Genomic DNA, 44,750 nt, shown 5'->3' on the forward strand with positions numbered 1-44,750 from the left:
GTTGATGGTGATGGTGATGGTCTGAGTCGCTGTGCCGCCGTGGCCGTCTTCGACGGTCACGGTGATGGTGTCGGTGACCTTCTGACCTTCGGCCAGGGCCTGGACCTTGGGATCGTCGTTGTTCAGCACATAGGTCCACTCGCCGTTCTGGTCGACCGAGAAGCTGCCGTACTGGCCCTTACCTTCGTTGCTGACGCTCCAGCTGTGGGTATCGGTGATGTCGACATCGGCCACGTCGAGCTTGCCGGTGACCACCGACACGCCGTCTTCGGCCAAAGCGCCATCGGCCTTGCCGGTGAGGGCGGGGTCGTCGTTGGTGCCAACGATGGTGACAGTCAATGTCGCAGAAGAACTGGCGCCGTCTTTATCGACCAGGGTATACGTAAAAGTTTCGACCAGGGTCTCACCCACACCCAATGCCTGCACAGCATTCAAGCTGCTATCAAGCTGATAGCTATAGCTGCCATCGGAGTTGAGGGTAATCTTGCCGTACAGCCCTTGATCTGCGCCGACCAGAACAACTCGATGCTCTGTGAGGACCCCTTCGCCCAATTTGTCGTTGGCGAGCACATTGCCTTGCAAGGCGGATACCGCATCTTCGAAGATCACACCCGAATCAGCACTTGCCTGGGGAATGCTTGTGACAGGCTGAGGCGGCGTAACTTGATCCGTGTTGTCCGCCAAAACGCCCACCCCACTAAAAAGTGGAAGGACGGTAGTCGCTGGTACAGGACGTCCATACTCCAGCGCCAGCGGCGACACTGCCTCAATGATGCTGGAAAGGCGCACAAAAGTGCTGCCACCCTCGCTGCCGCCCGACAATGTGGCCGCCGTGGGATCCAGCTCATCGAACGGATCCTGGCCGGCATTGATGGCCGCAATGATCTGGTCAATCTGCGCATTCGCGGGGCTCGCCACAGCCGCCTCTTCCACGGTGGGCGGCTGAATCAGATCCGCAGTGAGATGCACATCCTGGTTCTCGCCCACCATCAGCGGTGGCTGACCGTCCGCCTGCAACTGCACGGTGCTACCGGAAGCCGTCACTATCTCGGCGTCGGCGGGGATACGCATGCCTTCACGGAGCACCGTCAGATTGCCATCAGAACCACGCATCCAAGCCTGGCCAGTGAGTTTGGTAACGAGAACGGTTTGAGCTGCCATGAGGGTCTGCCTATCCAGTCAGATTAAAAAGTGAAGGTGCACAAAGGCACCTCTCCAATATTTCAGCTGAATGGTAGAAGCCAAGGCCCCACAGCACTATTGGCGCCAAAGCCAATCGGGATCTGTTTTATTCGATCTCTGCTGCTGTAAATCAAAAAAGCCTGAAGCCTGCATATTGCAGGCTTCAGGCTTTTCAGCAACAGGCACTCCAGAGGAAAGAGGTGACTATGTATTCATCAGTAACCCAAAAATCAGGTTCAAGCCAGTTGCTTGCGCCCGATACCGTGGACCTTCAGGGTCAGCGCCAGCCGATCCTGTACCTGCAGCTTTTCAAAAACCGCAGACAGATGGGCGCGCACGGTACGTTCGCTGATGGACATGCGTTCGGCGATCTCCGCATTGCTGTCACCCAGCGATGCATAGCGGGCAACCTCCTGCTCTCGTGCAGACAATGGTTCGGCCCAGTCCGACTCATACTCAGGCAGACGGGCATCCACATCGCGCAACAAGCGCTGCAACAGAGAACGTCCAAGCCAGATGTTGCCGCCGGCCATGCTTTGCAGCATCCGTGCCAGCACCTCCGGGCTCGATTGCGCATGGGCGTAGCCCGATGCTCCGCGGGACAGCAGGTTTCGACCCTCCTCATCGCTGGGGCGGTTGCTGAGAACCAGAACCTGAAGATCCTTCAGCAGCTCAATCCAGCGGGCCGCAGTCGACTCGGGCAAGGATGGCAGGGCTGCATCCAGCACCACCACGGTACGACCTTGCTGCTTCCAACGTTGCAAATCGGCCAGGCTCTGGCCGCGCGCAGGCATCCACTGAGGGCCTGCGATCTGCTGCCATTCCTGCCACAGCGTGGCATCCTGAGTCAGCATCAATACAGGCAAGGCATTCATAGAGTTCCTTTGTAATTGTTGGCGATCCATGAACTAACGTTCGATCAATGCATTGGACTTGGCACGCAGAATCGGCTTGAGCAGATAGTGCATCAAGGTGCGCTTGCCCGTGAGGATATGCACCTCGGCCTGCATACCGGGAATGATGGGGCGCGAGTCATCGCCCACGTGAGCCTTCTCCGTGCGCACCTTCACGACATAAAAGGAGTTCCCCTTTTCGTCGGTAACGGTGTTGGCACCGATCTGCTCCAGCTTCCCCTGCAGGCCTCCATAGATGGCAAAGTCATAGGCCGTGAACTTCACTTCGGCCTGCTGACCAAAATGCAGGAAGCCGATATCGCGTGGATTGATCTGCACTTCCATCAACAAGGTGTCATCCAGCGGCACGATGTCCAGGATGTCCTTGCCCGGCTGCACAACACCGCCGACGGTATTCGCCATCAAGGTGTTGACCGTGCCGCGCACGGGCGAGCGCACTTCGGCCAGCTTGACGCGATCCTCCAGCGCCACCTTGCCTTGCTCCAGGGTGCCCAGTTTGGCCTGGGTTTCCGAGAGCTCGGAGCGAGACTGATTGCGCATATTCAGCTCCGACTCCTGAATCTTGCGCTCCGCCTCCTGAATCGCAGCCTGAATGCGCCCGATCTGCGCACCGGCCGCCTTGGCCTCGCCACAGAAGCGAGCCACATCACGTTGCAGGCGCAGCAAATCCACTTCGGACACTGCTCCACTCTTGAGCAAGGGGCGAGTCACCGAAAGCTCTTCGGACGTCAAGCTGCAACTGGAGGAAGCCTGGTCACGGTTGGCCTGGGTTTCGCGCAGCTCCTGCTGACGTTGGCGCAACTGGTCACGCGCAATATTGACGTTGGTGTTGAGCTCCTGGGAGCGGCTCTCCCACATGCGCCGCTCCATCTCCACCAACTGAGGCGCCAGAGCCTGCACATCTTCCGGAGCCTTGAAAGGCTCGCCCGATGCCAGGGCCTGAAGACGCGCGGCCTTGGCCTTCAATGCCAGAAGTTCGGCCTTGTTCTCGCCCAGGGACGAACTGTAGCGCGTTGGATCGATGCGCAAGATGACCTGACCCTGCTCCACATGCTCACCGGGGTGCACCAGAATTTCCTTGACGATGCCGCCATCCAGGCTCTGCACCACCTGAACCTGACGCGAAGGAACCACCTTGCCCTGGCCTCGCACCACTTCATCAATGCGACCCAGGCAAGCCCATAGCAGCAGAACCACCACGGTGACCAGAGATACCCATATCAACAGACGCGAACCACGCGCCTGCTGCTGCCCTGCAGCCCACTGCGCATCGGCCTTGAGGTCATCCGGCTGATGCGTTCCGACAACCTCGCTGCCGTCAAGCAGCCATCGCTCCAGTCGCGTCCAGCGCGTCTTGAGCGCATCCTTGAAGCGCGACGGCTTTTTTTGAGGTTTGGACTCGCTCATGCTCGCCCTCCTACTCCACCAATCCGCCCTTGCTTCAGGGCCTCGATCACCTGATCCTTGGCTCCATCGGCAACAATTCTGCCGCCGTCAATCACGATCAGCCGGTCAACCAAGGTCAACAAGGCCGTGCGATGAGTGACCAGCAAAATGGTCTTGCCCTGGGAGGCCTCTTCCAGACGACGTTTGAGCTGTGCCTCGCTCTGGTTGTCCAGATTGCTGCTGGGCTCATCCAGCAACAATATGGCCGGGTCGTTGATCAAGGCACGAGCGACAGCAATGGATTGGCGCTGGCCGCCAGAAAGTGACTCGCCCCGCTCGCCAACCAACATGTCGTAGCCCTTGGGATTGCGCGCCGCGAAATCATCCACACCCGCAATGCGTGCCGCATGCAGCATGTCTGTCTCATCCGCGAATGGCGCACCCACCAGCAGGTTGTGCTTCAAACTGCCATAGAACAGCATCGGGTCCTGCGGCACATGCCCGATGGCCCGACGCAGATCCACCGGGTCTATCTGACGGGCATCCATACCATCGATCAGAACCGAGCCTTCACTGGGCTGATACAGACCCAGGACCAGCTTTTCAAGCGTGGTCTTGCCCGAGCCGATACGCCCAATGATGCCAACCCGCTCGCCGGGTCGGAGCGAAAAGCTCACTCCCGAAAGACTGGCCTGCTCGCTTCCCGGATAGCTGAAGCTGACATTGCGAAACTCGATGGCGCCACGCAGATCCGGACGTGAGACGAATTCGCGCTCAGCTTCATGTTCGACCGGCATCTTCATGTAGTTGTCAATGGAATTGAGCGAGGTGCGCGCATTGTGAAACTGCATCATCAGCCCCGCCACCTGACCAAAGGGTGCCAGACAGCGCCCCGCAATCATGGAGGCTGCAATGATGCCGCCCATGGAGAGCGCCGCATCCTGCACCTGGTACACGCCGATGACGACCACAGCTATGGTGACCAGTTGCTGCAAGGTCTGAACGAAGTTCACCGTACCGGACGAGATGAACTTGATCTTGCCCCCCATATAGGCAATGTACTGAGTGGAGCTCTCCCACAGACGCTGCACTCCGCTTTGGGCATTGAGCGTCTTGACCGCCTCCAGATTGGTCAGCGACTCCACGAGCAGCGCGTTGCGCTGAGACGAAGCCTGAAAGGTCTTGAGCGTCAGACTCTCCATGCGTGCCTGGGCCCAGAAGGAAACCAGCAAGATCGCGGCAATCGCCACCACAGGCGGAATCAGCATCCAGGGCGAAACCCATGCAATCGCCACCAGAAACAGAAGCACAAAAGGCAGATCCACCAAGGTCGTGAGACTTGCAGACGCAATGAAGTCACGAACCGACTCAAACGAGCGCAGATTGGCCGCAAACGAACCGACGGATGCGGGTCGGCTCTCCATGCGCAAGTCCAGAACGCGCTCCATGATCTGCGCGGACAGCTGCACATCCACACGCTTGCTCGCGGCATCCACAACATAGGCACGCGTCGTCGTCAGCACAAAGTTGAAGATCAGCACCAAAGAAATTCCGATAGCCAACACCCACAATGTTTCCACCGCGTTGTTGGGCACCACCCGGTCATACACGTTCATGCTGAACAAGGGCATTGCCAGTGCGAAGACATTGATGAGTACGGCTGCCAGCAAGGCATCGCGGTACAGGCGCCGATTCTCCAGGATCACCGCCCAGAACCAGTGACTGCTGCGAGGCTCCATGCCTTGCTGCACGGAGCGCGGCTCGAAGCGGAACTGCGGACGCACAAAGCACATCAGCCCCGCGTAGTCCTGCAGCAAAGCCTGGGCCTCTACCTCGACCGGACTCTCCGACTCCGGATACTGCAACAGGAAGCGACCGCTCTCCAGCGCTCTGAGCAGCAGACAGGCACGGTCTCCATGGAGAATCAGAATTGCCGGCAGCAAGCCCTGAGGAACATCGTCAAGACCGCGCTGCACGATACGCGTGCTGAACTGCGCGCGAGCCGCAGCCCGAGCCAGCAATGAAGGCGTCAGGCGCTGATCCACCAACGGCAGACCATTGCTCAGTGCCTGCGCGGTGTAGGGCTTGCCATGCAGGTTGGTGAGCTGCACCAGGCAATCCAGCAAGGGATCCGCATGGGTCTCATGGGCCGGCATGCGCCAGTCCCCCGCCGGTGCATGCGCCGAGCTTCGCGCCCCCAGAAAGGCCGGGCCGGCCTGCTCCGCCGCTGCCGCGGCATCCGGCAAAGAACCTTGCCCGGCCTTCTGAGTCGCATCCGTACCGTTGCTCGATGCCAATGAAGGCTCAAAGTCTGGTCTGGTCATCTTCAACAATCAACCTATAAAAGCTCTTCGTCATCATCAATCAAGTCCAGCGAATTACGCATACGCTGGCGCGCCTGCTTGCGCTGGTTCAGCTTCTCCAGCGCCTGCGGCGGAAGATCCGTCAAGCGCAAAGCCCCATTGGCAAGCAAGGCGTCAATCAAGTCCTCGAGAACGCGGATGAAATCCGCATCCAGTGCCGACAATTCCTGCCGGGAGGACTGCTCCGACGGTGGTGAATCGCTTTTATCCATCTTGTTCATCAACTCCCACTAAAAGCTGCGCCAGGCGCCACCAGCTATCACTGACGGCCCGCCGCACCAGATGCCGGGGCTTGGGCTGGAGCCCCCAGATCAACCGCTGCGCTGGCAGGCACAGGCGTCAGATTGCTGGTGTCCGGCACCGAGGATTTGCAGCTACGCAGCAGATCATCCGGCAAGTTCAGCGCCTGCTGCTCATCCGGGCGGCTGTCGTCATGCGGCTGCGCGAGCCCCAGCACAGGCAGAATCTGGCTGGACAAAGTCAGCCACTGGTACTCGGCCTTTTTCAGGTCATATTGAGCGTTGACCAGAGCGCGCTGGGCATCGAACAGCTCGTTTTCCGTATTGAGCAGATCCAGCAGCGAACGCTGACCGATCTTGAATTGCTGCTGATACGCCACGCGGACCTTGGCCGTGGAAAGAACATGCTCACGCAGGAACGGCGTTTGCTGACGCAGGCGGGCCATGTTGTTCCAGGTAATCGACAGCTCCTGCTGGATGTTGCGGCAGGTGTAATCGCGCACATCCTGTGCGGCATAGCCCTGAGCAATCGTCTGACGCAGGCGTGCCTCGTCCGCACCACCGCGATACAGGTTGTAAGTCAGCATCAGCTGCACTCGCGAACTTTGCACATCCCAGTAGGCCGGCGAGTTCTGATCACGATCACGCCCCGTGGACGCCAGCAGCTCGAGCTTGGGCATATGTGCCCCCTTGGCAGCCTTCTGACCGGCCTCTGCCGCTTGCACCAGAGCCTGCTTGGACAATAGCAGCGGACTCGCGCGCAGCGACTCGCCGAAATCCTTGGCCACCCCGGAAGCAGGCAGCTTGGCACTCACATCGGGCACCGGGTCCAGCGTGGCCGCAGGATACTCACCCACCACGCGGCGGTAGCGCTGCAGCACATCGTTGAGGTTGTTGCTCTCGGTCATCAGATTGGTCTGCGCCAGCGACAGACGTCCACTTGCCTGCTCCAGATCAACACCGCGGCCTACGCCGGACTGCTGGCGCTCACGCAACTGCCCCAGCGTCACCTGGTGGGTGCCGAAATTCTCACGGGCCAGCTTTTCCATTTCGCGATAACGCTGCACATCCAGATAGGCGGCAACAACATCATTGGCCAAATTTTCAGTGGTGGCGCGCAGGTCGTAGAACTTGGCCAGCTTCTCAAAGCCCAACTGACGGATATTGCTGCTAGTGGTGAAGCCATCAAAGATCAGCTGACGCAACTGCAGGTTCCAGCCCGGACGGTTCCAGTTCTGCGATGGAGCATCCTGGATATGGCTGCGCCACTCGCGACCGACCCAACCTTGCGCGGTGACTTGCGGACGCCAACCTCCCCGGGCCACGTTCTGACCTTCAGCGGACGAGCTGAAATCCTGAAAGCGCGCCTGCACTTCGGGATGAGTCATCAGTGCCTGCTCGACCACCTTTTGCAGTGCAACACCCTGCTCGTTGGCTTGTTGCGCATTCATGGTCGTCTGGGCCATACCCCCCATGGCCCACGAGGCCACACCCAGAGTGGCTACCACTTGTGCAATCTGACTGAATTTCATTGTTATCCCTCTTGTTTGACTCCGACCGGGCAATGCGATGCCTACCCCGCCAACTAATTGGCGAGAGCAATCGGTGCGACTTCTACAAATCGTTCCCGCGGAAGCTGGTTGTTAATGTGGATCGGCTCGCTGCTGCCCGAAAAGGCATTGCATACGGCCTCAGAACTCGCAAAATGGAATTCTGTAACTCTCGTGCTCACAGCCTTTGGCGTCATGCCAGTACCGCACAGGAGACTGACGGTCAGGTCAAGCTTGTTGCCTGATCGACAAAACTCACTATTTTTGCTTGACGAGCCACCATTCAGCAGTGGTACAGGGATGACATCGCCAATCCCTTGGCCAAACAAATCGCGCGGACAGGCTGTGGAGCGTCTATCGGCTAGACACAGCGCATTTGGAGATGTTCCTTTCCACGATAGCAAGGCGGAGCCTCCGGTTTCCGGCCGGTGTTCTTGACGCATAACCCTGCATGCGAAGCCGTGCGTTGATGGCAGATCTCCTGGCAACACCATCAAACAAATGGATTCAATTGCAAATCTAGCACAAGGCATGCAATGATTTGTTTCAAAAAACCACTCAACCAACCGAACTTCGATTTTTTTGCCGGGAATTGGCAATTCTTTTCATTCCTTCTTTATATCAAAGAAATTAAGAATCAATACCGCTTCCAGCACCGCAACCATAGCGGCGCATGCGTTGCAAAGTGAAATCAGCCCACATCCAAAGTCGTAATCGAACAATTGACAATGAATTGATCCGAAATAGAAAAAGGGCTTCTGACTGAATAGTCAGAAGCCCTTGTCTAATTGGTCGGAATGGCGGGATTCGAACTCGCGACCCCTTGCACCCCATGCAAGTGCGCTACCAGGCTGCGCTACATTCCGAAGACTTGAATTATACACAGAAATTCGACATCAAAGAGAAAGCAGCGCCCTGATCTGCAAAAGCTCCTCTTTGACCTCCTCCATGCCCATTGCACCAGCAGGCTCCGAGAGCCCCTGCTCCAGCATTGCAGCCAGCAGATGGCTTTGCGCCAGCTCTTCCCCCTGCAGGTGCTGGGCCGGATGCACAAGCACCGGCTGCTGCTCGACTGCCTTGCCGTGACCCGTCACCAGTTCGCGCAGACGATTTCGTGCGCCGCTGATGGTGAAGCCCTGCTCGTAAAGCAGCTCGCGAATGCGACGCACCATCAACACCTCATGATGCTGGTAGTAGCGGCGGTTGCCACGACGCTTCATGGGCTTGAGCTGCACAAACTCCTGCTCCCAGTAACGCAGCACATGAGGCTTGACGTCGCAAAGATCCGCGACCTCACCGATGGTGAAATAGCGCTTGGCGGGAATTGCTGGCAAAGAAGAAGCCATGGCTGGTTGCAAGCGGTCAGTGAAGGGATGGGTGAAAGATATGCAATCACGACTTGCGCAAATTCGGGTCAGGCACGGTGTTTTGTCATTAGAAATGCCCGCCATGCATTCCTGTTTGCACAAGTCCTAGCAATATAGCGCGAAGAGCTGACAGGACCTTGCACCGCGTACGACGCAAAACTGTCAGCTCCTCAGTCACCGATGCCTAGCCTGTCCGCGCATCAGTGGATTTACCAATCGCTTATGACCCCGAGCCTTCGCCCTGGATCAGCTCCTTGAGCTTGCTGCTGGCATGGAAGGTCACCACACGGCGCGCAGCGATGGGAATCAGCTCACCGGTGCGCGGGTTGCGACCGGGCCGTGGCGCCTTGGTGCGGATCTGGAAGTTGCCAAAGCCCGAAAGCTTGACATCTTCGCCCTCCACCAGCTTTTGCGAGATCAGGTCGAAAAACGCATCCACCATGTCCTTGGCTTCGCGCTTGTTCAAACCGATTTCGTCAAACAGCAGATCGGCCAGCTGCGCCTTGGTCAACGCGGGGCTGTCGATGCTCTCTACGGCAAGCTCCATAGGTCGATCTCCTTGTGGATTGAACATATCAACGCAGGCGAGCCGCAACGCGTTCAACCAGAGCCGCAATTGTGCCCTGCATGGCGGCATCGATTTCCGCATCGGTCAGCGACGCGGTGTCGCTGCCCAGCGTCAGACGCACGGCCAGGCTCTTCTCGTCCTGAGCCAGGCTGCCCGGCGCCGCTTCCTCGCCAGCCTTGAGCTTCTTGGGACGGAATACGTCGAACAGCACGGCCGAGCGCAAAATGCCGCCCTGCACGCCTTGCTGCACGGCTTCCATCACCTGGGCGTGGGTCACGGCTTCCTTGACGACCACAGCAATGTCGCGCTCCACGGCCTGGTGCTTGGCCACGGACTTGAACACGGGGACCTCGCGGGCCAGCACGGCATCGAGTTCCAGCTCGAACATCACGGGAGCCTGGGCCAGATCCCATTCCTGGCGCCATTGGGGGTGCAGCTCGCCGACAAAACCGATGGCCTTGCCGTCCAGCAGCACGCGCGCGCAGCGGCCGGGGTGCATGGCCGGATGCTCGGCAGGCTCGAACACGGGCTTGGCTGGAGCCAGCAAGGCTTCCACATCACCCTTGACGTCGTAGAAGTCGACCTTGGCCTCTGCCCTGCCCCACTGCAGCTGGTCGGCAGCGCCGTAGGCGAGACCCGCCACGCGCATAGGCTGATAAAAGCCCTTGACGGTGGTGTCGGAGTCGACGACGGAGTCGTCCTTGAAGAACACGCGACCCAGCTCGAACACACGCACGCGCTGAGCCTTGCGGTCCACGTTGAACTTGAGCACCTGCAGCAGCGAGCCCAGCAGCGACGAGCGCATCACGCTCAGATGGCTGGCAATGGGGTTGAGCAGCTTGATGGCGTTATTGTTGCCAGCCAGCTCCTGCTCCCACTTTTCTTCGACAAAGCTGAAGTTGATGGTTTCCTGGTAGCCCAGGCCCGCCAGCTCGTGGCGCACGGCGTAGGGGCTGCGCTCGTTCTCGGCGCGCAGCTTGGGCGAGATCGGGGCCAGCGGCTTGGTGGTCGGCAGGTTTTCGTAGCCGATCATGCGTGCCACTTCTTCGATCAAGTCTTCTTCCAGATTGATGTCGAAGCGGAAGGTGGGAGCGGTGACGCTGATCACAGGTTCGCCTGCCGCACCTTCGCTGGCCACGGTGGCCGGCAGACCCAGGCCGTTCAAGGCATCCAGGCATTGCTGCTGCGTCACGGCCATGCCGATGACCTTGGCCGCACGCGCCACGCGTAGTTGCACGGCCTTGGAGGCGGGCATATTGGGCTTCTGGTCGTCCATGGCGCCGACTTGCGTCTCTGGCGTGCCGCAGATTTCCAGCACCAGCGCGGTGATGCGCTCGATGTGCTCGGTGGTGAACTCGGGGTCCACGCCGCGCTCGAAGCGGTGGCCGGCATCGGTCGAGAAATTGAAGTGGCGCGAACGGCCGGCCACGGCCTTGGGGAACCAGAACGCAGCTTCGATATAGATGTTCCTGGTGTCGTCAGACACGGCAGTCGCATCGCCGCCCATGATGCCGGCCAGCGACTCGACCTGCTTGTCATCGGCAATCACGCCGACCTTGAGGAAGTCGTCGATCTTGATGGTGTTGCCATTGAGCAGCTTGAGCGTTTCGCCCTCCTTGCCCCAGCGCACATTCAGGCCGCCGCTGATCTTGTCCAGATCGAAGATATGGCTGGGACGGCCCAGCTCGAACATCACATAGTTGGAGATGTCCACCAGCGGGCTGACCGAGCGCTGGCCGCAACGCGCCAGACGGTCCACCATCCACTGGGGCGTCTTCACCCGCGTGTTGACATTGCGCACGATACGGCCCGAGAAGCGGCCGCACAGATCGGTCGCCTCGATCTTGACCGGCAGCTTGTCTTGCAAGGCCACGGCCGCAGCGGGGAAGGACAGGGCTTTAAGCGGCGTGCCGGTCAGCGCCGACAGCTCGCGCGCCACGCCGTAGACGCTGAGGCAATGCGCCAGATTGGGGGTGAGCTTGAGCGTGAACAGCGTGTCGTCCAGATTCAGGTACTCGCGCACGTTCTGGCCCAGGGGCGCATCGGCGGGGAACTCCAGCAGGCCGCTGGCGTCTTCGTCGATGCCCAGCTCCTTGGCCGAACACAGCATGCCAAAGCTCTGCACGCCGCGCAGCTTGCCGATCTTGATCTTGAAGGGCTTGCCATCGGCACCGGGCGGCAGCTCGGCACCCACGGTGGCGCAGGGAATGCGGATGCCCACGCGCGCATTGGGCGCGCCGCAGACAATATTCAGCAGCTCGGGGCCGCCCACGTCGACCTGGCAGATGCGCAGACGGTCGGCGTCGGGGTGCTGCACGGCTTCCTTGATTTCACCGACCACGATGCCGGTGAAGGGAGGCGCCACAGGATCCAGCTCTTCCACTTCCAGACCGGCCATGGTCAGAGTATCGGCCAGTTGCTGGGTGGTCAGGTTGGGGTTGCAGTATTCGCGCAACCAGGATTCAGGAAATTGCATAGTCAGACTCTTTGGCGTTCATGCCAGTCGCACCGCAAGCGGTCTGCCACTGGCTGGGCATGCGTATCTCAAAAAGATGAGCTATTAGCGCTTGGCACACAATGATTTCAGCATCAAAACTATCTGAAATCGTTTCAGAGCATGCGCTAGCAGCTCACTTTTCAATTACTGAAACTGCGACAGAAAACGGATGTCGCCGTCGAAGAACAGGCGCAGGTCGTTCACGCCATAACGCAGCATGGTCAGGCGATCGGGGCCCATGCCAAAGGCAAAGCCGATGTATTTTTCGGGGTCCAGCCCCATGTTGCGCACCACATTGGGGTGCACCTGGCCGGAGCCCGCCACTTCCAGCCACTTGCCGGCCAGCGGGCCGCTCTGGAACTGGATGTCGATTTCGGCCGAAGGCTCGGTGAACGGGAAGAAGCTGGGGCGAAAGCGCAGCACCAGATCATCCTGCTCGAAGAAAGTCTTGCAGAAGTCGGTGAACACGACCTTCAGGTCCTTGAAGCTCACGTTCTCGCCGATCCACAGGCCTTCGCACTGGTGGAACATGGGCGAGTGGGTGGCATCCGAGTCCACCCGGTAGGTGCGGCCGGGGGCAATCACGCGGATCTCGGGCATGGTCTGGCCGGCATCGAGCGCATTGCGGTAATTCTTGACATGCTGCACGGCATGGCGCACCTGCATGGGGCTGGTGTGCGTGCGCAGCAGATTGGGCGCGTGCTGGGTGCCGCCTTCGACATAGAAGGTGTCGTGCATGGAGCGCGCGGGATGGTCTTCAGGCGTGTTCAGCGCCGTGAAGTTGAACCAGTCGGATTCGATCTCGGGGCCCTGGGCCACATCAAAGCCCATGGAGCCGAAGATGCCCTCGATACGCTCCATGGTGATGGAGACGGGGTGCAGCCCTCCCGCGCCACGACGGCGACCGGGCAGAGTCACATCCAGCACCTCGGCCTTCAGATGGGCCTGCAGCTCGGCGTCTGCCAAAGCCTTGCGACGAGCGGTCAAGGCCGCTTCGATCGCCTGCTTGGCCACGTTGATGGCTGCGCCGCGCGACTTTTTCTCTTCGACGGAAAGCTGCGCCATGCCCTTCATGAGCTCGGTCATCTTGCCCGACTTGCCCAGAAACTGCGCCTTGGCATTTTCCAGATCAGCGGGGGTGTGGGCTTGCGCAAACAGTTGCTGTGCGCTTTCGACCAGAGAATCCAACTCGTTCATATCGACTCTTTATCGACTTGTAAAAATAAACAAGGGCTAGTGCCTTTTCAAGCCCTAGCCCTTGCTGTTTGTGCATCAGCAGCTACTGAACAAGACACGACTTCTGCAATCAAGTTCAAGCAAGATGCTCGCCCATCGGCAAATGCCTTTGGGGATTCTTGTCTGCAAAAGTCCTACAAGAGTAACTACCGATCGTGACCTCAGGCAGCCAGCTTGGCCTTGACTTGGTCGACGATAGCTGCAAAAGCAGCCTTGTCGTGCACGGCGATATCGGCCAGCATCTTGCGGTCGATTTCGATGGCAGCCTTCTTCAGGCCGTTGGCGAATTGGCTGTAAGTCAGACCCAGTTCACGTGCAGCAGCGTTGATACGAGCGATCCACAGCTGACGGAACACGCGCTTCTTGGTACGACGGTCACGGTAGGCGTATTGACCAGCCTTCATGACCGCTTGCTTGGCAACGCGGAAGACGTTACCACGGCGACCGCGGAAACCCTTGGCCAGATTCAGAACTTTTTTGTGACGGGCGCGAGCCGTTACACCACGTTTGACGCGAGGCATGTGTTTTCTCCTAGTTCGTCAGTGAATTACAGGCCTGCGGAAGGCAACATCTTTGCGATGGAGCCCATATCGCCGGAATGCACGTTGACAATGCCACGCAGGTGACGCTTGTTCTTCGTGGTCTTCTTGGTCAAGATGTGACGCTTGAAGGCTTGACCGCGCTTGACGGTACCACCGGGACGAACGCGAAAACGCTTCTTCGCGCTGCTCTTGGTCTTCATTTTGGGCATGTGAATGCTCCTATTGAATTTGTGCTCGCAAGGCGGTGTGCAACCCGCACACACTTCGCTGGCCTCCGAGGCACTTGTTTGTCAGTCCGGCCAGGCCAGGCTGACGTCTTGCAGGCAAGCCTGCAAATTCTTTATCTGCCGCACAAAACAAAAGTGGGCCAAGCCCACTTTTGCCGACAAGGCAAAACCGCAATTATGCCTTATCTGCAGCCTCAGGTGCAGCAGCGACGCCATCACCTTGTGGTTTTGCACCACCAGCAGGCTTCTTGCCGCCTGCACGAGCCGGCGCAACCATCATGATCATCTGACGGCCTTCCAGCTTGGGGAACTGCTCCACCTGGATGGAATCGGCCAGATCGTCACGCAGACGGTTGAGCAGATTCAGACCCAGCTGCTGGTGCGTGATTTCACGACCGCGGAAACGCAGCGTGATCTTGCACTTGTCGCCATCCGCCAGAAAACGGCGGATATTGCGCAGCTTGATGTTGTAGTCACCATCATCCGTACCAGGGCGGAACTTCACTTCCTTGATTTCGATGACGGTCTGCTTGGCCTTGGCTTCAGCAGCCTTCTTCTGTTCCTGGTACTTGAACTTGCCGTAATCCATCAGACGGCAGACCGGAGGAGATGCGTTGGCCGCAATCTCCACCAGATCGACATCCAGCTCGCCGGCCATGCGCAGCGCTTCTTGCAGCGGTACGATGCCCAGAGGCTCGTTGTCGGGACCAGACAGACGCACTTCAGGCGCCATGATTTCTCGGTTCAGTCGATGCTTGCGCTCTTCACGGTGGCGCCGATCGCGAAATTCAGTAGCTATGGTTTTCACCCTTGGATTGAAATGGCTACAACAGCGTAGCCGGCTAGCGTGCCTTGCACGCTGACCGGCCCGCCACAAAAATTAATCTGCTTCAGGCCTTGGCCGCGATGTCCTTGGCGAGCAATTCAATGAATGCATCAACCGACATCACTCCGAGGTCTTTGTTACCCCGGGCGCGCACTGCAACCGCACCAGCAGCCTTCTCCTTGTCGCCTGCGACAAGGATGTAGGGCAGCTTCTGCATGGAATGCTCGCGTATTTTATACGTAATCTTTTCATTGCGCAGATCTGTCACCACTCTAAGGCTTTGATTCGGCAATGCTTTTTGCAGCTTCTGCGCAACTTCCTGCGCATAGTCGGCCTGAGCGTCCGTGATATTGAGCACGGCAGCCTGCACGGGAGCCAGCCAGGCAGGCAGCGCGCCCGAGTGATGCTCGACCAAAATGCCGATGAAACGCTCCAGCGAACCCAGGATCGCGCGGTGCAGCATGATGGGTCGATGGCGCTCGCCATCCTCGCCCACGAATTCCGCATCGAGACGCTCGGGCATGTTCGGGTCCACCTGGATGGTGCCGCACTGCCATTCGCGGCCCAGCGCATCCTTCAGGGTGTACTCGATCTTCGGGCCGTAGAACGCACCCTCGCCCGGCAGATACTCGAACTCGCAACCCGATGCACGCAGACCTTCGGCCAGCGCGTTCTCGGCCTTGTCCCAGGCTTCATCGGTGCCGATGCGCTTCTCGGGACGGGTCGACAGGCGATACAGGATGTTGGTGAAGCCGAAGTCGGCATACACCTTCTGCAGCAGCGAGGTGAAAGCCGTCACCTCGGCCTGGATCTGGTCTTCGGTACAGAAGATGTGACCATCGTCCTGTGTGAAGGCACGCACGCGCATGATGCCGTGCAGCGAACCCGTGGGCTCGTTGCGATGGCAGTTGCCGAACTCGCCAAAGCGCAGAGGCAGATCGCGATAGCTCTTGATGCCTTGCTTGAAGATGATGATGTGGCCCGGGCAGTTCATGGGCTTGAGGGCATATTCACGCTTTTCCGAATCGGTGGTGAACATGTTTTCGCGGTACTTGTCCCAGTGGCCGGTCTTCTCCCACAGGCCCTTGTCCAGAATCTGCGGAGCCTTGACTTCCTGGTAGCCGTTGTCCTGATAGACGCGGCGCATGTACTGCTCGACCTGCTGCCAGACCGCCCAGCCCTTGGGGTGCCAGAACACGGTGCCGGGCGAGTGTTCGTCGATGTGGAACAGATCGAGTTCGCGCCCAAGCTTGCGATGGTCGCGCTTTTCGGCTTCTTCCAACCTGAACAGATAGTCCTTGAGCTCGTCCTTGGTTGCCCAGGCGGTACCGTAGATGCGCTGCAGCATCTCGTTGCGGTGGTCGCCACGCCAGTAGGCGCCGGCCACCTTCATCAGCTTGAAGTGCTTGAGCTTGCCGGTGCTGGGCACGTGAGGGCCACGGCACAGGTCTTCGAAGGCGCCTTCACGGTACAGGCTCACATCCTCGTTGCTGGGGATAGAGGCAATGATCTCTGCCTTGTAGGCTTCGCCGATGTCCTTGAAGTACTGCACGGCCTCGTCACGCGGCAGCACGCGGCGCACCACCTGCTCGTCCTTGTTGGCCAGCTCGGTCATCTTCTTTTCGATGGCGGCCAGATCTTCGGGAGTGAAGGGGCGCTTGTACGAGAAGTCGTAGTAGAAGCCGTTTTCGATCACGGGACCGATGGTGACCTGCGCATCGGGAAACAGCTCCTTGACGGCATAGGCCAGCAAGTGAGCGGTGGAGTGGCGGATCACCTCCAGACCGTCGGCATCCTTGGCGGTGATGATGGACAGCGGCGAATCCTGCTCGATCACAAAGCTGGTGTCCACGACCTTGCCGTTGATCTTGCCGGCCAATGCGGCCTTGGCCAGGCCGGAGCCAATCGAAGCAGCGACTTCGGCAACCGAAACCGGGCCTGAGTATTCGCGCTTGGAGCCATCGGGGAGCGTGATGTTGATCATAAATTCCTTGTCAAACCAAATTTGTGTGGGTGAGGGCCAGCGCCAGAGCTTTGGAGTTGCCTGAAAGCAAAAAGCGCGGAACCAGTCCGCGCTTTGATGAGGGTGTCGAGAAATCTCGGGCAGGCGCGAACCGCCAGCTGCCATCAGCAGCTGAAGTACATCTCCGATGTAGTTCGCGGTGTCATAACCGTTGATGCCTTTCTCGCCCTTGTGAATTGAAGTCGCGCCATTTTAACCCGGCAAACAAAAAAGCGCCCGAGACTTTCGCCCCGGGCGCATAACCCCTTTTTTACCTAGACAGAATCACGATTCATCGTGGCTCAATGGAACTGCTCTTCCTCGGTGGAGCCGGTCAGCGCCTTGACGCTGGAAGAGCCGCCCTGGATCACGGTGGTCACGTCGTCGAAGTAACCTGCGCCCACTTCCTGCTGGTGCGAGACAAAGGTGTAGCCCTTGTCACGTGCCGCGAATTCGGGTTCCTGGATCATTTCCACGTAGTGCTTCATGCCTTCGCCGCGAGCGTACTCGTGGGCAAACTTGAAGGTGTTGTACCAGTTGCTGTGGATGCCGGCCAGCGTGATGAACTGGAACTTGTAACCCAGTGCGGACAGATCTTCCTGGAAGGAAGCGATCTGGCTGTCGTTGAGGTTCTTCTTCCAGTTGAACGAAGGCGAGCAGTTGTAGCTCAGCAGCTTGCCTGGGCAGGCTGCATGCACGGCCTGGGCGAATTCGCGGGCAAAGCCGATATCGGGCACACCGGTTTCGCACCACACCAGATCCGCGTAGGGAGCGTAGGCCACGCCGCGGCTGATGGATTGCTCCAGCCCGTTCTTGACACGGTAGAAGCCTTCCTGAGTACGCTCGCCAGTCAGGAACGGAATGTCGTTCTCGTCATGGTTGCTGGTGATCAGGTTGGCCGCCTCGGCATCGGTACGGGCCAGCACAATGGTGGGCACGCCCATCACATCGGCTGCAAAACGGGCGGCAATCAGCTTTTCGACCGCTTCGCGAGTGGGCACCAGCACCTTGCCGCCCATGTGACCGCACTTCTTGACCGCAGCCAGCTGGTCTTCGAAGTGCACGCCGGCAGCACCTGCCTGAATCATGTTCTTCATCAGCTCGAACGCGTTGAGCACGCCGCCGAAGCCGGCTTCCGCATCAGCCACGATGGGCAGGAAGTAGTCGATGAACTCCTTGTCGCCGGGGTTGATGCCCTTGCCCCATTGGATTTCATCGGCACGCTTGAAGGTGTTGTTGATGCGGCGCACCATGGTGGGCACGGAGTCATAGGCGTACAGCGACTGGTCGGGGTACATGGTCTCGGAGGTGTTGCCGTCGGCAGCTACTTGCCAGCCCGACAGGTACACGGCTTCCAGACCGGCCTTGGCCTGCTGCATGGCCTGGCCTGCGGAGATGGCACCGAAGGCGTTCACATAGCCCTTCTTCGAGCTGCCGTTGATCTTGTCCCACAGCACTTCGGCACCGCGCTGGGCCAGGGTGTACTCTGGCTGCAGACTGCCACGCAGACGCACCACATCGGCAGCGCTGTAGCCGCGCTTGACGCTCTTCCAGCGTGGGTTCTGTGCCCAGTCTTTTTCGAGGGCTGCGATTTGCTGTTCACGGCTCAGTTGCTGAGTCAGGGATTGGGGCATGGTGCACTCCTTAGCGGTTAAAACAAGATGAATTGGTGTTCGTCCTTGGGATCTACTTTATGTCTGCAGCACTCTTTTACAGAGTCTTATGTCTTATAAAAGACTGAAATTTATATTCAATAAAATCAATTGCTTATTTTTATTTTTCACAATAAGAAAACGCATTTCTCGTATTGAGAAATTTTGCGGCAGCGCAACATTTCAATTTTTCATAATGCAAAATTGAATTCTTGCTTCATGAAAAATTTGCAGAAGCACGACTTCCGGAGTCCGCATCCTTTGAACGCAGTACGAAAAAAGTCCCGGCGCATGCCTTGATCTGCTCATCCTTGATCTGCTCATCCTTGATCTGCTCATTTATCCGGCACGAGACAGGCCAAGCCACTTGAACAAAAACAGGTGACACGACAAAGACATGGCGCCCAAGGCGGCGGGAACCAAAAAAACAACAGTTCCCTCCCCTGGGTCAAATGCATGCAACAGCCCTGCCACACTGCTTTGCATCACCTTCTCTTGTCATTGAAATTCATTTCGCCATGCACACGCCCAGCCGCCCCATCGCCTATCTCTGCCTGGCGCTCAGCATGTCTTTGGTAGGAAGCTATGTGGCCTTGTCCAAGCCTCTGGCTGCCATCTTTCCGGTCATGCTGCTGGCCTGGCTGCGCTTTGGCATCGGTGCCGTGGCCATGCTGGGCTGGCTCAGGCCACCTGCGCACGAGACAACTCTGACCAGACAGACCAAGTGGCTGTTGTTTTTTGAGTCCTTCTTCGGCAATTTCCTTTTCACGCTCTGCATGATCAGCGGCGTGGCCATGACCAGCGCTGTCACGGCAGGCGTGACCATGGCCGCAATTCCTGCCGCAGTCGCCATCATGAGCTGGCTTTTTCTGCGCGAAGCCGTTGGCGCGCGCACATGGACAGCCATTGCTTTCGCAGTGGCCGGCATAGGGCTGAATGCCTTGAGCAAGACCGAAAGCAGCAGCCTTGCCGCACATCCCCAGCAAGGCCTGGGCCAGTTGCTGCTGATTTCCGCAGTGCTGTGCGAGGCCGCATATGCCGTGATCGGCAAAAAGCTCACCGCCAGCGTAAGCCCCAAACGCATTACGGCGCTGATCAATCTCTGGGGGTTTGTGCTTTCCGCACCCGCCGGGCTCTATCTGGCCTGGCAGTTTGATTTTTCCCGGGTTTCGGTGCCCGCATGGGGTCTGTTGCTGTTTTACGCCCTGGCCGCCTGCGTCTGGACGGTGTGGCTGTGGATGACGGGATTGCGCGCCGTGCCCGCATCGCGGGCCGGCATTTTTACCGTGCTGCTGCCCATCAGCGCCGCCGTGGTGGGCATGCTGGCCCTGGGCGAGCGCGTCGGCAGCATGCAATTGCTGGCCTTCGGCATTGCCCTGACCAGCGTGGTGATCGCAACCTGGCCCGGTTCATTGCAGTTCAGGCGCTAGGCGCCGTCGATTCCAATCAGGAAAGCAGATTGCGGCGGCTCAGCACAATGCCGTCGGAGTCGGCATACAGCCAGTCGCCTGGGCGAATCCACAGGCCGGCGATCTGCACATAGACATCGCGCAGTCCCTGGCCTTGCTTGACGGTAGGCATGGGGTTGAGCGCCAGCGCATACAGACCCACGGGGGTGGATTTCAGCTCGGCCACGTCGCGCACGCAGCCATAGACAAGCACCCCGGCCCAGCCGTTCTGGGCCGCCGATGTCGCCACATTCCCCCCCACCAGAGCCCGGCGTAGCGAGCCGCCGCCATCGACCACCAGTACACGACCACCTCCCGGCTCGGCCAGCGCTGCTCGCACCAGGCTGTTGTCGTCCAGACACTGCACGGTGCTGACCTCCCCCATAAAGCCGACATTCCCGCCATAGCTGTGGAACACGGGCGGCAGCACACGGAAATCGCTGCTGTCATCGCTGATATGCGCATCGCACAAATCGCAGGTGCTGAAGCCAAGAGAAGCCGAGGAATCGCTCATGAAAATCTCCACAGAACCAAGTCTCCCGCATCTTGCCCTGAGCACCTGACATAGCACAAGCACCAGCGGACACACACAGAGAGCAACTTTTTCACAACACTCTCGGGGAAAAACCCGTGAAAACGGACACTAAAGGGCCTGAGAGCAACAAATCGAGGCAAAAAAACAGCCCACTAGCTTGGAAGAGCGATTTTTTGCCATTAGCATCAGACTCAGCCAGTGGATTGCAGCTGTATTTCGCTGGTGATAAGTCCACTACCCAATTAGGAATAAGCAATATGGCAACTGCAAAGAAGGCACCCGCTGCAGCACCGGCAGCAGCTCCCGCCGCTAAGAAGCGCACTCCCAACGCTGCCTTCATGAAACCCCTGACCCCCAGCGCCGCTCTGGCTGCCGTGGTTGGCAAGGATCCCCTGCCCCGTACTGAAATCATCAGCAAGCTGTGGGTCTACATCAAGGCCAACAACCTGCAAGACGCTGCCAACAAGCGCATGATCAACGCCGACGCCAAGCTCAAGGAAGTCTTCGGCAAGCCCCAAGTCTCCATGTTCGAGATGGCCGGCCTGATCGGCAAGCACGTCAAGTAAGCACTGCGCTTGCGCTGACCACAAAAAAGCTGGCCCGAGCCAGCTTTTTGTATTTCTGAGGCAAGTGTCGCGTACAGGCCGACGCGACTGGGACGGCTTTACCGCAGCAATGCATGCGTGCATGCCTCGGTCTCGACGCCGACGGAATCACGGCCGCGAACGCTGGTCAGGACGGAACCGGCCGGCAGATCTTTCCGACAACCGCGCGGCCCACCGATTGTCGCGGCCCTCACGAAGCTGACCCCGGGCTATCTCCGCCATCGTGCCCCGCCATGCTTGCACCCTGAACCGCACATTCCTGCAAGACTGCAGTTGCCGGGCAGCCAGGACATGGGCTCCACAGGCATGGAGACGCGTGCGCACGTTCGGGTCTCGGTGCGGCGAACGCCTCCCCGGCAGCCCCGGCCATGGGAGGTGCACAAGCTTGAGCGCTGTCCCTCAGTAACCGTCCAAAGCCGTCACGACGCCGGCAATGCCCATGAGACATCCGCAGAGGAGACCGGCCAAGAAAATCAGTGCTGCAATTCCAAAGCTCATTGAACGCCTCTCCTGCCGCGCAGAGCAGTGTGATTGCGGCACGCCGTGCGACTCATGGAGCCCCCCTTGCGATACGCGCGCCCCCTCCTTCTGGGCGTGTGCTGTGCAGTGCATGGCGCTCGTTGACAGGCGGCCAGAGCATGTCGACGGGCATGCCTGTGACTTCTGCAATGCGCTGTCGAATGCGGGCCGATACCGCACGACCGCTGATGACTTGCGACACGCTGCTGTTGGCCACGCGCATTTCGGACGCCAATGCCGCGGGGGAAATGCCTTTCATGCGCAGCGCCGCTTTGATTTGCTCGGGATGCATCTGGTAGCCTTTCGCCTAATTATTTAGGTTAAAGCACGTCGTCGTGCTTTTGGCGAATTATGGGAAAGATTTCTTTCCCATGCAATACACCTTGGACAAATTTTTATGACCCTAGGGGAACGGCTGCGCGAAGAAAGAAACCGGCTGGGCATGAGCCAGCCAGCCTTCGCTGCACTTGCTGGCACTACGAAGCAAACTCTTTTTTCCTGGGAATCCGGCAAGACAGCGCCGGATGGCTTTCAGATGACCGCGCTGAGCGCACACGGAGTGGACCTGTTGTATGTGCTGGCAGGACACCGCACACCGGCAGTTCACCCTGCAGAGGCTTTGTCAGACGATGAACTCCGCCTCCTTCACGGGTATCGCAGGTGCAATGCGGATGGAAGGCAGCACCTCATACGATCCGCAGAACTGCTGTCTGCGGCACATGCCATGTCCGCCGAAGACCGCAAGCAGGCCCTCCAGGATCGGCCACATCGACCGGGTGAAGACGCCCTCTGATCCGTCCTGCCCGATGTCCGAGCGGTGCGGCACCTATAGGATGCGGTGCAGTCCTGCTCCAAGACGGTGACAGGGCCTGCTGCCATCCCCCCGCCTGGACGTGCTCAGTACACATCGCGTCGGTAGCGGCCCGAGCCCAACAGCTCGGTCACCTTGGCCTCGCCCAGAATGGCCTGCAGCGTCAGATGCACGCCTTGACCCATGCCGTTCAGGCTGCCGCAAACATAGATGGCCGCACCACGCTCCACCCATTGCCGGACTTCCTCTGCATGACTGCGCAACAAATCCTGCACATAGCGCGAATCCTTGCCGTTGCGCGACCAGGCCTGATCCAGCCGTGCCAGTCGGCCTTGCCTGAGCCATGCGCCCAGTTGATCGGCAAATAGCGCGTCATGTTGTGGACTGCGCTCTCCGAACAACAGCCATTGATCACTTAGCTCTTGCTGCACACGCGCCTTGATATGGCTGAGAAGGCCCGCCAGGCCCGAGCCATTGCCGATCAGAATCAGCGGCCGCCCGGCGTTGTCACCGAGCCTGAAGCCGCAGTGCTCGCGCAAGGTCAACGGCAGCACATCTCCCTCGGCCATGCCACAGCACAGCCAGTGCGACGCAAGGCCCGGCGAACCATCGGCGCGCGTGCTCTCGCGCACCAGCAGTTGCAGGCTGCCGTCGGCCGTGATTGAGGCGATCGAGTAGTCGCGCGCGCGCTCAGGGTCGGCGGGCACGCACAGAGACACCAGATCGCCCGACTCCCAGTGCGGCAGCTCGCCGGACTGCGGCGTCCACTCCAGCAGGTATAGCGCCCCGCCCTGGCTGCCGGGATTGAGCAAACGCCGCCGACTGAGCACAAAAGGCATGCTGACCGGCGCCTGCAACCAGTCCGAGTCCAGTTCCTTAGCGGGCGCAGACTCGCCCAGCAAGTCCTGTCGCATCTGAGTGACCTGGGTCTGCCAGCTCTGCAAGCTCGAGGCATCCATATTGTCCACGCAGACCAGATCGCTGCGCGCGCCGCTGGTCTGCAACCACTCATGCACTTTCACACCAAACGCACAGAACTCCTGGTATTCACGATCACCCAGCGCCAGCACCAGGCTTTGGTGCTGGGTCAGCGCAGGCTGCGTGGCCATGAGCTGCTGCACAAAGCCCAGCGCATGGTCGGGCGCATCGCCCTCGCCTGTAGTGGATAGCAGCCACAGGCTGTGCTCGAATTGCTGCAGCAGCACGGCCGTCAGTTTTTCCACGGGCAGCAGACGCACCTGCAGACCGCCGTCGACCAGCATCTTGCCCGTGGCGCGTGCCAGCGCCTCGGCCTGCCCCGTCTGGCTGGCATAGGCGACCAGAACGGCAGGCGCAGCGGCATCGCCCTGCGAGGCATTGCTCTCGGCCTCATCGGCCAGGCGCTGCCTGCGTACCTTGGTGCCAATACCCCAGCACATGCCTGCGTAGGCGGCTACCAAACCCATAGCCCCATAAATGCGCTCGGGCGTCAAAATCCATTCCACTGTCATGCCTCAAATAGGTTGATCCAGGCCGGTGTCTTGAGCACCTGTCTGCGGGCCTCATTGTCATCGGGTGCGAGATGCGATGTGAGCACGGCCGCAATCTCATGTTGACGGGCAAAGTCCATGCCTTGCTGCGGACCCAGCACCGTGAGCACGGTGGCCAGCGCATCGGCGTGCATGCATTCCTCATGGAACACGGTCACGCTGGCCAGATCATGCGTCACCGGCCAGCCCGTGCGCGGATCCAGCGTGTGCGAATAGCGCCTGCCAGCCTGCGTGAACTGATGCCAGAAATCGCCCGAGGTGGCAAATGCGCCCTCCCTGCAGGCCACGACCAGCGACTCGGACTCGACAGAACCGCCCGTGCCCAGTTGCACCTGCCAGGGCCGCCCATCAGGGCGCGCCCCCCAGCTACGCAGCTCACCGCCGATTTCGAACATGCCCGCAGCCCAGCCAGCCGCCTGCAGCTTTTGCACCGCCCAATCCACGGCAAAGCCCTTGGCAATGCCGCAAAAATCCAGCTCAAGACCACCGCTCTGCTGCAACTGCCGGGTCTGTGCATTCCAGCGCAGATGGCCATGGCCGCTGGTCTTCAGCAAGCGTTCGATCTCATCGCTGGCAGGTGCCTGCCCTGAATGCGGCTGCAACGGGTTCTGACGCGGCCCGAACCCCCATAGCGAGACCAGCGCTCCCATGCCGGGGTCCATCGCTGCGCCTGAAAGCTTTGCCCAATGCAAGGCCGCTTCCAGAACCTGAGCAAACTCCGCCGGAACTACATGCATTTCACCGGGACTTGAACGATTGAACCGGGTGATCAGCGAATCCGCCTCCCAGTTGCTCATCTGGGCAATGACATCCTCAAACACCTGCTCCAGCAGGGCCTGCACCGGCTCCGTGGGCAGGTAATCAGGATTGAGCAGGCGCAGCGACCAGTGGGTGCCCATGGTCTTGCCGGACAGGCGGTGAATACGCCCGTCCTGCTGGTGCTGCAGGCTTGCAGGTCTCCAGCGCTGCACACCAAAGTCCAGCGCCGGCGTCCGGGGACAAGCCTGACTCTGTGCCGCCGACGAGGGTAGTTGCCAGAGACTGGCATCAAAGCGTACGCGGGGGGGTGTGGGCATGGGCATCCAGACAAAGACGAAAACAGCAGCAAAAACAACGACGCGCCCGTAGCGGGCGCGCGTATTCAGTCCATCAAGCGCCAACGCTTAAGGCAGGACTTCCAGAGTCGCGATATAGCCCAGGCGGCGCTCCGTTGCCTTGGCAATGCTGGTCTTCTTGTCCGTGGCATCGGCATTCAGCCAGAACAGACCTGCACGGGGGAACTTGATCTTGACCTGACCCTTGGCATCGGTCTTGAGCTTCATGGCGTCCACACCGTCGCGATAGCGAATACCGTCGGCCACCAGCTCCAGTTCCAGATCCGCAGCGGGCTTGCCGTCAAGATGGAATTCGAAAGTCGCCTCTTCGCTGGCCACCAGGTCATTGGGGTGAGTCACAGGCTTGAGCTCCAGACCCTTGCCGGTCAGCGCCAGCGCCGAAGGCTTGCCCAGAGACACAAAGGTTTCCATGCGGCGCAGATTCTCGGTCACGCGCACTTCCTTGGCATCGGCAGGAATCTGCTTGAGCACTTCCTCCACCGAACCGCGCAGGCGCTTGGGCTGGCCGTTGGCATCCTTGTAGCCGCCCATCACGCCGGTCATCAGCATGGTGACGCGGTAGGTACCGGTCTTTTCTGGCTTGAAGTCGAACATGCTGCGCAACTCGCCCTTGGCGACATTCTTCATTTCCACGGCCGCGCCATCGGGTGCGGTCACCTTGACGGCTTCCAGACCCAGCGGACGGTGGTTGAAGAAGAACACATCGTTGGACACGGCCGCATCCACCGTCACCCAGTCGGACTTGGACAGCACGGTGCTGGAAGGCTTGAACCACAGATCATGTGCCTGGGCGCCCAGGGCAGCCAGAGCCAGAGTTGCAGCGACGATGGCACGAGTTTGGAACTTCATATCAGGTCCTTGAAAACAGAAAGGGTGACAAATCCGAAAATGAGGCGAGGCCCAAGCCAGGAACACCAAGCAAGAGCCGCCTCGCAGCGAAGGTGTTGTTCCCCTCCGCGAAGCAGAGAGGGGGAAGGCGCGGAGCGCCTCAGGGGGTGATCAAGGCTTCAATTCCAGCTTGATCGCGCCCAGCTCGGTACTGCCATTGGCGCTCAGGCTGGTGGCCTGCTTGACGGGCCACTCGAAGGGAATGGACACCAGCTCGCGGCCACCGACTTCACGTGCGGCTTCCACCATCAGCTTGTACTGGCCGGGAGCCAGCTGGGGCAGCGGGTTCTTGCCTTCGGCAAAAGACAGCGCATGGGTGCCCACGGGCTTGGTCGGCTGGGTCACACCATCGATGGGAAAGCTCAGCTCGCGGCCGGTACGACGCCACCACTGGCGCATGTCCTTGAGCCACTTGGTGCCCTCGGCATTCTTCATCTTCACGTCATACCAGACGGACAGATTGGCAGCCACGCCGCCGTCGGCCTTTTCCAGCCACACGGCGACATAGGGCTTGTGGTATTCGGCCACCTGCAACTGGGGCACGGTCACAGCCACATTCATGCCGCCCGCGATTGCCGGCAGGCCCACCACGGCGCTCAGCGCCACCGTGGTCTTGAAAATCCGCTTCGCCATTTTTTCTTCCTTCACAAAATTCTTGGGCTCAATGCACGAGCAGCAACACCAGCAAGGCGGGCAGCACCAGACCCAGGCCCACCATGGGCCAGGTCATGGGGCGGCGCTGCGCATGCATCTTCAGGATCAGCAGACCCGTGATGCAAAACACCAGGCAGCCAATCGCAAAGACGTCTATGAACAGGCTCCAGGCTCCGCCCGTATTGCGCCCCTTGTGCAAGTCGTTGAGGTAGGAGATCCAGCCCCGGTCGGTCTTCTCGTACTCGACCGAGCCCTCCTTCAGGTCCACACGCAGCCAGGCATCGCCACCCGGGCGCGGCATGGGCACATAGGCCTCGTCTTCGCTCCACTCCACGGCAAAATCCTTGGCACTGACCTTGATCTGCTGAGCCAGCCAGCCATCCACCTCGGCAGGCAAGCCCACGGCATTCTTGTCCGCCGCTTCCACGCCCTGCTTCTGGGCTTGTTGCAGTTTTTCGAGCAGATCCGGGGGCAGTTGCGCATCACGCGATTCGACCTTGGGCTTGGACTCGATCTGCCCGGCGTGATTCAAGGTGAATCCCGTCACGGCAAACAGCAGCATGCCGATCAGGCAGATGGCGGAGCTGATCCAGTGCCACTCATGTAATTTTTTGAGCCAGTACACCCGCTGCGGGGCGTTGGAGGAAGCCGCGGTCATTCAGAACTTTCTGGGATTGCGTTGCCGCCGGGCCGGGCCGAGCCGACCTTTGGGACATAGCGCCACAAGGCCAGTCCTTGCTTGCGCAGCAAGGCGGCATTCTAGTTGCGCAAATTCTAAATGCATCTCACTTTTATTTACTTTACTTGACGTAAACAAAGCGCCCTCGCGCCCAGGGCTTTTGCCAGCTCAGCAAACCCGTGGCTCGACCGATTCCGGCGATCCGCTGCACGCCCTCCACTCAACAATCTGTTGCCTCACTGCAACAAAACGTAGATTGCCGATACTCATTATTGAATGGTATCGAGAATTATTATCAATATCACCTAGAATCCGCACGCTTTTTCAAAAAATCGACTCTTCATCAAAAGCATGTCCAACAACCATCTGACCCCGACCGACTCCAACGGCTTGCGCTGCGAGCTCAAGCAAATCGTGATTGCCGCAGGCCTGTGCCTGATTGGCGCCAGCGCGATGGCTCAGCAGGAAACCACCTTGTCCACCGTGAATGTGGAAGCCGCTGCCGAGTCCAGCTTCAAGACCGAAGCCAGCCCTCAAGGCAAGTTCACCGCTCCCCTGCTGGACACGCCCAAGACCGTTCAGGTCATCAATGAAGAGATCATCAAGCAGACCGGCGCCACCAGCCTGCAAGACGCTCTGCGCTCCACCCCCGGCATCACCTTCGGCAACGGCGAAGGCGGCAACCCCACCGGCGACCAGCCTTTCATCCGCGGCATGGACGCCCAGTCCAGCACCTTTGTGGACGGCATGCGCGACATCGCCGCTGGAACCCGCGAACTGTTCAACGTCGAGGCCGTGGAAGTCATCAAAGGCGCCGACTCGGCCTATGCTGGTCGCGGTGGTGCAGGCGGCTCCATCAATATCTCCACCAAGAAGGCCAAGAACGAGAACTTCATCTCCGGCGACGTGGGCCTGGGCACCGACAACTATCTGCGCGGCACGCTGGACATCAACCGCAAGATCAACGAGACCACCGGCATTCGCCTGAACGCCATGGGCCACAGTGCCGACGTGCCCGGCCGCAATGGTCCTGACAACAAGCGCTGGGGCATTGCCCCCACCGTGACCTTCGGCATGGGCACAGCCACCGAAGTGACCCTGTCCTGGCAGCATCTGCAGACTGATGACATGCCTGATGGTGGTGTGCCTTATTTGTACCGCAATAGCACCGCATCAAACTTCAACGGCAACAAGACAACTCCTGACGCCACGAGCCTTCCCGGTGGCAGCACCGTGCGCCCCTCATACGGCTCCGATCGCTCCAACTGGTACGGCATGAATAACCGTGACTACCAAAAGGAAAAGAGCGACCTGTTCACCGCCGCTATTGAACACAAGTTCACAGATACCAACAAGATCCGCAACAGCCTGCGTTACAGCAAGAGCAAACAGGACTATGTCTGGACCCAGCCTGACGACTCCAAGGGCAACGTGCTTGCTGGCTATGTCTGGCGTCGTGGCAACTTCCGCTTCTCCGATGTGGAAACGCTGCAAAATGTAACGGAGTTCACCGGCAAAGAGCAAACAGGTTCGGTTGGCCACTCCTACGCTTTTGGCCTGGAGCTATCCAAAGAAAAATCCGATGCATACTCGGGCGCTATTCAAGACGGCAAGACGGCCAACTGCACTACATCAAACATGTGGTGCACGCCTCTGAACAGCCCAGACGCGTCGACGCCATGGAACTACGCGTGGGACAAGGGGCGCTCTACCCGAAACAAGATCGACACCATCGCACTCTATGGCTTCGACACATTGAAATTCAATGAGCAGTGGCTGCTTAACGCGGGCCTGCGCGTTGATCATTACAAAACATCCTCATACGCTCCCGAATACACCAACCCGCTGACCGCCGCGAAGTCAGACCTGCTTGACCAGTCCCGCAGCGACACATTGTTTAACTACCAGTTGGGCGTGGTCTACAAGCCTGCATCCAATGGCAGCATCTACGCCAATATCGGAACCTCTTCCCGCCCTGGCGGCTCCTCTTTGGGTAATGGCAGCGAAGATTTGGCAATCACATCCGACGCACTTGCCAGCCTGAAGCCGGAAAAGACCAAGTCCATCGAACTGGGCACCAAGTGGGATCTACTGAACAAGAAACTGAACCTGAGCGCTGCAGTTTTCCGCAACGAAGTGACAAATGTCCGCATCACTGAAAACGGCATCACTTACATGGGCGGTAACAAGGAAGTAAATGGTCTGGAGCTTGGCTTCACGGGCCAAATCCTGTCCAACCTCAGCGTGTTCGGTGGCTATACCTATATGGATAGCGAACAGAAGAACATGGGTGTCGGCAATATCGCCAATGGCCTGCCCTTCATCAATACACCTAAGCACAGCTTCAGCCTGTGGACCAGCTACAAACCCATGCCCAAGCTGACTCTGGGTCTGGGCGTCTATGCTCAAAGCAGTGTGAATGCCTCGTACGTCAAGTCCACCGTAGATGGCGGCATCGTGACCAAGGGTGCTTCCGGCTATGCCCGTTATGACGCGATGATGGCCTACCAGATCGACAAGAACCTGAGCTTCCAGCTGAACGTCTACAACCTGGGCAACAAGGTGTACTACACCGGCGTGCGCTCGCCTCATTACGCCAATATGGGCGCCGGCCGCTCGGCCGTGGCTTCGCTCAAGTTCACGTACTAATTCATGTACTGACAGGAGCAATGACAGTCCTGCCTGCGCTTGATCTGGCGCAGCCTGGCTGCAAACCATGCCCCAAAGCCCCGCAGGCTCCTGATGCCAGCGGGGCTTTTTACATGCACACTTGGCGGATCAAGCGCATTGTCGCTGGCTCGCAAAGCCTGATCTTCGCCATCAAAACCATAGCTGATAGCGCCTTTCCATAAATGTTTTCAACCCAATAAATCATTGAAAGCTATAGGCATCAAGCGCTACCAGCTATGGTTAATGATGTAACCCGGATCATCAACAAATAGATATCGCCTCACTCCCGCCATGTTGCTACGCATCCCCTGCCTGCTCACCCCCGATGAAGTACGCCACTGCCGTCAGGCGCTGGAAGCCGCCAGTTGGCAGGACGGAAAGACCACGGCCGGCCACGTGGCCGCTCAGGTCAAGAGCAATCTGCAGCTGCCGCTGGACAGCAAGACCGGCCAGCAGATAGGCGATCTGATCCTGGACCGGCTGGGCCGCAACCCGCTGTTCATGTCGGCAGCCCTGCCGCTCAAGGTCCTGCCGCCGCGCTTCAATCGCTATGAGGGTGGAGGCACTTATGGCAACCATATCGACAACGCCTTCTTCACCATTCCGGGCACGGCCATCAAGGTCAGAACCGATGTCTCCACCACGGTGTTCTTCAGCGACCCCGACGAATACGAAGGCGGCGAGCTGATGGTGGAAGACACTTTCGGCCAGCAAAGCGTGAAGCTCGCGGCCGGCGATGCCATCGTCTACCCTGGCACCAGCTTGCACCGAGTCAACCCCGTGACGCGCGGCACGCGCTATGCCTCGTTCTTCTGGACGCACAGCCTGGTCAAGTCGGCGGAGCAGCGCCGTCTGCTGTTTGATCTGGACCAGAGCATTCAGCAACTCACGCAAGAGCAGCCCGAGCATCCGCGCATCGCCGCCCTCTCGGGCACCTATCACAATCTCTTGCGCATGTGGTCTGAAAGCTAGCCCCCTGGGAGACGACAGCCTGAGCTGCTGGGTAGCCCTCGCCGGCTGTCTCCCCCCTACACTGCGCCTGCTTTGCTGCCTCGCCCCCATCCAACCGGCTTGATTTATGACTGTTGAACCTTTGAATGCCGCTGGCCAGCCCGTCAAACCGCCACTGACGCAGATTTCCGCGCAGATAGGCTCCCTGGCGGACTACGCCCGGCTGGCCCGCGAGCATATGGAGGCTCAGGCCTGGGCCCACCTGGAAAGCGGTGCGGACCAGGGTCTGACTCTGGCCCACAACCGCCAGGCCTTCGACCGCATCCGTCTCTGTCCTGAGCCGCTGGCCGATCTGTCGGCCGCGCATACGCGGCAAAGCCTGCTGGGCCAGAGTCTGGACTGGCCGTTGCTGCTGGCACCAGTTGCCTATCAACAGCTGGCGCATCCCGAAGGCGAGCTCGCCACGGCGCGCGCGGCCATGGCCATGCGCACCGGCATGGTGGTCAGCACTCTATCCAGTTGCACGCTCGAAGAAATCGCCCAGGCCGCGCAAGCTGCAGCGCAGGAGCTGGGGCGCAGCGGCCCGCTGTGGTTCCAGCTCTACCAGCAGCCAACGCGCGAGCACACGCTGCAGCTGATTCGCCGCGCCGAAGATGCCGGTTATCAGGCCCTGGTCTGGACGGTGGACGCCCATATCAAGCGCTCCAGCTACCCGCTGCCGCCAGGCGTGGAGGCCGTCAATCTGCGTGGCATGCCCCAGCAACGGCAGACCGGCGATCTGATGAGCGAGCACATTCTGTTCGGCAGCGAGCTGGCCCGAGGCGCGCCTACCTGGGACGACCTGGTCTGGCTGCGTCAGCAAACCCGGTTGCCGCTGATCATCAAAGGTCTGCTCTCGGCCCGCGCCGCCGCGCAAGCCGTGGAACTGGGGGCCGATGCCATCGTGGTCTCCAACCATGGCGGGCGAGTGCTGGACACCGCCGTCTCCCCCCTCGAAGTGCTGCCTGCCATTCGCGCGGCCACGCCTGCCCATATCCCGCTGCTGATGGATGGAGGCGTGCGCCAGGGCACCGATGTGCTCAAGGCCATCGCCCTGGGTGCCAGTGCCGTACTGCTGGGCCGGCCGCAAATGCATGCCCTGGCGGTGGCCGGCATGCTGGGGGTGGCACATATGCTGTATCTATTGCGCGCCGAGCTGGAGCTGGCCATGGCCCAGACCGGCTGCGCCAGCCTCGATCAGATCGGGCCCCGGCTTTTAACCACTTGCTGATTGTGCGTAATTTGGCGGCATGCATTGCAAATGCGATGGATTCTCATTTATACTCCGCCTATTACATCAATAGCCAGCAACAACTGCCTGTAGCCATGATCGTCTGTGTATGCCGCCGGGTTTCTGACCGAGAAATAGCACGCCACGCGCATGCGGGGATGAGCTTTGACGAAATCCAGTTTGAATTGGGTGTTGCCACACAATGCGGGCGCTGCGAAGGCTGCGCACGTGATGTCGTCGCCCAGTGCAGTGCAAGCCATCCGATCGCGGCCATCCACAACGAAGCGCAATCCTGCGCGTCGGTGCAGACGGTTCAGCTTGCCACCAATATTCTGGAAAGCAAAGCATGGCCCACCTCTCCGTCCTCTCAGCCGTCTTTGGCAGTCTGATTCTCGTGATGGTATGCACCTGGTGGATCCTGCGTGAATGATGCGATCCTGTCTGCGTGCCCTGCTTCCTGTGCCTGCTATTGCCGGTTGACCAGCGCTTTTCCTTTCTGATCCCAGCCTGCGCTGGTTGCTCTTCTCGTTCTTATGTCCCAGTCTGATCGATTTGCACCTGCCAGCGGCCCGAGCCGCAATATGGCAGTTGCTGGTGCTGTGGTTGTCGTGCACGCTGCCGCCCTGTGGGCCATGCAGCATGGCCTGGCACAGCAAAAGCCGCCAGAGATAGTGATTCCCGCCAGCGTGATTGCCCAGTTTGTGGCACCGCCGGCTGCCGAACCTGCCCCGCCGGCCCCTCCCCCTCCACCCAAGCCTCCGGCGCCAGCGCCCAAGCCCGAGACCAAACCGCAGCCCAAGCCCGAGGTCAAGAAGGCTCCGCTGCCCAAGGCCATCAAGGACCCGACACCGGCACCGGCTGCACCTCAGGGGGCATTGGAAGACAGCGACAGCAAACCGGACAAGACACCGCCGGCACCACCCGCGCCCCCGGCACCTCCGGCTCCGCCTGCGCCTCCCGCACCACCAGCTCCGCCCAAGATCGAGCAGCCATCAAGCAATGCTGCCTATCTGAACAACCCAGCTCCCGCTTATCCTTCGGTCAGCAAGCGCATGGGTGAACAAGGCAAGGTGCTGCTGCGCGTCTATATCAACGAGCAGGGCCAGCCCGAGAAAATCGAAATCAAGCAGTCCAGCGGGTTTGACCGCCTGGATGACGCCGCCGTCAACACCGTGCGCCAGTGGAAGTTTGTCCCCGGCAAGCGCAACGGCGTGGCCGAACCCATGTGGCACATCGTGCCCATCAACTTTGTTCTCAAATAAATCTGCAGTTCTCAGGAGTACCCATGGAATCCCAATTCGGCATTGCCCACGTCTGGACACAGGGCGACTTCGTGACCAAAGGCGTGGCCATCATCTTGCTGGTCATGTCGGTGGCCTCTTGGCTGGTTATCATTCTCAAGGCGCTGGATATTGTGAAATTCAAGAAGTTCGCCACCCAGGCGCAGGACTTCTGGCACAGCCCCGATCTGGCCACCGGCCTGGAAAAGCTGGGTGACGACAAGCAGAACCCCTTCCGCTTCATGGTGCTCGAAGGCCGTGAAGCCTCCGCCCACCACCGCAAGACCAGCGTCCACCTGCATGACACGCTGGACATCAGCGACTGGGTGACCCGCTGCCTGCGCAACGGCATCAACGAATTCACGGCCCGCCTGCAATCCGGCTTGGCCATTCTGGCCTCCGTGGGCTCGACCGCCCCCTTCATCGGCCTGTTCGGCACCGTCTGGGGCATCTACCACGCTCTGGTGGCCATCGGCATGTCCGGCCAGTCATCCATCGATAAGGTGGCCGGCCCCATCGGCGAAGCGCTGATCATGACCGCTCTGGGCCTGGCCGTCGCCATCCCCGCCGTGCTGGGCTATAACGCTCTGGTACGTGGCAACAAGGGCATTTTGAACGCCCTCAACAGCTTCGCCCACGACGTGCACGCCTACTTCGTGACCGGTGCCCGCGTTTCCGTGGACGGCCAGGTCTCTGGCAATGTGCTGCCCCTGAAGAAAGGCGCCTAAGCCATGTCATTCGGAACCATGGACGATGGGGACAGCGATGATGTGATGAACGAGATCAATATGACGCCTCTGGTGGACGTCATGCTGGTTCTGCTCATCATCTTCATCATCACCGTGCCCGTGATGAAACACTCGGTCAACGTGGACCTGCCTCGCGCCACCAACCAGCCCGAGGACACCAAGCCTGCCACCGTGCAGCTGGGCATCACGGCCGACGGTAAATATTCCTGGAACGGCCAGGAAATCAGTGACGAGCAACTGGAGACCAATCTTCAGACCGAGGCCGTCAAGGAGCCGCAGCCCGACCTGCATATCCGCGGCGACAAGGAAGTGCGCTACGAGCGCGTGGCCCAGGCCATGGCCGCCGCCCAGCGCGCTGGCGTCAAGAAAATAGGCTTTGTGACCGACCCATCCAAATAAGCCCATGCTTGCAAAAACGGCCCTCAGGGGCCGTTTTTTATTGTGGAACCTGCATCAAAACAGCACTCAAGCCGCCCGGCACAGGCACAAACTGCTGATGGACCGCAGGCAAAAATCCTCAGATACGGCTGGACAGATTCCACATGAAAAATAAATGGCAGTTTTTTTTGCGAATGAGATTAAGTATCACTTGCTTTTCAATTGAGAATTGTTATCATTACACCAGTTTTTGATCTTAAGGAATCACGGCATGTCTGCACCGCTTGTTGCGACCTCACAGCCCAACAACCGTAGCACCCCCTCCATGGCTGCTGCAACCCCCTCAGCCGCTTCCGGCTCCAGCCTGGGCCTGGACAGCGCCCTGCTGCTCAACGGCCAGAAGGCAGTCACCATCCTGCACAACGGCACTCCTTATCGCCTGCAGGCCACCAAGCTGGGCAAGCTCATTCTGACCAAATAAACCGTTTCATCGTGGGGCGACACCGCAAGTGTCGATTCGCCAGCCATAGTCGTTGTAGAGCACCTGCCCTCTCTTGTGCTCACACTTCACATAGCCACGCGTTTTTTCCTCATTCGCAACCCGCCAAAACAAAACCCCTGCGCGCATCAAGCGGCAGGGGTTTTGTTTTGGACTCTGCCGCTGCAGCGGCAGAAATCAAGCCATTACAGGCCCAGGGCTGCGATGCCGGCCTTGGCAACCTGTGCGTCTTCGTTGGCCTTCACACCCGAGACACCCACAGCGCCCAGCACCTGACCGTCCTTGATGATGGCCACGCCACCTTCGAGCAGACCGTCCACAAACGGAGCGCTCAGGAAAGCGGTACGACCATTGTTGATCATGTCTTCAAAAGCCTTGGTGTCCTTGCGGCCCACGGCTGCAGAGCGTGCCTTGGCGGGGGCGATATGCGAAGAGATGGGAGCAGCACCATCCATACGCTGCAACAGCAGCAGATGGCCGCCGTCGTCCACGATGGAGATCGTCACGGGCCAGTTGTTCTTCAGTGCTTCAGCTTCGGCAGCCGCAGCGATGGCTTTCACATCGGCCAGTTCGAGTTCGTGCTTGGTCTTCATGAGATAAAAAGCTCCGTTGGATTGTCAATGCAGCAAGCATATTCTGTACTTTGCAGGCAAAAGTAGATGCGATGTGAAAAACATTCCATCCTAAAACTGCCGCATTGCAACGGGGTATTGCAAAGGCTTCTCAAGACCCCCACCTAGAATGACAATGTTTCAACACACAATTCCTGAAGGAGGAATGGCTACATGAACGAACAAGTCACCACACTGGGCTCTGCGGGCTACGGTGTCTCGCAGCAAGAGCGCAACCGTGTCTTGCGCAATACCTACTGGCTGCTGGCACTCAGCCTGATCCCCACCGTGCTGGGCGCTTGGCTGGGCGTAGCCACTGGCATGACTCGCGCGCTAACGGGCGGCGTGGGCCTGATCGTGTTCATGGTCGGCGCCTTCGGCTTCATGTTCGCGATCGAAAAGACCAAGCACAGCGCCGCTGGCGTGCCCGTGCTGCTGGCCTTCACCTTCTTCATGGGCCTGATGCTATCGCGCCTGATCGGCATGATCCTGGGCTTCTCCAACGGCACCCAGCTGATCATGACCGCCTTTGCCGGTACCGCTGGCGTGTTCTTCGTGATGGCCATGCTGGCCACCGTGATCAAGCGCGACCTGTCGGGCATGGGCAAGTTCCTGTTCGTGGGCGCTCTGGTGCTGATGGTAGGTGCCATCATCAATGTCTTCGTGGGTTCCACCGCAGGCATGATGGCCATCTCCATGCTGGCCATCGGCATCTTCTCCGCCTACATGCTGTATGACCTCAAGCAGATCATCGACGGCGGCGAAACCAACTACATCAGCGCCACCCTGGCCCTGTATCTGGACCTGTTCAACGTGTTCCAGAGCCTGCTGGCCCTGCTGGGTATCATGGGCGGCGACCGCGACTAAACCTCGCCACCACTCAAGCAAAAAGGAGTGCCTTGCGCACTCCTTTTTGTTTCCAGTAACCTTGACGTCAAGCGCGGTCATCGCATTGATGGATATTTCAGTCATGGCCTAAATTTCCGACTGCCGCTGCCGATAAGCAGACAAGATGAAGCCAAACCACCTTCCCCGCGCACTTGCCATTGCCCTGCTGCCTCTGGTACTGGCAGGCTGCAAGATTGAAGACATTCCGGGCCTGGGTCCAGACCCACGCACCGTGGCGCGCGAGTCCGAAGCCAAGGCCATTGGCGGTGCCTGTAGGCATGCCATGCGCGGGCTGGAGGATTGCTACGTCCTCAACCCCAAGGCACCCAAGGCGCTTGTGTTTGCGGGCTGGAAAGACATGGATGAATACATGCGCTCCAACAAGATCGAAGGCGTGCCTTCCGTACTAGGTCAGAGCTCAGCCGAAAAGCGCAGCACTGCGGAGCCAGAAAACAGCGCCGGTCGCAACCGCAGCTGAAGTCGCTTGTGCCAGGCCCGGATCATGAGTTCCGGGCCAGTGCCAGCCAACGCCCGCACAGGCCGTAGCAACACTGCTACGGCCTTTTTCATGCTCGACATCTCTCACGCCAAGCTTTTCGGATGTCATATTTCTTTTACGGACTTTGAATACAAACAATTCTCATTTATATTCATTGACTATTGATTCCATTCTTAGCCGCACATACGCGCATCCCAGCGACGAGTTCTGTTGTGCTCTCAACCATGGGGACAAGACTGCCGTGCCAGATGATGACTTCAACCAAATACGCCTTGAGCATGAGGCCCTCATGCTGACCTACATGGAAGTGCAGACCCGCTGCACGGCACAGATGCAGTCGCTGGCACGGGAAGTCGAAGCACTCAGGCAGCAGCTCGTACAGCTCAGGGCCAAGGTCATTGTCCGCGACAGCGCGCTTGCCTGGGAACGTGAGCAGCGCCACGCCCTGGCCCAGGCGATGGCACTGGATCTGCTGCAGGAAACACCTCAACCCACAGTTGAACAGACAGTGTCCGGCGTCGACTGGCCTTTGGTTGAGGATACCGACAGCCAGGCCCTGTCCGAGCAGCAGCTACTGGAAGACAGTCTGCACGCCGCCGACCTGGTGATTTGCCAGACAGGTTGCATCAGCGACGGAGCCTACTGGCGCGTGAAGGATCACTGCAAGCGCACTGGCAAGACCTGCCTGCTGGTGGATCAGCCGACCGCCTTGCGGGTGGTTCGCATTCACCCATCGGGAGAGAACGGAAAGGTCGTTGCAGCCCAAGCCTGCATCGAGGGTACTTCATGAGCCACGGCACAGGAAAAACCTGGGCTGCAGATTTGCTGTCTGCCTGGAAGCAGCACACCCGCATGGCGCTGGCCGCAACGCTGGAGCATCGCCATCTCTCAGCACTTGGACACTACCGACATGCACAACAGCTTGGCTTGCAGTTGCTGGTCGCGGAGTCCGGCGATATTGCCGACGATGACCGTATCGCCGCTTATGTCGTTGCTCACCTGAATCTGGCAGATGCTCTCGTCGAAGCGGACCGGGCAGGAGCTGCATTTGAATGCCTGCATGAGGCACAGCAAGCCCTGATGCCATTTCTGCAGCAGGACTCCACCAGCCAGTCCCTGAGTCTGGCGATATACCGTCATCTGCCGCAGCTCCTGGCCGCGCAGGCTGAGCACGCGGCAGCACGGCCCCATAGCGCCTGCGGCATCTGCGCCCCAGCACCCGTCCACCTCGCCAGCAACAGGCACTCTCGCCTTGCCAGCTTCGAGTCCGTGCATTCATCACTGCACTGACTCCCTTCTCTCACTGCCAAGGCTTTTACTCATGAGCTACACCCTGCCCCCACTGGCCTACGACTACGCGGCGCTGGAGCCGCATATCGATGCGCAAACCATGGAGATTCACTACTCCAGGCATCACCAGACCTATGTCAACAACCTCAACACGGCGCTCGAAGGCAGCGAATACGCGCAATGGCCGCTGGACGATCTGCTCGTCAAGATCGAATCGCTGCCTCAGCCGCTTCGCCAGGCCGTGCGCAACAATGGCGGCGGCCATGCCAATCACAGCTTGTTCTGGCAAGTCATGTCTCCCAAAGGGGGTGGCCTGCCGCAGGGCGCTCTTGCGGCAGCCATTGACAGGGACCTGGGCGGCTTTGAGAACTTCAAGACCGAGTTCACCAAGGCCGCCATCAGCCGTTTCGGCAGCGGCTGGGCCTGGCTCAGCGTGGACCGCAGCGGCAAGCTGCATGTGGAGAGCAGCGCCAATCAGGACAATCCTCTGATGCCTGGCATTGGCAGCCGCAACACGCCGATTCTGGGCCTGGACGTCTGGGAACACGCCTACTACCTGAAATACCAGAATCGCCGTCCCGAATACATCGCTGCTTTCTACAACGTGGTGGACTGGAACGAAGTGGCACGCCGCTTCGCTACCGCCACCCAGCCTGGCAGGAGCTGAGCCATGGGCCCGGACGGACTGCAGAGCGCATCTTCAAGCCAATCGCCCCTGCCGCTCAGAACCCGGCTCGGGCTGCTGATCTCCGCAGCTGGTGCTCTGGTGCTTGCATCCATGGTCTGGAAGCAGCTGCAGAGCAATCCCGCAGCACTGAATGCACTGCTGGGCGGCAGTGTGGCGGCGCTGGCGACCGCCCTGGGCGCTTTGCCTGTGCTGCTGACCCAACATCCATCGGAGCGCACACAGGACACACTGTTTGGCTTTGGCGCAGGAGTGATGCTGGCCGCTTGCGCCTTTTCATTGATTCTGCCCGGACTGGAAGCCGCCAGGGCGGCCACCCCGAGCGGGAGCAGCGAATGGCTGGGCGGCGCCATGATCGGCATCGCCATTTTGCTCGGCGGTGCCGCTCTGCTGGCCATGGACCGTCTGCTGCCGCACGAGCACTTCATCAAAGGCCGTGAAGGCAACCATGCCCGCCAGTTGCGACGCACCTGGCTGTTTGTGATTGCCATCACCCTTCACAACCTGCCCGAAGGTCTGGCCATCGGCGTGGGCTATGCCGCCAACGAGGGGCTGCGCGCCAGCTCGCTGACGCTGGGCATTGCCATACAGGACGTGCCCGAGGGTTTTGTCGTCGCAGCCTCTTTGCTGGCTGCCGGCTATACCCGAGGCTTTGCGGTAGTGCTGGGCGCACTGACAGGGTTGATCGAGCCTCTGGGAGCCGTGATCGGCGCCATCGTGGTCAGCAGCTCCACCATGCTGCTGCCCTGGGGCCTGGGCTTTGCAGCCGGGGCGATGCTGTTTGTCATCAGCCACGAGATCATTCCGGAATCCCACCGCAAGGGCCATGAAGCCTGGGCCACCACGGGACTCATGCTGGGCTTTGTGCTGATGATGATTCTGGATACGTCCCTTGGCGGCTGAACTGCGCCGCGCAGGCGCAGTTCAGGTCATGCTCGCTTATGTGCGCTCGAAAACGGCCATGGATTCCACATGCGCCGTATGCGGGAACATGTTCACCACGCCCGCCGCCACACAGCGATAGCCGGCCTGGTGCACCAGCAAGCCTGCATCACGCGCCAGCGTGGCCGGGTTGCAGCTCACATAGACAATGCGCTTGGGGAACTGCCAGCTTTCCTGCCCCTCGGGCAGCGGAGGCAGCAAATCGGGCTGCTCTTCGCTGGCAACGCCGGTCTGCTTGGCGCCGATGCGGATCTGGTGAATATCGGCAAGTGCCTTGGACAGGGCAAACGCCCCTTCACGCGGAGGATCGACCAGCCACTTGTCGGAGTTGCCGTCGGCAATCAGCATGGCAGGCGTCATCTCGAACAGATTGCGCGCCACGAAGCTGGTGGGAGCCAGCTTGTCGTCTTCGCTGCGAGTGGCATTGTTGCCCGCGTAGTTCTCGTGCGAGCGCTTGACCAGGGTTTCCGAGCCTTCGATGCCCAGCACCTCGCGCGCCATGGTGGCAATGGGCAGCGTAAAGTTGCCAAGACCGCAGAACCAGTCGATGACGCGTTCGTCCTTTTTCGCATCCAGCAGACGCAGCGAGCGCGTGACCAGCACACGGTTGATATGCGGATTGACCTGGGTGAAGTCGGTGGGTTTGAACGGCATGGTGATGCCGAAGTCCGGCAGACCATAGGACAGCTGTGTGCCGCCTTCTTCCATCAGGTGCACGGTATCCGGACCCTTGGGCTGCAGCCACCACTGGACGTTCTGCTCGGCAGCAAAGTCGCGCAGGCGCTGCTTGTCGGCATCCGACAGAGGCTCCAGATGGCGCAGCACCAGGGCGGTGACATGGTCGCCGCAAGCCACTTCGATCTGAGGACAGGTTTCGCGCGCATCCATACTGGCGATCAGTGCGCGCATGGGCATGAGCATTGCGTCCACATGGGGCGGCAAAATCTTGCAGACCTCCATGTCGGCAATGTAGCGGCTCTTGCGCTCGTGGAAGCCCACCAGCACCTTGCCCTTCTTGGCCACATAGCGCACCGACAGGCGCGAACGGAAGCGATAGCCCCAGGCCGGGCCTTCGATGGGGCGCAGCAGCGTCTCAGGCTTGACCTTGGCCAGATGCCAGAGGTTGTCCTCCAGTACACGCTGCTTGATGGCGACCTGGGCCGCCACATGCAGATGCTGCATCTTGCAGCCACCACAGGCGCCGGCGTGCAGCCCGAAATTAGGGCAGCCGGGCGTCACGCGCTGCGAGGATTCGCGGTGGATTTCAGTCAGCGTGGCCGCTTCCCAGTTGTTCTTCTTGCGATGGGTGTTGGCGCTGACGATTTCACCGGTCAGGGCGCCGTCGATGAAGACCACCTTGCCATCGGGCTTGCGGGCTACACCCTGGGCATCCATGTCCATGGACAGCACTTCCAGCCAGCCCTCGGGCAGCGCCGGGGCATCAGACGGGACTTCGGGCAGGTTTTCGGGAATTTTGTTGTCGCGGGATTCACTCATGGTGCCCGATTGTCTCAGGCCGCCCCATACCCGAGAGCCGACCACGGCAAAAAACTGCATGGGCGCCCATATCAAGCGCCCAGCCGATAGGCCCTCTGCAAGGCAAAATCAAGCCTCAATGTGCCGCCGACTCTTGTCTGACAGCTATGCAATCAGAAGCGTTGCTCTTCACGCAGCCGGCGCTCGCGGCTATTGCGCGCCGCAGCAATCTGGGCGCGCTCGGCGATCAGGTTGACCTCGGTGGCACAGTTGTACTCGTCGAGCGAAAAAAACATGCGGGCTCCGGGGGCGAGTTGCGACACCGTCTGATGCAGGGGCAGAGACAGGTCGACCGGCGCCACATTGGAGCGATAGATCAGCTCGTTATTGGGTGCATAGACAAAATAGCAGGCAGCCGATGCGACCTGGGCCCCAGCACAGGCCGACAGAACCAAGGCGGCACGCAGGACGGATGCAGCGGTCATGAACTCTCCCTTCCCTGACGGGGCTCCATGCCCCTGTAATCCGGCTATTTTACGAGTAGCGACGCAGCGACCGGGTCGATGCGAAATTTCTTCATTGCAAGAAAATTGCTTGCAGCCATTCCCCCCTATGCGCACAGCCTGCACGAACACCTTGCGGATTCCTCTCGGGCATTCGTTCGAATATAAATTTCTGTATTGACAGAAATTTCAAGCAAGACCACACTTCATCTCATGCAACTGAGTCCTATCGCTGAACGCTTTGTGCACCACTGGGGAGATATGGGCAACGCCTGGGGCGTGAACCGCACGGTGGCGCAAATTCATGCACTGCTGTTCTTTCATGGCCGCCCCCTCAATGCCGACGAAATCTGCGAAACCCTGGGTGCGGCACGCTCCAACGTCAGCAACAGCCTCAAGGAGCTGCTGAACTGGAACCTGATTCGCAGCAGCCGCAAAAGCGGTGACCGGCGCGAGTATTTCGAGACCTCGGCCGATGTCTGGGAGCTGCTGCGCACCATTGTGCGAGAGCGCAAGCAGCGCGAATTCGACCCCACCAGTGCACTGCTGCGCGAATTGATCGCCCAGCCCGAATTCGAGCAGGAAACGCCCGATGCCCAGGATCGCGTGCACGAGACGCTGCGCCTCATGGATTCGCTGGGCATCTGGACCGACGAGATGCTGCGCCTGTCGCCGGCCACGCTGGACAAGATCCTGCGCCTTGGCGCCAGCGTCCAGCGCTTTGTCCGAGGCAAGGATGGTGGCAACGATTGAAGCCGAACTGAATTCTGTCAAGGCAGAAAATTGCAAAGGAGTAGCGTATGCGAGTTCTGATCTGCGGCGGCACAGGCTTTCTGGGCCGACATATCGTGAATGCGCTGGCCCTGCTGGAGCACGACCCCGTGGTGCGCAGCCGCCACAGCCAGCCGCCTGTGGACTTTGGCGCCTGCACCACGGCCGAGGCATGGCTTGAGCATCTGCAGGGCATCGATGCCGTCATCAATGCCGTCGGCGCTCTGCGCGACAAGCCCGGTCAGGATCTGCAGACCCTGCACTCTCTGGCTCCCATCGCGCTGTTTGATGCCTGTGCCCAGGCCGGCGTGCGCCGCGTGGTTCAGGTCTCGGCTCTGGGTGCCGGCCACAGCGGCACCCAGTACGCAACGACCAAGCGCGCGGCCGACGAACATCTGCTGGCACTGGGCAGGCAGGGCCTGCTCAAGCCCGTTGTCGTGCGCCCCAGCATCATCTTCGGTGCGGGAGGGGCCAGCAGCCAGTTGTTTCTGAATCTTGCCAGACTGCCCGTTTTGCTGCTGCCCGAACTCATGCGAAGCAGCCAGATTCAGCCCGTGGCCGTGCGCGATCTTGCCGAAGTGCTCGCGCATATGGCGACATCGGACACCGGCGAAGGTATCGTCGAAATCGGCGGCCCCCTGCCGCTTTCGACAGAGGCCTTTATCGCCAGCCTGCGCGCCCAGATGGGCTACGGCCCGGCTTCGGTGCATGCCCTGCCAGACTGGATGAGCAAGGGCAGTGCCAGAGTCGGCGACCAGATACCAGCCCTTCCCTGGTGCAGCGAAACCATGGCCTTGCTGGAAAACGACAACGTCACCGATACTCAGACCCTGGCCTCGCTGCTGGGGCGCGCCCCCGTGGCTCCGGATGCCATGCTGGCCACCTTGCCCAAGGAAGGCCGCCGCCATGCCTGAGTTGCAAAACGGCAGCAGAACCAACCCGCAAAAGCAAGCTGCCAGATTCATGCACGCCAGTCTGGTCGTCGTCTGGCTGGGCACGGCTTTGGTCAGCGCACTGGACTATTTCGGACTCTCGGGGCTCAACCACGAAGGTGCCCGCTTGCTGGACCAGGGCGGCATTGGCGATGCACGCTGGCAGGCACTGCTCATCTGGTCCGGCTTGCTGGCCGATTTGGCTCTGGGTCTGGCCTTGCTGCTGCGCCCCGGCCGCGCCATCTACCTGAGCGCCCTGCTGCTGATGACGGCCATGACCGTGATCGGCACGGCTCTTCAACCCACGCTGTGGCTGCACCCTCTGGGGCCGCTGCTCAAGAACCTGCCCATCGCCGCCATGCTGTGGTTCTTGCTGCAAACAGATCACTCGTACAACAGGCTTGAATCATGAATACCTATCTGTTGCTCAAGACACTGCACATCCTCTCCAGCGTGCTGCTGGTCGGCACCGGCCTCGGCTCGGCCTTCTACATGTTCTTTGCCAACCGCAGCGGCTCGGTCGCCGCCCAGGCAGTGGTCAGCCGCCTAGTGGTGCGGGCCGACTGGTGGTTCACTACTCCCTGCGTCTTCATTCAGCCGGTCACGGGCATTGCCATGGCCTATCTCGCAGGCTGGCCGCTCACCACTCCCTGGCTCGCGCTTTCGCTCGGCCTGTATGCGCTGGCCGGCATCTGCTGGCTGCCCGTGGTCTGGCTGCAGATCCGCATGGCGGCGATGGCGACCCAGGCGCATAGCCAGAGCCAGGCCCTGCCGCCGCTTTTCCGGCAGTATCAGTTGCGCTGGGAAGCTCTGGGCTACCCCGCTTTTGTGGCCATGGCCGGCACCTACTATCTGATGGTGAACAAGCCGGCGCTCTGGGGTTGAGGCGTCTGCCATGATCGGCTCGCCCACATCTCGCTCATCAGGAAGGACGGCAGCCCGCTCATTGCAGCGATAGCGGCCATGCCGTCTCAACCTTTTGCGACTCGTCAGCTATCGAAACACACCAATCGCTTCCACAA

47 protein-coding genes and 1 tRNA gene are annotated in these 44,750 nt (G+C 59.9%); 21 read left to right on the forward strand and 27 right to left on the reverse strand.

The genetic code is table 11. The features are described 5' to 3' along the window. From Cth01_RS22610 to aceA, 17 genes are all read right to left on the reverse strand, one after another. Nucleotides 1-1,161: retention module-containing protein (locus tag Cth01_RS22610; protein WP_045840508.1), on the reverse strand; the 1,161-nt coding region annotated here is incomplete at its 3' end. Between the two features lie 257 nt (nucleotides 1,162-1,418). Further along, nucleotides 1,419-2,057: a response regulator transcription factor gene (locus Cth01_RS22615; protein WP_045840509.1), complete on the reverse strand. Its 639-nt coding sequence runs from the start codon at nucleotides 2,055-2,057 to the stop codon at nucleotides 1,419-1,421. Between the two features lie 33 nt (nucleotides 2,058-2,090). Continuing rightward, on the reverse strand, nucleotides 2,091-3,503 hold the full coding sequence (locus tag Cth01_RS22620) for an HlyD family type I secretion periplasmic adaptor subunit (protein ID WP_045840510.1): 1,413 nt from the start codon (nucleotides 3,501-3,503) through the stop codon (nucleotides 2,091-2,093). Beyond that, complete coding sequence (locus tag Cth01_RS22625; RefSeq protein ID WP_045840528.1) at nucleotides 3,500-5,638, reverse strand: type I secretion system permease/ATPase; 2,139 nt, start codon at nucleotides 5,636-5,638, stop codon at nucleotides 3,500-3,502. Before Cth01_RS22625 ends, Cth01_RS22620 begins: the two co-directional genes overlap by 4 nt. Before the next feature lie 182 nt (nucleotides 5,639-5,820). Continuing rightward, on the reverse strand, nucleotides 5,821-6,066 hold the full coding sequence (locus tag Cth01_RS22630; protein WP_003069983.1) for a hypothetical protein: 246 nt from the start codon (nucleotides 6,064-6,066) through the stop codon (nucleotides 5,821-5,823). A gap of 38 nt (nucleotides 6,067-6,104) precedes the next feature. Further along, nucleotides 6,105-7,616 (reverse strand): TolC family outer membrane protein, encoded by a 1,512-nt coding sequence (locus tag Cth01_RS22635; protein ID WP_034358892.1) that lies wholly within the window; start codon nucleotides 7,614-7,616, stop codon nucleotides 6,105-6,107. Between the two features lie 53 nt (nucleotides 7,617-7,669). Beyond that, on the reverse strand, nucleotides 7,670-8,233 hold the full coding sequence (locus Cth01_RS22640; protein WP_139032135.1) for a hypothetical protein: 564 nt from the start codon (nucleotides 8,231-8,233) through the stop codon (nucleotides 7,670-7,672). Between the two features lie 190 nt (nucleotides 8,234-8,423). Then, a tRNA-Pro gene (locus tag Cth01_RS22645) sits at nucleotides 8,424-8,500 on the reverse strand. A 30-nt stretch (nucleotides 8,501-8,530) separates the two neighbouring features. Further along, the gene (locus Cth01_RS22650; RefSeq protein ID WP_045840511.1) at nucleotides 8,531-8,980 is read right to left on the reverse strand and encodes a MerR family transcriptional regulator; all 450 of its coding nucleotides are present in this window, start codon (nucleotides 8,978-8,980) and stop codon (nucleotides 8,531-8,533) included. Nucleotides 8,981-9,221: 241 nt separating this feature from the next. Further along, nucleotides 9,222-9,548, reverse strand: coding sequence for an integration host factor subunit alpha (locus tag Cth01_RS22655; protein WP_012838976.1), 327 nt, complete (start codon nucleotides 9,546-9,548; stop codon nucleotides 9,222-9,224). Between the two features lie 28 nt (nucleotides 9,549-9,576). Then, nucleotides 9,577-12,045, reverse strand: a complete 2,469-nt coding sequence (pheT, locus tag Cth01_RS22660) for a phenylalanine--tRNA ligase subunit beta (protein WP_045840512.1) — start codon at nucleotides 12,043-12,045, stop codon at nucleotides 9,577-9,579. A gap of 165 nt (nucleotides 12,046-12,210) precedes the next feature. Then, the gene (gene pheS, locus Cth01_RS22665; protein ID WP_003069975.1) at nucleotides 12,211-13,263 is read right to left on the reverse strand and encodes a phenylalanine--tRNA ligase subunit alpha; all 1,053 of its coding nucleotides are present in this window, start codon (nucleotides 13,261-13,263) and stop codon (nucleotides 12,211-12,213) included. 200 nt (nucleotides 13,264-13,463) lie between these two features. Next, entirely contained in the window at nucleotides 13,464-13,823 is a 360-nt protein-coding gene (gene rplT, locus Cth01_RS22670) for a 50S ribosomal protein L20 (RefSeq protein WP_003053572.1), read from the reverse strand. Nucleotides 13,824-13,849: 26 nt separating this feature from the next. Continuing rightward, on the reverse strand, nucleotides 13,850-14,053 hold the full coding sequence (gene rpmI, locus Cth01_RS22675; RefSeq protein WP_003053571.1) for a 50S ribosomal protein L35: 204 nt from the start codon (nucleotides 14,051-14,053) through the stop codon (nucleotides 13,850-13,852). Nucleotides 14,054-14,246: 193 nt separating this feature from the next. Further along, entirely contained in the window at nucleotides 14,247-14,879 is a 633-nt protein-coding gene (infC, locus tag Cth01_RS22680) for a translation initiation factor IF-3 (protein ID WP_072248305.1), read from the reverse strand. Between the two features lie 82 nt (nucleotides 14,880-14,961). Continuing rightward, nucleotides 14,962-16,881 (reverse strand): threonine--tRNA ligase, encoded by a 1,920-nt coding sequence (gene thrS, locus Cth01_RS22685; RefSeq protein WP_045840513.1) that lies wholly within the window; start codon nucleotides 16,879-16,881, stop codon nucleotides 14,962-14,964. 320 nt (nucleotides 16,882-17,201) lie between these two features. Continuing rightward, nucleotides 17,202-18,533 carry an isocitrate lyase gene (gene aceA, locus Cth01_RS22690; protein ID WP_003053566.1) on the reverse strand — a complete coding sequence of 444 codons (1,332 nt, stop codon included), beginning with the start codon at nucleotides 18,531-18,533 and terminating at the stop codon, nucleotides 17,202-17,204. 536 nt (nucleotides 18,534-19,069) lie between these two features. On the opposite strand from aceA, the gene Cth01_RS22695 reads away from it, so the two are divergent. Then, nucleotides 19,070-19,981, forward strand: a complete 912-nt coding sequence (locus Cth01_RS22695; protein WP_045840514.1) for a DMT family transporter — start codon at nucleotides 19,070-19,072, stop codon at nucleotides 19,979-19,981. Between the two features lie 16 nt (nucleotides 19,982-19,997). Here Cth01_RS22695 and rraA read toward each other — a convergent pair whose 3' ends face one another. Next, entirely contained in the window at nucleotides 19,998-20,513 is a 516-nt protein-coding gene (rraA, locus tag Cth01_RS22700) for a ribonuclease E activity regulator RraA (protein WP_034379811.1), read from the reverse strand. A 278-nt stretch (nucleotides 20,514-20,791) separates the two neighbouring features. Between rraA and Cth01_RS22705 the strand changes: the two genes are divergently transcribed. Next, on the forward strand, nucleotides 20,792-21,100 hold the full coding sequence (locus tag Cth01_RS22705; protein ID WP_003053560.1) for an SWIB/MDM2 domain-containing protein: 309 nt from the start codon (nucleotides 20,792-20,794) through the stop codon (nucleotides 21,098-21,100). A 589-nt stretch (nucleotides 21,101-21,689) separates the two neighbouring features. On the opposite strand, the gene Cth01_RS22710 is transcribed toward Cth01_RS22705, so the two are convergent. Next, nucleotides 21,690-21,950: a helix-turn-helix domain-containing protein gene (locus tag Cth01_RS22710; protein ID WP_045840515.1), complete on the reverse strand. Its 261-nt coding sequence runs from the start codon at nucleotides 21,948-21,950 to the stop codon at nucleotides 21,690-21,692. A gap of 105 nt (nucleotides 21,951-22,055) precedes the next feature. Between Cth01_RS22710 and Cth01_RS22715 the strand changes: the two genes are divergently transcribed. Next, nucleotides 22,056-22,451 (forward strand): helix-turn-helix domain-containing protein, encoded by a 396-nt coding sequence (locus Cth01_RS22715; protein ID WP_072248304.1) that lies wholly within the window; start codon nucleotides 22,056-22,058, stop codon nucleotides 22,449-22,451. Nucleotides 22,452-22,555: 104 nt separating this feature from the next. On the opposite strand, the gene Cth01_RS22720 is transcribed toward Cth01_RS22715, so the two are convergent. The 5 genes from Cth01_RS22720 to Cth01_RS22740 form a co-directional block, all read right to left on the reverse strand. Then, nucleotides 22,556-23,959 (reverse strand): sulfite reductase subunit alpha, encoded by a 1,404-nt coding sequence (locus tag Cth01_RS22720; RefSeq protein WP_045840516.1) that lies wholly within the window; start codon nucleotides 23,957-23,959, stop codon nucleotides 22,556-22,558. Further along, complete coding sequence (locus tag Cth01_RS22725; RefSeq protein ID WP_233425263.1) at nucleotides 23,956-25,074, reverse strand: FAD:protein FMN transferase; 1,119 nt, start codon at nucleotides 25,072-25,074, stop codon at nucleotides 23,956-23,958. The genes Cth01_RS22720 and Cth01_RS22725 overlap by 4 nt, the downstream gene beginning before the upstream one ends. Nucleotides 25,075-25,161: 87 nt before the next feature. After that, nucleotides 25,162-25,962 (reverse strand): DUF4198 domain-containing protein, encoded by an 801-nt coding sequence (locus tag Cth01_RS22730; protein ID WP_003069955.1) that lies wholly within the window; start codon nucleotides 25,960-25,962, stop codon nucleotides 25,162-25,164. A 150-nt stretch (nucleotides 25,963-26,112) separates the two neighbouring features. Further along, nucleotides 26,113-26,634 carry a DUF2271 domain-containing protein gene (locus Cth01_RS22735; protein WP_012838986.1) on the reverse strand — a complete coding sequence of 174 codons (522 nt, stop codon included), beginning with the start codon at nucleotides 26,632-26,634 and terminating at the stop codon, nucleotides 26,113-26,115. Between the two features lie 28 nt (nucleotides 26,635-26,662). Next, nucleotides 26,663-27,313, reverse strand: coding sequence for a PepSY-associated TM helix domain-containing protein (locus Cth01_RS22740; RefSeq protein ID WP_045840518.1), 651 nt, complete (start codon nucleotides 27,311-27,313; stop codon nucleotides 26,663-26,665). 372 nt (nucleotides 27,314-27,685) lie between these two features. On the opposite strand from Cth01_RS22740, the gene Cth01_RS22745 reads away from it, so the two are divergent. The 8 genes from Cth01_RS22745 (at nucleotide 27,686) to hemP (ending at nucleotide 35,113) form a co-directional block, all read left to right on the forward strand. Continuing rightward, a complete protein-coding gene (locus Cth01_RS22745; protein WP_045840519.1) occupies nucleotides 27,686-29,983 on the forward strand; it encodes a TonB-dependent receptor in 2,298 nt (765 codons plus the stop codon). 312 nt (nucleotides 29,984-30,295) lie between these two features. Beyond that, nucleotides 30,296-30,976 carry a Fe2+-dependent dioxygenase gene (locus tag Cth01_RS22750; protein WP_034358914.1) on the forward strand — a complete coding sequence of 227 codons (681 nt, stop codon included), beginning with the start codon at nucleotides 30,296-30,298 and terminating at the stop codon, nucleotides 30,974-30,976. 121 nt (nucleotides 30,977-31,097) lie between these two features. Beyond that, nucleotides 31,098-32,225 (forward strand): alpha-hydroxy acid oxidase, encoded by a 1,128-nt coding sequence (locus Cth01_RS22755; RefSeq protein WP_034358916.1) that lies wholly within the window; start codon nucleotides 31,098-31,100, stop codon nucleotides 32,223-32,225. A 95-nt stretch (nucleotides 32,226-32,320) separates the two neighbouring features. Next, nucleotides 32,321-32,614: a (2Fe-2S)-binding protein gene (locus Cth01_RS22760; RefSeq protein WP_034358951.1), complete on the forward strand. Its 294-nt coding sequence runs from the start codon at nucleotides 32,321-32,323 to the stop codon at nucleotides 32,612-32,614. 144 nt (nucleotides 32,615-32,758) lie between these two features. Continuing rightward, entirely contained in the window at nucleotides 32,759-33,487 is a 729-nt protein-coding gene (locus Cth01_RS22765; RefSeq protein ID WP_034379817.1) for an energy transducer TonB, read from the forward strand. A gap of 23 nt (nucleotides 33,488-33,510) precedes the next feature. Then, nucleotides 33,511-34,233, forward strand: a complete 723-nt coding sequence (locus tag Cth01_RS22770; RefSeq protein ID WP_003069935.1) for a MotA/TolQ/ExbB proton channel family protein — start codon at nucleotides 33,511-33,513, stop codon at nucleotides 34,231-34,233. A gap of 3 nt (nucleotides 34,234-34,236) precedes the next feature. Continuing rightward, a complete protein-coding gene (locus Cth01_RS22775; protein WP_034358920.1) occupies nucleotides 34,237-34,653 on the forward strand; it encodes an ExbD/TolR family protein in 417 nt (138 codons plus the stop codon). 250 nt (nucleotides 34,654-34,903) lie between these two features. After that, entirely contained in the window at nucleotides 34,904-35,113 is a 210-nt protein-coding gene (gene hemP / locus Cth01_RS22780) for a hemin uptake protein HemP (RefSeq protein WP_003069932.1), read from the forward strand. Between the two features lie 203 nt (nucleotides 35,114-35,316). Here the strand turns inward: hemP and Cth01_RS22785 are convergent, their stop codons facing one another. Then, a complete protein-coding gene (locus tag Cth01_RS22785) occupies nucleotides 35,317-35,724 on the reverse strand; it encodes a GlcG/HbpS family heme-binding protein (RefSeq protein ID WP_045840520.1) in 408 nt (135 codons plus the stop codon). A gap of 192 nt (nucleotides 35,725-35,916) precedes the next feature. On the opposite strand from Cth01_RS22785, the gene Cth01_RS22790 reads away from it, so the two are divergent. The 6 genes from Cth01_RS22790 to Cth01_RS22815 all read left to right on the forward strand — a co-directional run bounded on the left by Cth01_RS22790 (nucleotide 35,917) and on the right by Cth01_RS22815 (nucleotide 40,007). After that, the gene (locus Cth01_RS22790; RefSeq protein WP_003053535.1) at nucleotides 35,917-36,609 is read left to right on the forward strand and encodes a Bax inhibitor-1/YccA family protein; all 693 of its coding nucleotides are present in this window, start codon (nucleotides 35,917-35,919) and stop codon (nucleotides 36,607-36,609) included. A gap of 145 nt (nucleotides 36,610-36,754) precedes the next feature. Beyond that, complete coding sequence (locus Cth01_RS22795) at nucleotides 36,755-37,108, forward strand: hypothetical protein (RefSeq protein WP_045840521.1); 354 nt, start codon at nucleotides 36,755-36,757, stop codon at nucleotides 37,106-37,108. 310 nt (nucleotides 37,109-37,418) lie between these two features. Then, the gene (locus Cth01_RS22800; protein WP_045840522.1) at nucleotides 37,419-37,919 is read left to right on the forward strand and encodes a DUF2325 domain-containing protein; all 501 of its coding nucleotides are present in this window, start codon (nucleotides 37,419-37,421) and stop codon (nucleotides 37,917-37,919) included. Next, entirely contained in the window at nucleotides 37,916-38,419 is a 504-nt protein-coding gene (locus Cth01_RS22805) for a DUF2753 family protein (protein ID WP_045840523.1), read from the forward strand. The genes Cth01_RS22800 and Cth01_RS22805 overlap by 4 nt, the downstream gene beginning before the upstream one ends. A gap of 31 nt (nucleotides 38,420-38,450) precedes the next feature. Continuing rightward, nucleotides 38,451-39,086: a superoxide dismutase gene (locus tag Cth01_RS22810; protein WP_045840524.1), complete on the forward strand. Its 636-nt coding sequence runs from the start codon at nucleotides 38,451-38,453 to the stop codon at nucleotides 39,084-39,086. Nucleotides 39,087-39,089: 3 nt separating this feature from the next. Beyond that, nucleotides 39,090-40,007 (forward strand): ZIP family metal transporter, encoded by a 918-nt coding sequence (locus Cth01_RS22815; RefSeq protein ID WP_034392947.1) that lies wholly within the window; start codon nucleotides 39,090-39,092, stop codon nucleotides 40,005-40,007. Between the two features lie 36 nt (nucleotides 40,008-40,043). On the opposite strand, the gene rlmD is transcribed toward Cth01_RS22815, so the two are convergent. Together rlmD and Cth01_RS22825 are read right to left on the reverse strand one after the other, a co-directional pair. Continuing rightward, nucleotides 40,044-41,543, reverse strand: a complete 1,500-nt coding sequence (rlmD, locus tag Cth01_RS22820; RefSeq protein ID WP_034393016.1) for a 23S rRNA (uracil(1939)-C(5))-methyltransferase RlmD — start codon at nucleotides 41,541-41,543, stop codon at nucleotides 40,044-40,046. A 152-nt stretch (nucleotides 41,544-41,695) separates the two neighbouring features. Then, nucleotides 41,696-42,007 carry a hypothetical protein gene (locus Cth01_RS22825; protein WP_012838997.1) on the reverse strand — a complete coding sequence of 104 codons (312 nt, stop codon included), beginning with the start codon at nucleotides 42,005-42,007 and terminating at the stop codon, nucleotides 41,696-41,698. A 231-nt stretch (nucleotides 42,008-42,238) separates the two neighbouring features. Here Cth01_RS22825 and Cth01_RS22830 point away from each other — a divergent pair, with 231 nt between their 5' ends. From Cth01_RS22830 to Cth01_RS22845, 4 genes are read left to right on the forward strand one after another with little or no spacing between them, the layout of a single operon-like run. Beyond that, complete coding sequence (locus tag Cth01_RS22830) at nucleotides 42,239-42,778, forward strand: GbsR/MarR family transcriptional regulator (protein WP_012838998.1); 540 nt, start codon at nucleotides 42,239-42,241, stop codon at nucleotides 42,776-42,778. A gap of 47 nt (nucleotides 42,779-42,825) precedes the next feature. After that, nucleotides 42,826-43,710: an NAD-dependent epimerase/dehydratase family protein gene (locus Cth01_RS22835; protein ID WP_045840525.1), complete on the forward strand. Its 885-nt coding sequence runs from the start codon at nucleotides 42,826-42,828 to the stop codon at nucleotides 43,708-43,710. Continuing rightward, entirely contained in the window at nucleotides 43,703-44,140 is a 438-nt protein-coding gene (locus Cth01_RS22840) for a DoxX-like family protein (protein WP_045840526.1), read from the forward strand. Before Cth01_RS22835 ends, Cth01_RS22840 begins: the two co-directional genes overlap by 8 nt. Beyond that, entirely contained in the window at nucleotides 44,137-44,613 is a 477-nt protein-coding gene (locus Cth01_RS22845) for a DUF2269 family protein (protein WP_045840527.1), read from the forward strand. The genes Cth01_RS22840 and Cth01_RS22845 overlap by 4 nt, the downstream gene beginning before the upstream one ends. The last annotated feature ends 137 nt before the right edge of the window (nucleotides 44,614-44,750 follow it).

This window comes from Comamonas thiooxydans, assembly GCF_000964545.1.
In the GTDB taxonomy this organism is placed as follows: domain Bacteria; phylum Pseudomonadota; class Gammaproteobacteria; order Burkholderiales; family Burkholderiaceae_C; genus Comamonas; species Comamonas thiooxydans.

Coding starts and splice junctions, on each gene's coding strand:
- Cth01_RS22650 (WP_045840511.1), bottom strand. CDS start 8,980: ATGGCTTCTTCTTTGCCAGCAATTCCCGCCAAGCGCTATTTCACCATC.
- Cth01_RS22825 (WP_012838997.1), bottom strand. CDS start 42,007: ATGACCGCTGCATCCGTCCTGCGTGCCGCCTTGGTTCTGTCGGCCTGT.
- Cth01_RS22705 (WP_003053560.1), top strand. CDS start 20,792: ATGGCAACTGCAAAGAAGGCACCCGCTGCAGCACCGGCAGCAGCTCCC.
- Cth01_RS22710 (WP_045840515.1), bottom strand. CDS start 21,950: ATGCATCCCGAGCAAATCAAAGCGGCGCTGCGCATGAAAGGCATTTCC.
- aceA (WP_003053566.1), bottom strand. CDS start 18,533: ATGCCCCAATCCCTGACTCAGCAACTGAGCCGTGAACAGCAAATCGCA.
- thrS (WP_045840513.1), bottom strand. CDS start 16,881: ATGATCAACATCACGCTCCCCGATGGCTCCAAGCGCGAATACTCAGGC.
- Cth01_RS22625 (WP_045840528.1), bottom strand. CDS start 5,638: ATGCCGGCCCATGAGACCCATGCGGATCCCTTGCTGGATTGCCTGGTG.
- Cth01_RS22695 (WP_045840514.1), top strand. CDS start 19,070: ATGCACACGCCCAGCCGCCCCATCGCCTATCTCTGCCTGGCGCTCAGC.
- Cth01_RS22745 (WP_045840519.1), top strand. CDS start 27,686: ATGTCCAACAACCATCTGACCCCGACCGACTCCAACGGCTTGCGCTGC.
- Cth01_RS22810 (WP_045840524.1), top strand. CDS start 38,451: ATGAGCTACACCCTGCCCCCACTGGCCTACGACTACGCGGCGCTGGAG.
- Cth01_RS22775 (WP_034358920.1), top strand. CDS start 34,237: ATGTCATTCGGAACCATGGACGATGGGGACAGCGATGATGTGATGAAC.
- Cth01_RS22740 (WP_045840518.1), bottom strand. CDS start 27,313: ATGACCGCGGCTTCCTCCAACGCCCCGCAGCGGGTGTACTGGCTCAAA.
- Cth01_RS22735 (WP_012838986.1), bottom strand. CDS start 26,634: ATGGCGAAGCGGATTTTCAAGACCACGGTGGCGCTGAGCGCCGTGGTG.
- pheT (WP_045840512.1), bottom strand. CDS start 12,045: ATGCAATTTCCTGAATCCTGGTTGCGCGAATACTGCAACCCCAACCTG.
- Cth01_RS22815 (WP_034392947.1), top strand. CDS start 39,090: ATGGGCCCGGACGGACTGCAGAGCGCATCTTCAAGCCAATCGCCCCTG.
- Cth01_RS22730 (WP_003069955.1), bottom strand. CDS start 25,962: ATGAAGTTCCAAACTCGTGCCATCGTCGCTGCAACTCTGGCTCTGGCT.
- Cth01_RS22655 (WP_012838976.1), bottom strand. CDS start 9,548: ATGGAGCTTGCCGTAGAGAGCATCGACAGCCCCGCGTTGACCAAGGCG.
- Cth01_RS22770 (WP_003069935.1), top strand. CDS start 33,511: ATGGAATCCCAATTCGGCATTGCCCACGTCTGGACACAGGGCGACTTC.
- Cth01_RS22715 (WP_072248304.1), top strand. CDS start 22,056: ATGACCCTAGGGGAACGGCTGCGCGAAGAAAGAAACCGGCTGGGCATG.
- Cth01_RS22840 (WP_045840526.1), top strand. CDS start 43,703: ATGCCTGAGTTGCAAAACGGCAGCAGAACCAACCCGCAAAAGCAAGCT.
- Cth01_RS22720 (WP_045840516.1), bottom strand. CDS start 23,959: ATGACAGTGGAATGGATTTTGACGCCCGAGCGCATTTATGGGGCTATG.
- Cth01_RS22630 (WP_003069983.1), bottom strand. CDS start 6,066: ATGAACAAGATGGATAAAAGCGATTCACCACCGTCGGAGCAGTCCTCC.
- Cth01_RS22795 (WP_045840521.1), top strand. CDS start 36,755: ATGAAGCCAAACCACCTTCCCCGCGCACTTGCCATTGCCCTGCTGCCT.
- Cth01_RS22765 (WP_034379817.1), top strand. CDS start 32,759: ATGTCCCAGTCTGATCGATTTGCACCTGCCAGCGGCCCGAGCCGCAAT.
- Cth01_RS22785 (WP_045840520.1), bottom strand. CDS start 35,724: ATGAAGACCAAGCACGAACTCGAACTGGCCGATGTGAAAGCCATCGCT.
- Cth01_RS22635 (WP_034358892.1), bottom strand. CDS start 7,616: ATGAAATTCAGTCAGATTGCACAAGTGGTAGCCACTCTGGGTGTGGCC.
- pheS (WP_003069975.1), bottom strand. CDS start 13,263: ATGAACGAGTTGGATTCTCTGGTCGAAAGCGCACAGCAACTGTTTGCG.
- Cth01_RS22760 (WP_034358951.1), top strand. CDS start 32,321: ATGATCGTCTGTGTATGCCGCCGGGTTTCTGACCGAGAAATAGCACGC.
- Cth01_RS22790 (WP_003053535.1), top strand. CDS start 35,917: ATGAACGAACAAGTCACCACACTGGGCTCTGCGGGCTACGGTGTCTCG.
- Cth01_RS22725 (WP_233425263.1), bottom strand. CDS start 25,074: ATGCCCACACCCCCCCGCGTACGCTTTGATGCCAGTCTCTGGCAACTA.
- Cth01_RS22835 (WP_045840525.1), top strand. CDS start 42,826: ATGCGAGTTCTGATCTGCGGCGGCACAGGCTTTCTGGGCCGACATATC.
- Cth01_RS22620 (WP_045840510.1), bottom strand. CDS start 3,503: ATGAGCGAGTCCAAACCTCAAAAAAAGCCGTCGCGCTTCAAGGATGCG.
- Cth01_RS22750 (WP_034358914.1), top strand. CDS start 30,296: ATGTTGCTACGCATCCCCTGCCTGCTCACCCCCGATGAAGTACGCCAC.
- rpmI (WP_003053571.1), bottom strand. CDS start 14,053: ATGCCCAAAATGAAGACCAAGAGCAGCGCGAAGAAGCGTTTTCGCGTT.
- Cth01_RS22830 (WP_012838998.1), top strand. CDS start 42,239: ATGCAACTGAGTCCTATCGCTGAACGCTTTGTGCACCACTGGGGAGAT.
- Cth01_RS22800 (WP_045840522.1), top strand. CDS start 37,419: ATGCTGACCTACATGGAAGTGCAGACCCGCTGCACGGCACAGATGCAG.
- rraA (WP_034379811.1), bottom strand. CDS start 20,513: ATGAGCGATTCCTCGGCTTCTCTTGGCTTCAGCACCTGCGATTTGTGC.
- Cth01_RS22845 (WP_045840527.1), top strand. CDS start 44,137: ATGAATACCTATCTGTTGCTCAAGACACTGCACATCCTCTCCAGCGTG.
- hemP (WP_003069932.1), top strand. CDS start 34,904: ATGTCTGCACCGCTTGTTGCGACCTCACAGCCCAACAACCGTAGCACC.
- rlmD (WP_034393016.1), bottom strand. CDS start 41,543: ATGAGTGAATCCCGCGACAACAAAATTCCCGAAAACCTGCCCGAAGTC.
- rplT (WP_003053572.1), bottom strand. CDS start 13,823: ATGCCTCGCGTCAAACGTGGTGTAACGGCTCGCGCCCGTCACAAAAAA.
- Cth01_RS22615 (WP_045840509.1), bottom strand. CDS start 2,057: ATGAATGCCTTGCCTGTATTGATGCTGACTCAGGATGCCACGCTGTGG.
- Cth01_RS22805 (WP_045840523.1), top strand. CDS start 37,916: ATGAGCCACGGCACAGGAAAAACCTGGGCTGCAGATTTGCTGTCTGCC.